Source organism: Halomonas cupida (assembly GCF_900142755.1).
GTDB classification, from domain to species: domain Bacteria; phylum Pseudomonadota; class Gammaproteobacteria; order Pseudomonadales; family Halomonadaceae; genus Halomonas; species Halomonas cupida.
In genome coordinates this window covers 285,544-341,674 of the sequence record NZ_FRCA01000003.1, presented here as the reverse complement: position 1 = coordinate 341,674, position 56,131 = coordinate 285,544, and the positions used below count along the sequence as shown (strand labels likewise).

At 60.1% G+C, this 56,131-nt stretch carries 57 protein-coding genes (2 of these 57 running past the window's edge); 25 read left to right on the top strand and 32 right to left on the bottom strand.

Going from position 1 to position 56,131, the window contains the following annotated elements:
• On the top strand, window positions 1-503 hold the 3' portion of the coding sequence (locus tag BUE38_RS07915) for a LysR family transcriptional regulator (protein WP_073434481.1). The gene continues 400 nt to the left of window position 1, outside the view; only the last 503 of its 903 coding nucleotides appear in the window; its start codon lies off the left edge, out of view; it ends in the stop codon at window positions 501-503.
• A 14-nt stretch (window positions 504-517) separates the two neighbouring features.
• Here BUE38_RS07915 and BUE38_RS07910 read toward each other — a convergent pair whose 3' ends face one another.
• The 10 genes from BUE38_RS07910 to BUE38_RS07865 all read right to left on the bottom strand — a co-directional run bounded on the left by BUE38_RS07910 (window position 518) and on the right by BUE38_RS07865 (window position 10,093).
• On the bottom strand, window positions 518-1,039 hold the full coding sequence (locus BUE38_RS07910) for a GNAT family N-acetyltransferase (protein ID WP_073434480.1): 522 nt from the start codon (window positions 1,037-1,039) through the stop codon (window positions 518-520).
• Between the two features lie 150 nt (window positions 1,040-1,189).
• Window positions 1,190-1,825: a protocatechuate 3,4-dioxygenase subunit alpha gene (gene pcaG / locus BUE38_RS07905; RefSeq protein ID WP_084541816.1), complete on the bottom strand. Its 636-nt coding sequence runs from the start codon at window positions 1,823-1,825 to the stop codon at window positions 1,190-1,192.
• A 25-nt stretch (window positions 1,826-1,850) separates the two neighbouring features.
• Window positions 1,851-2,576 (bottom strand): protocatechuate 3,4-dioxygenase subunit beta, encoded by a 726-nt coding sequence (gene pcaH, locus BUE38_RS07900; RefSeq protein WP_073434479.1) that lies wholly within the window; start codon window positions 2,574-2,576, stop codon window positions 1,851-1,853.
• 122 nt (window positions 2,577-2,698) lie between these two features.
• Window positions 2,699-3,622, bottom strand: a complete 924-nt coding sequence (gene pcaQ / locus BUE38_RS07895; RefSeq protein ID WP_084541815.1) for a pca operon transcription factor PcaQ — start codon at window positions 3,620-3,622, stop codon at window positions 2,699-2,701.
• Window positions 3,623-3,650: 28 nt separating this feature from the next.
• Window positions 3,651-4,115, bottom strand: a complete 465-nt coding sequence (locus BUE38_RS07890; RefSeq protein ID WP_143166237.1) for a hypothetical protein — start codon at window positions 4,113-4,115, stop codon at window positions 3,651-3,653.
• 266 nt (window positions 4,116-4,381) lie between these two features.
• On the bottom strand, window positions 4,382-5,569 hold the full coding sequence (locus tag BUE38_RS07885; RefSeq protein WP_073434476.1) for an alpha/beta fold hydrolase: 1,188 nt from the start codon (window positions 5,567-5,569) through the stop codon (window positions 4,382-4,384).
• A gap of 32 nt (window positions 5,570-5,601) precedes the next feature.
• Complete coding sequence (pcaF, locus tag BUE38_RS07880) at window positions 5,602-6,810, bottom strand: 3-oxoadipyl-CoA thiolase (RefSeq protein WP_073434475.1); 1,209 nt, start codon at window positions 6,808-6,810, stop codon at window positions 5,602-5,604.
• 13 nt (window positions 6,811-6,823) lie between these two features.
• The gene (locus BUE38_RS07875) at window positions 6,824-7,597 is read right to left on the bottom strand and encodes a CoA-transferase subunit beta (protein WP_073434474.1); all 774 of its coding nucleotides are present in this window, start codon (window positions 7,595-7,597) and stop codon (window positions 6,824-6,826) included.
• Window positions 7,594-8,448: a CoA-transferase gene (locus BUE38_RS07870; RefSeq protein WP_073434473.1), complete on the bottom strand. Its 855-nt coding sequence runs from the start codon at window positions 8,446-8,448 to the stop codon at window positions 7,594-7,596. The genes BUE38_RS07875 and BUE38_RS07870 overlap by 4 nt, the downstream gene beginning before the upstream one ends.
• Window positions 8,449-8,740: 292 nt before the next feature.
• On the bottom strand, window positions 8,741-10,093 hold the full coding sequence (locus BUE38_RS07865) for a lyase family protein (protein ID WP_073434472.1): 1,353 nt from the start codon (window positions 10,091-10,093) through the stop codon (window positions 8,741-8,743).
• 180 nt (window positions 10,094-10,273) lie between these two features.
• Here BUE38_RS07865 and BUE38_RS07860 point away from each other — a divergent pair, with 180 nt between their 5' ends.
• The 5 genes from BUE38_RS07860 to BUE38_RS07840 all read left to right on the top strand — a co-directional run bounded on the left by BUE38_RS07860 (window position 10,274) and on the right by BUE38_RS07840 (window position 14,444).
• Window positions 10,274-11,062, top strand: coding sequence for an IclR family transcriptional regulator domain-containing protein (locus tag BUE38_RS07860; RefSeq protein WP_073434471.1), 789 nt, complete (start codon window positions 10,274-10,276; stop codon window positions 11,060-11,062).
• 140 nt (window positions 11,063-11,202) lie between these two features.
• Window positions 11,203-12,156, top strand: a complete 954-nt coding sequence (locus BUE38_RS07855; protein ID WP_073434470.1) for an AEC family transporter — start codon at window positions 11,203-11,205, stop codon at window positions 12,154-12,156.
• Window positions 12,157-12,384: 228 nt separating this feature from the next.
• The gene (locus BUE38_RS07850) at window positions 12,385-12,792 is read left to right on the top strand and encodes a hypothetical protein (RefSeq protein WP_143166236.1); all 408 of its coding nucleotides are present in this window, start codon (window positions 12,385-12,387) and stop codon (window positions 12,790-12,792) included.
• Between the two features lie 114 nt (window positions 12,793-12,906).
• Window positions 12,907-13,230: a hypothetical protein gene (locus BUE38_RS07845; RefSeq protein ID WP_073434468.1), complete on the top strand. Its 324-nt coding sequence runs from the start codon at window positions 12,907-12,909 to the stop codon at window positions 13,228-13,230.
• A 263-nt stretch (window positions 13,231-13,493) separates the two neighbouring features.
• Window positions 13,494-14,444 carry a DMT family transporter gene (locus BUE38_RS07840; RefSeq protein ID WP_073434467.1) on the top strand — a complete coding sequence of 317 codons (951 nt, stop codon included), beginning with the start codon at window positions 13,494-13,496 and terminating at the stop codon, window positions 14,442-14,444.
• Between the two features lie 16 nt (window positions 14,445-14,460).
• On the opposite strand, the gene BUE38_RS07835 is transcribed toward BUE38_RS07840, so the two are convergent.
• From BUE38_RS07835 to BUE38_RS07825, 3 genes are read right to left on the bottom strand one after another with little or no spacing between them, the layout of a single operon-like run.
• Window positions 14,461-15,510 (bottom strand): Gfo/Idh/MocA family protein, encoded by a 1,050-nt coding sequence (locus tag BUE38_RS07835; RefSeq protein ID WP_073434466.1) that lies wholly within the window; start codon window positions 15,508-15,510, stop codon window positions 14,461-14,463.
• 29 nt (window positions 15,511-15,539) lie between these two features.
• On the bottom strand, window positions 15,540-15,983 hold the full coding sequence (gene aroQ, locus BUE38_RS07830) for a type II 3-dehydroquinate dehydratase (RefSeq protein ID WP_073434465.1): 444 nt from the start codon (window positions 15,981-15,983) through the stop codon (window positions 15,540-15,542).
• Between the two features lie 13 nt (window positions 15,984-15,996).
• On the bottom strand, window positions 15,997-16,860 hold the full coding sequence (locus BUE38_RS07825; protein WP_073434464.1) for a shikimate dehydrogenase family protein: 864 nt from the start codon (window positions 16,858-16,860) through the stop codon (window positions 15,997-15,999).
• A gap of 394 nt (window positions 16,861-17,254) precedes the next feature.
• On the opposite strand from BUE38_RS07825, the gene BUE38_RS07820 reads away from it, so the two are divergent.
• The 3 genes from BUE38_RS07820 (at window position 17,255) to BUE38_RS07810 (ending at window position 20,386) form a co-directional block, all read left to right on the top strand.
• On the top strand, window positions 17,255-18,283 hold the full coding sequence (locus BUE38_RS07820; RefSeq protein WP_073434463.1) for a tripartite tricarboxylate transporter substrate binding protein: 1,029 nt from the start codon (window positions 17,255-17,257) through the stop codon (window positions 18,281-18,283).
• A gap of 102 nt (window positions 18,284-18,385) precedes the next feature.
• A complete protein-coding gene (locus BUE38_RS07815; RefSeq protein WP_073434462.1) occupies window positions 18,386-18,865 on the top strand; it encodes a tripartite tricarboxylate transporter TctB family protein in 480 nt (159 codons plus the stop codon).
• 15 nt (window positions 18,866-18,880) lie between these two features.
• A complete protein-coding gene (locus BUE38_RS07810; RefSeq protein ID WP_073434461.1) occupies window positions 18,881-20,386 on the top strand; it encodes a tripartite tricarboxylate transporter permease in 1,506 nt (501 codons plus the stop codon).
• Between the two features lie 10 nt (window positions 20,387-20,396).
• On the opposite strand, the gene glnE is transcribed toward BUE38_RS07810, so the two are convergent.
• From glnE to BUE38_RS07785, 5 genes are all read right to left on the bottom strand, one after another.
• Window positions 20,397-23,396 carry a bifunctional [glutamate--ammonia ligase]-adenylyl-L-tyrosine phosphorylase/[glutamate--ammonia-ligase] adenylyltransferase gene (gene glnE, locus BUE38_RS07805; RefSeq protein WP_073434460.1) on the bottom strand — a complete coding sequence of 1,000 codons (3,000 nt, stop codon included), beginning with the start codon at window positions 23,394-23,396 and terminating at the stop codon, window positions 20,397-20,399.
• Window positions 23,397-23,577: 181 nt separating this feature from the next.
• Complete coding sequence (locus BUE38_RS07800) at window positions 23,578-23,955, bottom strand: diacylglycerol kinase (RefSeq protein WP_073434459.1); 378 nt, start codon at window positions 23,953-23,955, stop codon at window positions 23,578-23,580.
• A gap of 61 nt (window positions 23,956-24,016) precedes the next feature.
• A complete protein-coding gene (dacB, locus tag BUE38_RS07795; protein WP_073434458.1) occupies window positions 24,017-25,495 on the bottom strand; it encodes a D-alanyl-D-alanine carboxypeptidase/D-alanyl-D-alanine endopeptidase in 1,479 nt (492 codons plus the stop codon).
• 330 nt (window positions 25,496-25,825) lie between these two features.
• Window positions 25,826-26,158 carry a DMT family transporter gene (locus BUE38_RS07790; protein ID WP_073434457.1) on the bottom strand — a complete coding sequence of 111 codons (333 nt, stop codon included), beginning with the start codon at window positions 26,156-26,158 and terminating at the stop codon, window positions 25,826-25,828.
• The gene (locus BUE38_RS07785; RefSeq protein ID WP_073434456.1) at window positions 26,155-26,574 is read right to left on the bottom strand and encodes a PACE efflux transporter; all 420 of its coding nucleotides are present in this window, start codon (window positions 26,572-26,574) and stop codon (window positions 26,155-26,157) included. Before BUE38_RS07785 ends, BUE38_RS07790 begins: the two co-directional genes overlap by 4 nt.
• 235 nt (window positions 26,575-26,809) lie before the next feature.
• Between BUE38_RS07785 and BUE38_RS07780 the strand changes: the two genes are divergently transcribed.
• A complete protein-coding gene (locus BUE38_RS07780; protein ID WP_073434455.1) occupies window positions 26,810-27,718 on the top strand; it encodes a LysR family transcriptional regulator in 909 nt (302 codons plus the stop codon).
• A 122-nt stretch (window positions 27,719-27,840) separates the two neighbouring features.
• Here BUE38_RS07780 and trmB read toward each other — a convergent pair whose 3' ends face one another.
• A complete protein-coding gene (gene trmB / locus BUE38_RS07775; RefSeq protein WP_073434454.1) occupies window positions 27,841-28,536 on the bottom strand; it encodes a tRNA (guanine(46)-N(7))-methyltransferase TrmB in 696 nt (231 codons plus the stop codon).
• 598 nt (window positions 28,537-29,134) lie between these two features.
• On the opposite strand from trmB, the gene BUE38_RS07765 reads away from it, so the two are divergent.
• From BUE38_RS07765 to BUE38_RS22465, 4 genes are all read left to right on the top strand, one after another.
• Entirely contained in the window at window positions 29,135-31,018 is a 1,884-nt protein-coding gene (locus BUE38_RS07765; protein ID WP_084541814.1) for a beta-ketoacyl synthase, read from the top strand.
• A 77-nt stretch (window positions 31,019-31,095) separates the two neighbouring features.
• Window positions 31,096-31,575 carry a pantetheine-phosphate adenylyltransferase gene (gene coaD, locus BUE38_RS07760; RefSeq protein ID WP_073434452.1) on the top strand — a complete coding sequence of 160 codons (480 nt, stop codon included), beginning with the start codon at window positions 31,096-31,098 and terminating at the stop codon, window positions 31,573-31,575.
• Between the two features lie 96 nt (window positions 31,576-31,671).
• Window positions 31,672-31,920 carry a YfhL family 4Fe-4S dicluster ferredoxin gene (locus tag BUE38_RS07755; protein ID WP_073434451.1) on the top strand — a complete coding sequence of 83 codons (249 nt, stop codon included), beginning with the start codon at window positions 31,672-31,674 and terminating at the stop codon, window positions 31,918-31,920.
• A gap of 180 nt (window positions 31,921-32,100) precedes the next feature.
• Window positions 32,101-32,244 carry a hypothetical protein gene (locus tag BUE38_RS22465; protein ID WP_234986818.1) on the top strand — a complete coding sequence of 48 codons (144 nt, stop codon included), beginning with the start codon at window positions 32,101-32,103 and terminating at the stop codon, window positions 32,242-32,244.
• Here the strand turns inward: BUE38_RS22465 and BUE38_RS07750 are convergent.
• Window positions 32,229-32,969, bottom strand: coding sequence for a carbonic anhydrase (locus BUE38_RS07750; RefSeq protein ID WP_073434450.1), 741 nt, complete (start codon window positions 32,967-32,969; stop codon window positions 32,229-32,231). The two genes, BUE38_RS22465 and BUE38_RS07750, sit on opposite strands and share 16 nt — an antisense overlap.
• 498 nt (window positions 32,970-33,467) lie before the next feature.
• On the opposite strand from BUE38_RS07750, the gene BUE38_RS07745 reads away from it, so the two are divergent.
• The 3 genes from BUE38_RS07745 (at window position 33,468) to BUE38_RS07735 (ending at window position 36,863) form a co-directional block, all read left to right on the top strand.
• On the top strand, window positions 33,468-34,808 hold the full coding sequence (locus BUE38_RS07745) for an MATE family efflux transporter (RefSeq protein WP_234986816.1): 1,341 nt from the start codon (window positions 33,468-33,470) through the stop codon (window positions 34,806-34,808).
• 88 nt (window positions 34,809-34,896) lie between these two features.
• Window positions 34,897-36,204, top strand: coding sequence for a short-chain fatty acid transporter (locus BUE38_RS07740; RefSeq protein WP_073434449.1), 1,308 nt, complete (start codon window positions 34,897-34,899; stop codon window positions 36,202-36,204).
• A 188-nt stretch (window positions 36,205-36,392) separates the two neighbouring features.
• Window positions 36,393-36,863 carry an acyl-CoA thioesterase gene (locus BUE38_RS07735; RefSeq protein ID WP_073434448.1) on the top strand — a complete coding sequence of 157 codons (471 nt, stop codon included), beginning with the start codon at window positions 36,393-36,395 and terminating at the stop codon, window positions 36,861-36,863.
• Window positions 36,864-36,926: 63 nt separating this feature from the next.
• Here BUE38_RS07735 and BUE38_RS07730 read toward each other — a convergent pair whose 3' ends face one another.
• The 3 genes from BUE38_RS07730 to BUE38_RS07720 form a co-directional block, all read right to left on the bottom strand.
• Window positions 36,927-37,262, bottom strand: coding sequence for an I78 family peptidase inhibitor (locus BUE38_RS07730; RefSeq protein ID WP_073434447.1), 336 nt, complete (start codon window positions 37,260-37,262; stop codon window positions 36,927-36,929).
• A gap of 124 nt (window positions 37,263-37,386) precedes the next feature.
• Complete coding sequence (locus BUE38_RS07725; protein ID WP_073434446.1) at window positions 37,387-37,521, bottom strand: entericidin A/B family lipoprotein; 135 nt, start codon at window positions 37,519-37,521, stop codon at window positions 37,387-37,389.
• Between the two features lie 108 nt (window positions 37,522-37,629).
• On the bottom strand, window positions 37,630-38,376 hold the full coding sequence (locus tag BUE38_RS07720; protein ID WP_073434445.1) for a sulfite exporter TauE/SafE family protein: 747 nt from the start codon (window positions 38,374-38,376) through the stop codon (window positions 37,630-37,632).
• A gap of 174 nt (window positions 38,377-38,550) precedes the next feature.
• Between BUE38_RS07720 and BUE38_RS07715 the strand changes: the two genes are divergently transcribed.
• Window positions 38,551-38,970, top strand: a complete 420-nt coding sequence (locus BUE38_RS07715) for an HIT domain-containing protein (RefSeq protein ID WP_073434444.1) — start codon at window positions 38,551-38,553, stop codon at window positions 38,968-38,970.
• A gap of 6 nt (window positions 38,971-38,976) precedes the next feature.
• On the opposite strand, the gene BUE38_RS07710 is transcribed toward BUE38_RS07715, so the two are convergent.
• Genes BUE38_RS07710 through BUE38_RS07695 form a run of 4 tightly spaced genes read right to left on the bottom strand, consistent with a single transcriptional unit; the run spans window position 38,977 to window position 41,604 of the window.
• Complete coding sequence (locus BUE38_RS07710) at window positions 38,977-40,023, bottom strand: nickel/cobalt transporter (protein WP_073434443.1); 1,047 nt, start codon at window positions 40,021-40,023, stop codon at window positions 38,977-38,979.
• Window positions 40,020-40,670 carry a DUF1007 family protein gene (locus BUE38_RS07705; protein WP_073434442.1) on the bottom strand — a complete coding sequence of 217 codons (651 nt, stop codon included), beginning with the start codon at window positions 40,668-40,670 and terminating at the stop codon, window positions 40,020-40,022. The genes BUE38_RS07710 and BUE38_RS07705 overlap by 4 nt, the downstream gene beginning before the upstream one ends.
• Entirely contained in the window at window positions 40,667-41,023 is a 357-nt protein-coding gene (locus BUE38_RS07700; protein ID WP_073434441.1) for a hypothetical protein, read from the bottom strand. Before BUE38_RS07700 ends, BUE38_RS07705 begins: the two co-directional genes overlap by 4 nt.
• A complete protein-coding gene (locus tag BUE38_RS07695; RefSeq protein ID WP_073434440.1) occupies window positions 41,023-41,604 on the bottom strand; it encodes a hypothetical protein in 582 nt (193 codons plus the stop codon). Before BUE38_RS07695 ends, BUE38_RS07700 begins: the two co-directional genes overlap by 1 nt.
• Before the next feature lie 332 nt (window positions 41,605-41,936).
• Here BUE38_RS07695 and BUE38_RS07685 point away from each other — a divergent pair, with 332 nt between their 5' ends.
• From BUE38_RS07685 to BUE38_RS07675, 3 genes are all read left to right on the top strand, one after another.
• A complete protein-coding gene (locus BUE38_RS07685; RefSeq protein WP_073434438.1) occupies window positions 41,937-43,073 on the top strand; it encodes a glycerate kinase in 1,137 nt (378 codons plus the stop codon).
• A 180-nt stretch (window positions 43,074-43,253) separates the two neighbouring features.
• Window positions 43,254-43,727, top strand: coding sequence for a Dps family protein (locus BUE38_RS07680; protein WP_073434437.1), 474 nt, complete (start codon window positions 43,254-43,256; stop codon window positions 43,725-43,727).
• A 433-nt stretch (window positions 43,728-44,160) separates the two neighbouring features.
• Window positions 44,161-44,367 carry a hypothetical protein gene (locus tag BUE38_RS07675; protein ID WP_073434436.1) on the top strand — a complete coding sequence of 69 codons (207 nt, stop codon included), beginning with the start codon at window positions 44,161-44,163 and terminating at the stop codon, window positions 44,365-44,367.
• Window positions 44,368-44,458: 91 nt separating this feature from the next.
• Here BUE38_RS07675 and BUE38_RS07670 read toward each other — a convergent pair whose 3' ends face one another.
• From BUE38_RS07670 to BUE38_RS07655, 4 genes are all read right to left on the bottom strand, one after another.
• On the bottom strand, window positions 44,459-45,400 hold the full coding sequence (locus BUE38_RS07670) for a CysB family HTH-type transcriptional regulator (RefSeq protein WP_073434435.1): 942 nt from the start codon (window positions 45,398-45,400) through the stop codon (window positions 44,459-44,461).
• A gap of 136 nt (window positions 45,401-45,536) precedes the next feature.
• Window positions 45,537-46,949, bottom strand: a complete 1,413-nt coding sequence (gene rmuC / locus BUE38_RS07665) for a DNA recombination protein RmuC (RefSeq protein WP_073434434.1) — start codon at window positions 46,947-46,949, stop codon at window positions 45,537-45,539.
• A gap of 1 nt (window position 46,950) precedes the next feature.
• Window positions 46,951-48,417: an aminoacyl-histidine dipeptidase gene (locus BUE38_RS07660; RefSeq protein WP_073434433.1), complete on the bottom strand. Its 1,467-nt coding sequence runs from the start codon at window positions 48,415-48,417 to the stop codon at window positions 46,951-46,953.
• A gap of 46 nt (window positions 48,418-48,463) precedes the next feature.
• The gene (locus BUE38_RS07655; RefSeq protein ID WP_143166234.1) at window positions 48,464-50,782 is read right to left on the bottom strand and encodes a tRNA(Met) cytidine acetyltransferase TmcA; all 2,319 of its coding nucleotides are present in this window, start codon (window positions 50,780-50,782) and stop codon (window positions 48,464-48,466) included.
• Between the two features lie 324 nt (window positions 50,783-51,106).
• On the opposite strand from BUE38_RS07655, the gene dctP reads away from it, so the two are divergent.
• From dctP to BUE38_RS07635, 4 genes are all read left to right on the top strand, one after another.
• The gene (gene dctP, locus BUE38_RS07650) at window positions 51,107-52,216 is read left to right on the top strand and encodes a TRAP transporter substrate-binding protein DctP (RefSeq protein ID WP_073434431.1); all 1,110 of its coding nucleotides are present in this window, start codon (window positions 51,107-51,109) and stop codon (window positions 52,214-52,216) included.
• Window positions 52,217-52,376: 160 nt separating this feature from the next.
• On the top strand, window positions 52,377-52,895 hold the full coding sequence (locus BUE38_RS07645) for a TRAP transporter small permease subunit (RefSeq protein WP_073434430.1): 519 nt from the start codon (window positions 52,377-52,379) through the stop codon (window positions 52,893-52,895).
• Window positions 52,892-54,259, top strand: a complete 1,368-nt coding sequence (locus BUE38_RS07640) for a TRAP transporter large permease (protein ID WP_073434429.1) — start codon at window positions 52,892-52,894, stop codon at window positions 54,257-54,259. Before BUE38_RS07645 ends, BUE38_RS07640 begins: the two co-directional genes overlap by 4 nt.
• A gap of 235 nt (window positions 54,260-54,494) precedes the next feature.
• Window positions 54,495-55,115, top strand: a complete 621-nt coding sequence (locus tag BUE38_RS07635) for a SagB/ThcOx family dehydrogenase (protein WP_159438869.1) — start codon at window positions 54,495-54,497, stop codon at window positions 55,113-55,115.
• Window positions 55,116-55,284: 169 nt separating this feature from the next.
• Here BUE38_RS07635 and BUE38_RS07630 read toward each other — a convergent pair whose 3' ends face one another.
• Window positions 55,285-56,131 carry the 3' end of an efflux RND transporter permease subunit gene (locus BUE38_RS07630; protein WP_073434428.1) on the bottom strand. It continues 2,255 nt past the right edge of the window, so only the last 847 of its 3,102 coding nucleotides appear in the window; its start codon lies beyond the right edge, outside the window; the stop codon is at window positions 55,285-55,287.

Here is a 56,131-nt window from a genome sequence, read left to right as displayed (position 1 = left end):
CGTTGAAGGCGGGACGAATTGATATCGGCTTCGGTCGTCTGCGCATCGACGACCCGGAAGTCGAGCAGGAAGTGTTGTTTGAGGAACCAATGATGGCGGCGGTACCGGTAGGCCATCCACTGGACGGCACCACACCGACTCTGGAGCAGTTGGCGCAGTACCCGCTGGTGCTGTATCCGGCCAGCCCTCGTCCCAGCCTCGCCGATATCGTGTTGGGACTGTTCCGTAGCCGCGGACTCAAGGTCAGCGTGGCCCAGGAGGCTCACGAAATGCAGACCGCGCTGGGGCTGGTGGTGTCCCACTTCGGTATCACCCTGGTACCGGAACAGGTCAAGCGCCAGAACCGCGATGGCATCAGCTATCTGTACCTTGCCGAAAAGCACATCACCTCGCCGATTGTCTGCAGCCGTCGACGCGGTGAAGTGCCCAGCGAGACCATGAAGGAGGCCAACGCCATCCTCGAAGTGCTGGTCGAGAATAGACGCAGCGGCAAGTATCCGTAGAAGTATTCGGCAGCTCAGCGATTGATGAGCGGCAACACCATGGCGCAGCGACTTCGTGGAGGAAATCCATGGGCCGCTTCCTGGTCAAGGATGGCAGCCAGCAATTCCGGCATATCACTGTCGTCGAGCGTGCGGAAGCCGAGACCGGCGTAGAACGGCGCATTCCAGGCCACGTCACGAAAGGTCGTCAGGCTCAACTGTGCGAATGCCTCACGCCTGGCCTCCTCCATGACATGCTGCATCAGCGCTCGCCCGATCCCCTGGCCCTGACGATCACCTGCCACGGCCAACTCCTCGATATGCAGGGCTGTTGCGCATGGCCGGGCGGCAAGGAAGCCTACCGGCTGGTCGCCGTCATCGGTAGCCACCCAACAATAGCCTACCCTCAACAGTTGCTGATGCTGTGCTTCCGACAGCACATCGTCGTCGGCAATCCAGGCCAACTCAGGGATGGTTCGAAATGCCTGGCCCGCCGACACTTCGATGGACGGCAGCAAGGCAATATCGCCGGTTCGCGTCGGGCGAATGCGTATCATGCGGAGGGACTCCTTTCCATGCAGAAAACGCTGCCATTATCACATATCGCAAGCCCCATCCGGATATCGCAAGCCCCATCACAGGATCGCCGTGGGTATCGAACCCACGGCGGCATGGAGGATTGTCCGGGGTCGTCTTACCGGGATTACTCAATAATCGAAGAACACGGTCTCGCCATCACCCTGCAGGACAATATCCAGCCGATAACGTGGGATGCCTGCTTCCCCCGATTCCTTCCTCGCTATCAGTGTCTGACGACGCGGTGGTGACTCGATGGCATTGAGTACCGGGCACTGGTCATTGGCTGCAGCCTCATCCTCGAAATACAGACGTGTCTGCAGTTGGATGTTCACACCTCGGGCAAACAGACTCAGGGTAATATGCGGGGCCATCACCCTGCCGTCTTCAGCGGTGATCGAGCCGGGCTTGATGGTGTGCAGCACCCATTCGCTATCGCCTGCCGCGGTGGTCGCGGTACGCCCGAAGCTGTTGAAGGGCGCCTTGAGGTCGAAACCCGCTTGGTAATTGCCCCGGCTGTCGGCCTGCCAGGCCTCGAGCAGAGCGTCACGCACCAGGTCTCCATTGCCGTCAATCACCCGGCCAACCACCTCGATACGCTCGCCTTCCGCATCCTCACCTGCCATGCGGTTCCAGATTTCTTCATCCCGCTCCGGTAATCCGGCCACATCCAGCGCCAGGCCAATATGAACATAGGGCCCCGCGGTCTGGGAGGCGGTTTCACGCAGCATCAGCTCTGCAGTGGGCTTGAAGTTGGGCTGTTCCATGGTCATTTCCTCACCGTGCTCGGTATCACTGATTCTCGAAGTAGGTCTGCAGCGCGCCACGCACCACCAGGTCAAAGCGCCAGGCGAGTGCATCCATGGGACGCGAACGAGCCATATCGAGGCGCCCGATCATGGTCTGCACGGCTTCCGAATCCTTGAGCGTCTGCACGATGGGACAGATCGGAATCAACGGGTCCCCCTCGAAGTACATCTGGGTGATCAAGCGAGTGGAAATGGCAGGCCCCATGACGCTGACGTGGATATGCGCCGGGCGCCAGGTATTGATGCCATTCGGCCAGGGATAGGGGCCAGGCTTGATGGTGCGGAAACGATACCAGCCATCATCGTCAGTGAGACAGCGGCCCACACCGCCGAAATTGGGGTCGAGTGGCGCCAGATAGCGGTCCTTGCCGTGGCGATAGCGGCCACCGGCATTAGCCTGCCACATCTCCACCAGGGTATGAGGTACCGGCTTGCCGAATTGATCGACGACTCGACCGAACAGGATGATCCGCTCTCCCACCGGCAGTCCTGGACTGGCCTCGTCACGGAAGTTCATCAGCAGGTCATTGTCGTGGGGGCCCATCCGTAGCTTGCGGAAGTCCGGGCCAGACAGCTCGCTGATACTGGGGTTCTGCAGGCTGACCAGCGCCTGATTCGGTGAACGCGGGATGCTGGTCTTGTAGCCCGGGGCATAGGCGGGAGGGTGCCAGTTACGGTCACGCTCGACAAAGCGTCGTGGAGTCGTCATGTCAGTCACTCAGGATGATTATTGGTTATATGTTCCCGAGTGTGGCTTCGATGACAGCCCCTGCCAATTGAGGGCTTGCATGCCATTCATAACCTATGGGTTATGAACAAGAGGATACCGACTCAACCGATTCCCTGATCTGCCACCCGCCTGAGCACCTCACAGAAGCCATGCAGAGCCGTAGTCGGCTGCATGGTGGTGTTGAGACACAGGCCCACCGAGCCGCCTCGCTGTTCAAACGCCAGGCCAAGCTCGACCAGGCTGCCGTCGTCCAACGCCTCGGCCACGGCCTCGAAGGGCGCAATCCAGATGGTGTCAGTATCCAGCGTCAGACGTCGGCTGATCGGCAGTGACAGGGTTTCCACACAGGGATGGGGAACACTGATGGCATGACGTACACAGAAGCTGTCGACCTGCTGACGAAGCGTCGTGCGCTGGGGTGGCAAGGCCCAGGGGTAATCGACGAGAGGGTCGGCGGTGTCCAGCGGCTGTCCCGCGAGTGGATGCCCAGCACGCACCACCAGCCGCAATGACTGGTAATAGAGATGTTCGAAGGCCAGATCACGGATTTCCCGTGCTTCGGTCATACGTCCCACCACCACGTCCAGCTCGCCCAGGGCCAGACGCGACAACAGAAAGGCACTGGTGCCGGTAACCACCTGAATGCTGACGTCCTGTCCCTGGGGAGAACCATGCCAGTGCTGGATCGCCGCAGGCAGCAAGTGACTCTCGACCGTGGACAGGGCTCCCACCCGAAGCCAGCGCTGCCCACCATGAGCATCGGCCAGAGCCTCGACTCCCTCTTCCAGAGCACGAACTGCCGGTCCGGCATGGCGCAATAGCGTCAGTCCGGCCTGGGTCAGGCTGACGCCCTGGACACCACGCTCGAAGAGCACCGCGCCAACGTTCTCCTCCAGCTCACGAATGGCCTTGGAGATCCCGGGCTGAGTGATCGACAGCGACTCAGCAGCACGCGCAAAACTCCGTCGCCTGGCAACCTCGAGGAAGGCATTCAGATGGCGAAGTTTGATACGTTGGTTGAGCATCAAGGCGGGAATTTATCAGAGAATAGGCTTACCGGCAGGCTGTAAGCACGCGGTCGATCGGTGCAGAGGCCCCGTTGAGCGAGAAGCGTGCCGCTCCCCCCTGATGAGGCGTTACCACAGCGACCTTGCCGTTCTGCAGGGTCGTCAGCAGGCCGCGTGGTGCTTCGGCCACCCAGATATCCGACGATGACGAATGGGTCGAATCGAGTCGATAGCCAATGCCATCGACCAGCACATCAAGCGGGCGACTGAGTTCATTTCGGGTATTGGCACTGTATCCGCTCAAGGTAAGTGTCGGCTCCCCTTCTCGGCACATCAGGGCCAGAGTGTGGCCATTACTGTCTGATGCCTCAGCTGTCGGCGCATTCCCGAGCTGCTGGTGAGAGTCGGAAAAGCGCCAGTCCGCCCAGGCGGACGTCGTCCACCCCGTGACCAGCAGTACAAGCAACGTTCTGAACCACGTTGCCCTGAAATACATTGTTCCGGACCACATAAGTGCCTCCTTGCCGCGAGAATCGGGCCAACACTTGATCAATTGCAGCTTCCCCTGCGCGGCGTGCCGCTGTTCATCCATGGCGTAGCCATACATGTAACATGGGACCAATGCATACGGGAGAAGTCATTGCTTCTCCCGCAACCGTACGCAGTTTGCTTCAATGCTGCCTACAATAGCGACTTCCATAAAAAGAAAACAGTGTTCTTCTTAGTCACTTCTGCGCACTCAAGGTTCCCCGGCCCAGCCCCGGCACCCAGTCGTCCTCATCCGGTTCCTGTTTCTCCCCACCCCAGGTCTCTGGCCAACGCAAAGGCATGGTTAGCGGCAGGCACTCCGGCATAGACCGCCACGTGCATCAACACCTGACGTAGCTCGGCTTCGCTGAGGCCAATCCGCTGAGCGGTCTTCAGGTGCAGGGTCAGCTCTTCACGCCCGAGCGCGGCGAGCATGCCAGTGGTGATCATACTGCGCTCACGGCGCGTCAGATCATCGTTGCTCCACAGTTCCCCCCAGGCAAGACGGGTAATCATCTGCTGGAAAGGGGCATCCAGCGAGTTGGCATTGCGGGTCGAACGCTCGACATGCTCCTCACTGAGTACCTGTTGGCGTGTGGTCAAGCCAAGCTCATAGGCCACCCCCCGGGCGCCGACATCACCCAGTTCCACCGACAGGGAATCCAGCAGCCAACTGGCCATCCGCTCGGGCGCTTCCACCGAGGGCACGTGCCCCACCTGATCGAGAACCTCGACGCTCGCTCCAGCACACTCCTCGGCCAGAGCCTGAAGACTCTCCGGAGGGGTAGCCAGATCCTCACTTCCCGCCAGCAGTTGAACCTTGACCTCACTGGCCGCCGACAACCGACCGCGAAAATCACTGCGCCCCAGCATCTCGCACAACTGGGCATAGGACTCCGCATCGCCACGCCCCATGGCCGTCTGCCATCCTGCCTTGAGAGCAGGGTTGGCATCGAAGCTGGCCCCGGCAAACCAACGCGGGACAATTTCGCCGGACATGGCCGCCAGGCCTTCCTCACGCACGCGACGGGCACGGGTCGTCCACAGCTCACTATTGCCGATGACCGCCCCGGTGTTGGTCAGGGTGACGGACAGCAGACGTTCTGCATGCTGCTCGATCAGCAGTTGACCAATCACACCGCCGATGGAGGTCCCGACATAGTGAAACCGCCCGCCTCCGGCATGATCGACCAGCGCCAGAACATCGGATGCCAATTGCTGGGGGCTGATATCGCCGCCCGGTACCAGAGACTCACTGGCACCATGCCCGGGCAGGTCCCAGGTCAGGATACGGTAACGCGGCAGTAGCCGCGGTAACAGGTCGTCCCACACCGACTGGTTCATGCCCAGTGGATGGCCAAGTACCAGCAGTGGCAAGGCTTCACCACCCAGCAAGCGATACGCCAGGGTACGGCCATTGACTTCGAGAAATGCCATAACGAATCTCCGGTTCCAAAAGCGCGTGGTGCTTACTCGGCTCGCTCAACAAGCGTAGCAATCCCCTGCCCGACACCGACGCACATGGTGCACAGTGCGTAGCGTTTGTTCTGCCGGTGCAGCTCATGGGCGGCGGTCATCAACAGGCGGGCGCCGGACATGCCCAGCGGGTGGCCCAGCGCGATGGCACCACCATTGGGATTGACGCGTGGGTCGTCATCGCGGATGCCAAGGTCACGCATACAGGCCAGTGCCTGAGCGGCGAAGGCCTCGTTGAGCTCGATGATGTCGATGTCGTCGATGCTGACGCCGGTACGCTCCAGCAGGCGACGCACCGCAGGCACCGGACCATAGCCCATGATCCGCGGCTCGACCCCTGCGGTGGCCATACCGACGATTCGCACCAGGGGCTCCAACCCGTGCTGACTGACCGCCGCCTCACTGGCGACCAGCATTGCAGCCGCACCATCATTGACCCCGGAGGCATTGCCGGCCGTTACACTGCCATTGTCCCGGAACGGGGTCGGTAGCTTCGCCAGCTTCTCGATGCTGGTACCGGGGCGCAGATGCTCGTCCTGATCGAAGATCAGCGGCTCCTGCTTGCGTCGTGGAATCTCGATGGCCACGATCTCCTCGGCGAAACGCCCGGCCTGCTGAGCTCGCTCGGCCTTGTTCTGAGAGTTCACGGCGAAGGCATCCTGATCCTCACGCGAGATCGCGAACTGCTCGGCGACATTCTCGGCAGTTTCCGGCATCGAGTGAGTCCCGTGGGCCTTGTCCATCAACCGATTGACGAAGCGCCAACCGATGGTGGTGTCCTCGACCTTCTGGCCTCGCGAGAAGGCGCTATCGGCCTTGCCCATGACATAGGGGGCTCGCGACATCGATTCCACGCCACCCGCCAACGCCAGATCCATCTCCCCGGCCTTGATGGCACGGAAGGCGGTACCTACGGCATCCATGCCCGAACCACACAACCGGTTCATGGTCGTGCCAGGTACCGAAACGGGAATGCCGGCCAGCAGCGATGACATGCGCGCGACGTTGCGGTTGTCTTCGCCGGCCTGATTGGCGCAACCCATGAAGACTTCCTCGATGGCGGCAGGATCAAGCCTCGGCGCTTGCTCGAGCACGGCCTTGAAGATATTCGCGGCGAGATCGTCGGGGCGTACGCTGGACAGCGTGCCACCGAATCGTCCGATGGCACTGCGGCGCGGGTGACAGAGGTAGACGTTGCTCATGGCAGGCTCCTGATTATTGTCCGGCATGGGCACGCTCAGTGCGCGCCTTCAACTCGCGCAACACCTCGAGCTCTCGGTCGCTCGGCTCGGGAGTTGACTCAAGGTTGTCGGCAAAACGGATGTCCCAGCCAGTCGCTTCCTGAACCTGTTCTCGGGTGACGCCAGGATGCAGTGACACCACTGTCAGCTCATGGTCCTCGGGGTCCGGTTTCATCACGCACAGGTCGGAAATCACTCGAGTCGGGCCACGGCCGATGTTGGGTACATTGTCGCGGCCCTTACCATCCCGTCCGAAGCCCAGGGTAGTGATGAAATCAACATCACGCACAAAGGCCCGCGGTGAATGCTTGAGGGTGATGAAGACCTCGCCAGCATTGGTGGCGATCTCCGGCGCCCCGCCCCCACCAGGCAAGCGCACCTTGGGCGCCTTGTAGTCACCGATCAGAGTCGTGTTGAGGTTACAATAACGGTCGATCTGCGCCGTGCCCAGGAAGCCGACATTGATCTTTCCGCCCTGCAGCCAGTAGCGGAACATCTCGGGGACCGACACCGTGGTCAGGGCCGACTCACAAAGTTCGCCATCACCGATGGACAGCGGCAGGACTTCCGGTCTGGTCTGCAGCGTGCCGGACTCATAGATCAGCACCACGTCCGGTGCATGGGTCAGACGCGCCAGGTTGGCCGCTTCGGACGGCAGACCAATGCCGACGAAGCAGGTGGTGCCGTTTTCCAGCGCCCGGGCAGCGGTAACGGTCATCATCTCGCCGGAGGTATATTCAAGGCTCATTGGACACTCCCTCCTGACTGGGCACCATCTGTTGAATGACGGCCTATTGAATGGATGACGTTATCCTCGATCCAGCGCGTGAAGGCGTCGCGATCGCGGGAAATGGCATCCCACTCCTTGTAGAAGCGATTGTCGCGCGGGTAGTAACCATGGGCATATGACGGCAGTGATCCCTTCTCGGCCACGGCAATCGCATCGATCGCCCACCCCGGAATGACACAGGCATTGGGATGCGTATCGAGGTCATCGACGATCTCCTCCACCGTCACGATGCTGTGCTTCGCGGCCAATACCGCTTCCTTCTGCACTCCGATGATGCCCTCTACCACCACATTACCGGCGCGGTCCGCCTTCTGCGCATGCACGATCGAGACATCCGGGCGCACGGAAGGTACCGCCGCCAGACGCTCGCCGGTGAAAGGGCACTCGATGAACTTGATCTGTTCGTTGACGCTGGGCAGCTCGCTGCCCACATAGCCTCGCAGTACGGCAAGAGGCAATCCCGCCGCTCCGGCTTCGAAGGCGCAGGCCATGGCGGCATGACTGTGTTCGAGAATCTCGATCTGGTGCGGCCAGCCCTTCTCTACCGCATCACGCAGACGATGCAGAGACCCCACGCCGGGGTTACCACCCCAGGAGAAGATGACCTTCTTCGCACAGCCGGCACCGATCAACTGGTCGTACACCAGGTCCGGCGTCATGCGAATCAGAGTCAGGTCACGCCGCCCCTGACGGATAATCTCATGCCCCGCCGCGACGGGAATCAGATGGGTAAAGCCCTCCATGGCGACAGTGGCGCCGTCCTCGACGTAGCGCGCCACAGCGTCATGCAGGCTGAGAATCTCGGCCATGTTGATTCGCCTCTAATGCAGTTCAACCAAGCCATTCAACTGAGCAGCCCAACTGGCTCGACCGACATGAGTCATATTTCCATCAGTGCCAGGGCCAGTGCTCGATCAACACGCCATCCATCGCGACGAGCAACCATCAGTCAAAAGTTCGCTATGTGAACTATGGTTTGTGATACGAACAAAATAATCCCAGTGTATCGGCCCCGTCAAATGCACAACTGTCCGGTAAACGAAAGACGGGGACAGCTGGCAGCTGTCCCCGTCACTTTGATTCTCTTTTAGTTTCAATAATCTATTTGGATTCTAGCCAGACAGCAGCTCGCTTGATCTGATGTTTACTGCTACCAAGGTATAAGGCTGGATCGCTCGCGTCCTCCAATTGAGCCAACGCAATACCAGCGGCAATATCGGGGTATCGTTCGGTCAGCAGGCGTTCCAGTACGCGGCTGTATATCTCTGCCTCCTGCCGTGCTCGTTCGGCCGCCTCCGCGGCCAGAGAGCTGGCCACATCCATACCCAGCAGCGGAGCCAGCAGACGTGTTACCGGCTCGGCCATGATCGCCCCGCCGGTGATGGCGAGGTTAGCCCTCATGCGATCGGGAAAGACCTCCAGTCCCTCCAACAGTTCGGCAGCCAGCTCAAGTGCCCCTTCCAGCAGCAGGACAGACTCACTCAAGGGAGCCCACTCGGCATGCCATTCCCCCAGGCCACGCTCCAGCGGCTGGGCCATGGCATTGATGATCACGCTTGTGTGGCCATGGATGCGCCGCGCGGCCGTACGGATACGTGCACAGCGCACCGGATTGCGCTTGTGCGGCATGGAGGAGGACTCGCCCATTCCGGGCGCCGAGGGCTCGCTGACTTCGCCGATTTCGGTCTGTGTCAGCAACGAGATATCCAGGGCCAATCCATCGGCAGCTCCCGCGATGGCATCCAGAGCGGTGGCCAATGCCTGGATGGGTTGACGGTCGGTGTGCCAGGGCAGAACAGGGGTCGCCAGCTCCAGCCGTTCTGCGACCGAATCCATCAACACCAGCCCCTGCTCATCCCAGCCGGAATGCACACCAACCGCACCACCGAACTGGACCGGTAGCCCTGCTTCTGCCAGCACCGCCAGGCGACGACGGGCAGATTCCAGCGCAGTGGCCCACTGCGCCACCTTGACCCCGAAGGCCAACGGCAGCGCCTGCTGCATCAATGTGCGTCCGACCATGGGCGTGGCTGCATGGGCATGCATCAGCGGCAGCGCTGCCTTCCGGCAACGCAGCAGCAGGTCATCGATCCGTGCAAGACGCGGCGTCAGCAGGTGCATCAGTGCCGAGTCCACCACATCCTGACTGGTGGCACCGAGATGCCACCAGCGCTTGAGTTCCTCCGGCAGAACGGCTCTGGCCTGTTTGACGAAGGGAATTGCCGCGTTGCCTCCAGTGGCAATACCCGCCGCCATGCGCTCGATGTCAAACTCATGGGCCTCGAGGTGCTCACCCATTCGACGGCTGACACCATCCGGAATATGGCCCAGCTGTTCATGGGCTTCCGCAAGCGCCAACTCAAAGGCCAGCATGGATTGCACCAGTGCCTCATCACGGCAGGCTTCGAGCGCAGCCTGACTCATGAACGGATGGCTCAACAACGCGGCGGGCATCGCAGATTCTCCACAGGTTGAAGGGCTGCCATCAGGCAGATCAACAAAAAGTCGCACACATGTTCGCACTTCGAACAATTATGCTAGATTACTCGACAGAGTCCGGGCAAGCTCCGGCGCAGCACCTCATTTTATTTATCTCCGGGTCAACAACCCGTCACTACCTGCAGGATGCCCGCAATGGAAACGGCCCAACAGGATGCCTTGAGTCCCGATGACCGCGACTTCGTCACCGCTCTGGCCAGCGGACTGGATGTCATCCTTGCTTTCGATGAGAACCATCCACGCATGACCCTCAGTGAAGTCGCCGCACGTACCGACATGAACCGGGCGCGTGCCAGGCGTTTTCTGCTGACGCTGCATGCGCTGGGCTATGTACGCAAGGATCAGCGCTACTTCGAACTTGCCCCACGGGTACTGCAGCTCGGTTATGCCTTCCTGTCTGCCAACAATTATCGCAGCGTTATCCAGCAGGTACTGGAAGACATTACCGCCGAGTCAGGAGAGTCCTCGTCACTCGGTGTTCTGGATGGGGATGATGTTACCTATGTGGCCCGTTCAGCATCTCGTCAACGGCTGATGGCCATCACCCTCGCCGTCGGTACTCGGCTACCAGCCGCCTATACCTCCATGGGTCGAATACTGCTGGCTCAGCTCGGCGAAGAGACCCTCGACAGTTATCTGACGCGCGTCACTCTGGAACCGCATACCGACAAGTCCATCACCGACAGGGCGCAGCTCAGGGCTGCCATCCTCGAGGGGCGCGAACAGGGCTACGCCATCGTCGACCAGGAACTGGACTCCGGTCTGCGCTCACTGGCGGTACCTTGCTTCGACGCCAATGGTCAGTTGATCGGTGCCATCAATATCAGCACCAATGCTGCACGTGTCGGGCTCGACACTCTGACCAATGAGTACCTGCCGATGCTGCAGGAAAAGACACGCCAGATTCGTACCCATGTCAGTTGATCCATCATCATGGCAATCAAATAGACCATCCTGATCCATTGGATTGTCGGCCTGACGGCGGCACAGGGAAGTGCCGCGATCAACCCAACATGACAGCTTACCGGGATAGACCCGCTGAGCCCCCAGCAGGAGCCGGTAACGTGTTCGATGTCCTGGCAATCACCGCCCCCATCTTCCTGCTCATCGGTATCGGTTACACGGCTCGCTGGCGAGAGCTGATCTCCCCAGTGCAGCTTTCAGGCATCGGCACCTTCGTGCTGTATTTCTCGCTGCCGGCTCTAGTCATCAAGGCCCTGACCCAGAACCCTCTGGAAGACGTGCTCAGCGGCAGTTTCCTGGTTGCCTATGGCCTGGGTTCCATAGGCACCTTTGCCCTTGGACTACTGGTGGCACGCCGACTGCAGCGCAAACCTCTCACCGAAGGCGCGCTTCAGGCACTGGGTATGGCAGCATCCAACAGCGGCTTTATCGGCTATCCAGTGGGAGCACTGGTACTCGGCCCCACCGTCGCCGCCAAGTTCCTGGCACTGTGCATGCTGATCGAGAACCTGGTGATCATCCCGCTGGCATTGATTCTTGCCGAAGCAGGCCAGCAACAAGGCGTCCGGCTGGGCCCCCTCGTTCGCCACACCTTGCAGCGCCTGGCACGCAACCCCATCATGATCGGCCTGGCGACAGGGCTGACCGTTGCCATCAGCGGTATCTCCCTCCCGGTACCTCTCGAGCGTGTCATCGAGATGCTCGCTTCAGCATCGGCACCCGCCGCTCTGTTCGTGATCGGCGGCACACTGTATGGCCTCCAGTTGAAGGGCATGGTGCGCGATATCGCGTCCATTGCCAGCGGCAAGCTGCTGCTGCACCCGCTGCTGGTCAGCGGGATTTTCCTGCTGCTGACATGGTTCGTGCCAGACATCGATACCATGCTGCTGGCCGGCGCGCTGCTGTTTGCGAGTTGTCCAATGATCAGTGTCTACCCGCTGCTGGGGGCTCGTTTTGGCATGGAAGGCATCGGTTCTGCTGCCTTGATGGCCAGCACGCTACTCAGCTTCCTGACGCTCAGCACGGTCATATGGGTGGTGAGTCATCACCTGTAGAAGGCTGGTCCCCGCAATACAGATTCATTTCGATATCACATATATATCAAAGCCAATCGAAACTCTGCGGAAACCCTCTGAAACAAGAAACACACAAAACCCACCCGAACCAATCAATTGCGCGCTAAACAGGCGCTTAATCCAGAAGTTCCAGCCAGAAACATCCCGATAGAGTGTGCATGAACCGGCAGCCATGAAGCATGGCCAACCATGCAGGACATACACCTCTTGAATACTCGATACCACAACCAGTCCCTGAATACCTGCCAGGGACAGCTGGAACATGATTGCCTTGAATTCAATGAAGCAACAAGAAGAGAGCTTATCTGTCAGCGACTGCTCTGGCTGTCATCCTGCTGCTCGCTGCTGCCTCTCATCTGGATCGGCTTGCTTTCCTATCGAGTCGAGAGTTGCGCCGGCGGTGCGTGTGGACAGCATGTCTACTGGTACGAGTCCATGGTCATGCTGGCCATCGGGCCCGCAGTGATTTATGCCGGGCCGAGCATGTCACTTGTATGTCTACTCATTACACGTTTCAAATTGAAAAATGACAGGTACAGATGGCATGCAGTGCTGTTGGCACCATGGCTGATCTTTTATCTGCATGAATTCTTCTTGAGTGCCTTCCAGGCCTGAAAAACCGCCCCGGCAGGACGTCGATATCAGCGGCCCGAAGTTTCGTACCGAAACAGGTCATGAAAACCGGCGATGAATCCATGGGCGCAAAAGTTTCATAAAGGACTGACCGTCATGGCCGACGACAACCAACCACAGGCAGGACTCATGCTGGCGATATCCGCCGCATGCTCTCTGCTTCCGATGGTCTGGTTGGTGCTGCTCATGTACCAGTTGATTGCCTGCCGACCGGACCTATGTACCCATCTCCACTGGTTCAATACGCCACTGACAAGGCAGCTTGGCATCCTGTCGGTCTTCCTCGGGCCGCTGATCACGCTGTTGTGCCTGCTGCGAGCCTGGGGACACGATGGCATCCATTCGCCTCACCCGCATCTTGTTCTGCTGATGCCGTGGCTGCTGATCCATGGCTTTCTGATCATGACTTTCGTGCTTTGAGTACAACCTTCGTGCCTTGAACATGACCTTCGTGCCCTGGGCATAGTGATCGTGTGATGAGAGCTTGAACAACAGTCCGCAAGTCCCGGAGCAGCGAGTCGTCACCCACGGCAGGTGCATTCCCCATGAATATCCATTACGCTGCCGTTAGCCTGAAAACCAAATAGTCCAGCTTCATGGCCGAGAACAGCACGTCCGTGTGCCACGATCATTCAGGCAGGCCTACTGGATCAATGGAACCTTCCTGATATCTTCGGAGCCCTATGTCTTCATCTCGTCCACCGGCTCCTGAAGCATCCGAGGACCAGGCCTCGACCGCCCCTCTCACTCCCCTCGAAGCTCTTGGTCGCGACCGCCCACTCAAGGGCATCGGCTACATGATTGCCGCAGGCCTGCTGTTCACGATGCTGGATACCGGGGTCAAGACCCTCGCACAGGACTACTCTCCTGTGCAGGTGGTCTGGGCCCGCTACGTGGGCCACGTCGTCATTCTGTTGGCCTGGTTCGTGTGGTTGGGGAAAAGCACCGGGGGGGCGATGCTCAAGACCGGGTCCCTGACTGGCCAGTGCCTACGTGGATTACTGCTGCTGGGCGCCAGTACCTTCGCCTACCTCGCCTTCCGCAGCCTGCCGCTACTTCAGGTCTACGTGATCAACTTCAGCTCTCCCTTGCTGGTGGCGCTGTTGGCCGTTCCGTTGCTCAAGGAGCGAGTCAGCTGGCGTCAGGCCATGGCCATCATACTGGGGTTCGCGGGCGTGGTTATCTGTGTCGGCCCGGTAGACTGGCGCAGCCAGCCGGCCATTCTACTGCCATTCGGATTGACCCTGTGTTTCGCTCTCTATCAACTGACGACAAGGCGTTTCGGCCGTCAGGACCACCCTCTGACCTCACTGTTCTATGCTGGGCTGGCTGGTGCAGTGGTCAGTAGTCTGGTTGTCCCGGCCTTCTGGTCGAGTATCGATCCCCGCGACTTGCCGTTGTTCATGTTTGTTGGCCTGATGGGGGCCGCCAGCCAGCTGACACTGATCATGGCCATGCGTTATGCCCCGGCATCACTGGTATCGCCGTTCCTGTACCTACAGATCATCTGGGCCGCCCTGTTCGGCTTCGTATTCTTCGGCGATGTACCACGCCCGGAAACCTGGATAGGTGCCGCCTTGATCAGCGTGGCGGGCGTAATGCTGGCCGTGAGCAAGAAACGCTCCGGCTCCTGATCACAGACGCCTGGACTCAACGCGTCAGCATGTCGCTCACCTGTACACGGACTCCCTCTGCCGCTGCCCTGGACACGGCCAGCGTCGCAGCGAGCGTCATGACGCCTTCCCGTGCATCGATAACCGGAGCAGCCTCACCACGAATGACGGCCACGAAGTGGGCCAACTGTTCCGGATAGCAGTGGGTACGTGGAGGCTGGAGGCGACGCCGAACCAGCGGCTGACGCCAGTCTCCCCCCTCCTCGTGGGCCCACACATCCATCCCCGGCACACTCAGGCTGGCCCGACTGCCACCGATGGTGTAGCAACTACCGGGGTGATGGGGAAAGTTGGGCGATTGACCAGAGGCGACATCCCACATCCAGGGTGAGGGCACCGCATCGCTGCCGGTGAAGCTGCCGATGGCCCCATTGGCGAACTTGATCACCACGGCAAAGCTATCCTCAACCTCGAACCCTCTCGCTGCAGCGCCTGTGACGGCTTGAACACTTTCGATCTCGCCACACAGGAAACGCAGGATATCGATCTCGTGGATCAGGTTGATCAGAATCGGGCCGCCACCCACCTGACGACGCCACACCTGGTCGAAATACGCATCGTGTTTCCGACACAGCCACATGCCATTGACCGCCACCAGCTTCCCCAACTCGCCGTCGCGGATGGTCCGGCGCGCCTCGACCATATCAGGGCTATGGCGGCGATGGTGGCCGATCAGCATGGGCACGCCAGCCGCTTCACTGGCCTCGGCCAGCTCCAGACCAGCGGCCAGAGTATCGGCGATGGGCTTTTCCATCAGCGTCGGCAAGCCGCGCTCGATGCAGGCCAGCCCCGCATCTCGGTGCAGAGCGTTGGGCAGCGCTACGATGACCGCGTCCAGAGCCGCATCATCAAGCATCTCACGGTAGTCGGCGTAGCAGGTGACGCCGAGTTCTTCCGCCAGTTGACGACCGGATTCGGTAACGTCAGCGATGGCGGTCAATCGAGTGTCCGGCGATGCCCCGACCAAGGCAATATGCTCACGACCGATGATACCGGCGCCCATGACACCGATGCGTAACGAGGACATGGAGGGTCTCCTGTGATCGGCAGATGTACTCAGCGCTTGTCTCGGATCAAGGCATCCAGCGCCGCGTGATAACCCTGACTGCCGAGGCCCGCGATAACGCCATCGGCACGCAACGACACATAGCTGTGATGACGGAAGGATTCCCGCTTGTGGACGTTGGACAGATGCACCTCGATGACCTTGCCATCGAAGGCGTTCAGCGCATCGAGAATGGCCACCGAGGTATGGGTGAAAGCCGCCGGGTTGATGATGATGGCATCTGTGCCATCGAGGCGTGCCGCATGGATGGCATCGATCAGCTCACCTTCGTGGTTGCTCTGGCGGGTATTGACCTCCCAGTCCTCGAGCAGGGCATGCTCGCGCAGGGCATTGTCGATATCCGCCAGTGTCTGATGGCCATATATTTCCGGCTGCCGAGTGCCCAACAGGTTGAGGTTGGGGCCATGCAGGACCAGAACCTTGCCCTTGCTCATCAGTGATTCTCCTTCAGCCATTGTGGCCCAGTAATTGCCGCCGATAATGGGCGAACAGAGCCGCTGCCTGTTGGTCGGCAGCAGCGCGTTTGTCATCATCCTCACAGAAGTGCTTGAAGGCGTCCACGCCCTGGAACACGAACAGGCTGACACCACTCATCACACTGGCATCAGCCGCCCGTGCAGCAGCAATCAACTCAGTGACTGCTGGAACATAGACGGCGTCGAAGACCCAGTGGTGAGGCTGCACCAACTGCGGCGGTAACGGGCAGCCCGGGCTCTTCTCGTGCCCTATTGGTGTGCAATTGATCAGACCGTTACAGGATGCTGCCTCATCAGCTACCTGATCGGACGGCAACGCTCTCGCGCCGAACCCGAAGCGCACCAGTTCTTCCGCCAGGCGCTCGGCTCGCGCGGTATCAATATCCACCAGCAACACCTCCGTTGCCCCCAACTGCGTAACACCGAAAGCCACAGCCTTGCCCACACCTCCGGTACCGATGACCAGGACTCGTCCTGGTTCACGCTCTCCGAGGCTTGCACGATAGCCGCTCATGAAGCCGGTGAAGTCAGTGTTCTCAGCGACAATACTGCCATCCTGAAACACCAGAGTATTGGCAGAACCCACCATGCGCGCACCGTCGCTGATACGGTCAGCGAGTCCAATGGCCTGCTCCTTGAACGGATAGGTCACATTGACCCCACGGTAGCCGGCGGCAATCACCTCTCGCACAGTAGCCTCCAGCGATACCTGAGATGACTCGTTGGCATCGAACAGCTCATAGCTGGTCTCGATACCGGTCAGCTTGCCGAGGCGCACATGCAGGTCCGGCGCGCTGGAGTTGAGAATGGCCTTGCCGATGAGTCCCAGTTTCATCCTTGGGTTCCCTTATTGCTGTGCTGATTGTGTGGCCTGGTGAATACCAGCGTGGTCTTCACCATAACGCGCGCCCCCTTGAAACCATGGTAAAAAGAGCCCTGGTCAGCGTTGACACTCTACCGACGTCCACTTAACGTTCGCCTGAAGCACTTCAGTTCGCCTGACGAACCCTATGAATATGAAAGTGAAAGAGCAAAATGATCGTGATTATAGAAATGATCATGATTCCAGAAATGATATAAAAACAAGATGTACCGAGAGGCACGCTGCGCTCGAACCCGGTTCGAGTCAGCCTCAAGAAGGGCCATACCAACGCACCGCCCCATCAGAAGGGCACTGCCGTAGCGCCAGCATTACCTCGGCAGAATCTACAAGAACCCCGGAGGATCCCATGTTTCATTCAGCCTTGAAGACGCTGACCATCCCGATGGCAGTGGCGCTTGCCACCATGAGTCTGAGCGGCCAGGCGCTTGCCGAGTACCCTGAGCGTAATATCACAGGCACCATTCAGTGGGGAGCCGGTGGCGCCACCGACAACATCGCGCGCAGTCTGACTCCACATGTCGAGGAAGCCCTCGACACCAGCGTTATTCTGACCAACCGCCCGGGCGGTACTGGCGTGATCGGCATGAACTACGTCATGACCCAGCGGCCGGATGGCTACAACCTGCTCTACGGCGCCGAGAATCCGCAGCTCTATCGTCTGATGGGCCTGGCCGACTTCGGCTATGACGACATGCATACCATCAACATCATCGGCCAGGGTCTGGTGGTCATTGCGGCGCCCGCCGACAGTCCGTTCGACAACCTGGCCGAGTTGCTCGAATACGCCCACCAGAACCCCGGTGAGTTGCGTATGGGCGGCACCGGTGCCGGCGGCCTACCGAGTACCGTGCATGCCATGATCAATGCTGTGGATGAACTCGACGTACGCACCGTGACCTTCGGTGGTGACGGGCCAGGCATGACCGCCATGCTGGGTGACCATATCGATTTCATGCCACTGAGCCTGGCCGCCGTGGGCGAGCAGATCCGTAGTGGCAAGATGAAGGGGCTAGCCGTTCTCACCACCGAAGAGATCGATGCCCTGCCGGGCGTGCCGCCAATTACCGAGGCCCTACCGGATATCGACACATTCCTTCCCTGGGGCCCGTTCTGGGGTGTGTTCGTGCGCGAGGAAACCCCGGATGACATCAAGCAGCGGCTGGAAGATGCTTACGAGACAGCGGTAGACAGTGAGCAATTCCAGCAGTTTCTCGCCAATTTCGGTGCCGAGCCTCTCAACCTCAATGGTGAAGATGCCCAACAGTATCTCGACAACTGGCAGTCAGTAACCGGCTGGTCAATGTTCGAGGCCGGCAGCGTGAAAGTTTCCCCGGAAGAGCTGGGTATACCTCGCCCCGGTGCAGCAGCCGAATAACCTGTGACCGGAGGCCGTTGCTCGGGACTTGTCTCGACAGCAGCGGCCAGCGGCTCATAGGCATCCAGGCCGGGCACTGCCCGGCCCTCCTGGAGTTGTGCAATGAACGACAACCGCGAACGCGTCAAGCCGGGCGAGAAGGTCTTCGACTGGCTGCTGCTGCTGTTCAGCGGGGGCTTGCTCTACGAAGCCTCGCGCATTGATGGCATCCTGCCATCCCTGAACTCCCCCGGCTCCTTCCCGGTGGGCCTGGCCGTGATAATGATTGTTGCGAGTCTGATCATTCTGTTCAGTCATAGGTACAAGCGCCGCGATCCGGAGTTGACCACAGCCGGAGATGAGTTCAAGGCCTTCCTCGCGGAACACTTCCAGCCGCATATCATCGTCTTCTCGGTATTCTCGATTGCCTATCTGGTCGCCATCTCCTGGCTGAGCTTCTATATCAGCACCTTCATCTTCCTCGCGATCATGTTCATGTATTACCGCGGCGGCAAGGTGGTGAGCTCGCTGGTCATTTCCGGCGTTTCCATCGCCATCATCTACGTCCTGTTCACGCTGGTGTTCCGTGTCTATCTGCCGTGAGCCTGGAGTCCTGCCATGATTGATACCTTCCACTATTTCCTGATGGCCTGGGTCGACCCACACCTGCTGCTGCTGACTGCTCTCGGCACGTTGGGAGGCATCTACATCGGCGCCATCCCCGGCCTGTCGGTGACCATGGCCGTCTCGATCCTGATTTCCTTCACCTTCGCCTGGGATATCAATGATGCCCTTGCACTGATGGTGGGGATCTATGTGGGGGGTGTCTATGGCGGCTCTCGCACCGCGATCCTGCTTAATATTCCCGGTGCGCCTTCGGCAGTGACCACGGCCTTCGATGGCTATCCGCTGGCTCAGCGCGGCGAAGCTGGCCGTGCCATCGGCCTGAGCACCGTGATGTCAGTCATCGGCGGCATCCTCGGCACCGTGATTCTGGCCGGTACTGCGCCCTGGCTCGCCGACATGGCACTGGAGTTTGCACCTCGGGACTATTTCCTGATTGCCGTCCTCGGCCTGTTGTTGGTCAGTACCCTGTCAGGGAAGTCGCTGGCACGTGGTATCTTTTCTGTCGCGCTGGGGGCTGCCATCGGTCTAGTCGGCATGGATATGGTCACCGCCCAGCCACGGCTCACCATGGGCAACATGCAGTTGCTTGGGGGCATCCATTATGTGGTGGTGATGATTGGCCTTTTCGGTGTCGCCGAAGCCTTCTACCAGTTGCACAACCTCAACAAGGTGCCGGTCAAACAGAAGGTCGACAAGATCATTCCGCCGCTGAAGATGGTGCTGAAATTCCTGCCGCTGTCGATGCGTTCGGGCATCATCGGCGTAGTGGTCGGGGCGCTACCCGGCACCGGTGGCGACATTGCCTCCCTGTTTGCCTATGACCATGCCAAGCGCTCGGTCAAGAATCCGAAAGTCCCTTTCGGCGAAGGCGCCTACGAGGGGCTGGTGGCACCGGAAACCGCCAACAATGCTGCTGTTGGCGGCGCCTATGTGCCCATGCTGACACTGGGTATGCCTGGCGACGCCGTCACCGCTGTGATCATCGGCGCGCTGGTTATTCACGGCCTGAATCCCGGCCCGATGCTGATGATCGAGACACCGCACATCTTCTGGTTCACTGTCGGAAATCTGGTATTGGCCAATGTCTTCCTGCTGATCTTCGGGCTGACCGGGATCAAGATATTCACCAGGGTCGTCGAGGTACCCAAGGCCATTCTGATTCCCTTGATTCTGGTGCTGTGCGTCGTGGGTACCTACTCGATCAACAGCAACATGACCGAAGTGTACTGGATGCTCGGGTTCGGCCTGTTCGGCTACTGGCTCAAGGTATTCGGCTTCCAGATGGGCCCGATCATTCTCGGCGTCATCCTCGGGCCGCTGATCGACAATACCTACCGACAGGCCATGTCCTCCGTCGGTGACAGCGGCGGCCAGTTCCTTCTCGACCTGGTCACCAACCCGCTGTCGCTGGTGCTGACATCCGTCATCGTGCTGGTGTTACTCGGCCAGACGCCGGCAAAGGCCTGGTTCAATGGCAAGCTGAAGCGTCAGGCCTGAACCACCCCGGCTACCCGTTCTCCGGCTCCATCCACTTCTGCCAGGCATTGATCACCACCTCGCGGTGCGAGCGGAACTGTTCGTTATCGCCACGCGCCGCTTCACGGGTCAGCGAAGAGCTATGGTTGGCCGCTCGGGCGGCGAGATAGGCCTGACGCAGGGCTTCGGCTTCGTCACCAGGCAGATATTCCGCCTCCTCAAGGGTTTCGAGAATGCGCATGTTGTCGCTGAAGCGCATCAGACTCGGAGCTTCATGGGCAAGCGCCAGCACTGCGTATTGGCAGAGGAACTCAATATCGACCATACCGCCCGGGTCATGCTTGAGATCGAAGGTATCGTCCTGGCTGTTTGAGCCCTGACCTTTGGAACCCTGACCTTTGGAGCCTAGGTGCTCACGCATCTTGAGGCGCATCTCGACCACTTCCGTGCGCAATGCATCCCGATCCCGCTCGCGACCGAGAATCTCGTGACGGATCTCCTCGAAGCGATCTGCCAGACGCTCATGCCCGGCCACTACCCTCGCCCGAACCAGCGCCTGATGTTCCCAGGTCCAGGCCTGATCGCGTTGGTAGTCGGCGAAGGCTGTCAGCGAGCTGACCAGCAACCCCGAGTTGCCCGAAGGGCGCAAACGCATATCCACTTCATACAGCGAGCCCGCTGGCGTCACCGCCGACAGCAGGTGAATGACCCTCTGCCCCAGGCGAGTAAAGAACACACCGTTGTCGATGGGGCGGCCACCGTTGGTCTCGCCCTGACCCGCGGCGTCATGCAGGAACACCAGATCCAGATCCGAGCCATAGCCCAGCTCGATGCCTCCCAGCTTGCCGTAGCCAACCACCAGGAACTCGGGAACCTCTCCCTGAGGTTCGCCGTCCTGGCCGAGGGGATAGCCATGCTTGCGGGTCAGCGTCTTCCATGCCATCGCCACCACCGCATCCAGCACCACTTCGGCGATATAGGTCAGGTAATCACTGACCTTCATCAAATGGCGCGTCCCGGCGATATCCGAGGCCGCCACGTGCAATACCTGGGCATGCTTGAACACCCGTAGCGACTCGAGCTGTGCTTCCTCATCCTCCTCGGGAATACGTGCCAGGGTCTGACGCAACTCGTCTGCCAGGCGTTCCTTGTCGGCTGGGGTGTAAAGCGTCTCCGGGGTCAATAACTCGTCCAGCAGGACCGGATAGCGGGCAATCTGCTCGGCGATCCATGGACTGGCACTGCACAACCGCATCAGGTGGCCCAGCGCATCGGGATTCTCGCGCAACAGTGCCAGGTAGGCCGTGCGCCTCAACACCGATTCGATCAAGGGCAGGACACGCTCCAGCGCGATATCCGGCATGGTGCTTTCGGCCACGGCATCCAGCAACATCGGCATCAGAGCATCGAGGCGTTCGAAACCGATGCGCTGCATGCTCTGGACCTGGCGTGAGCCAGCCAATCCCGAGATGCGTTTGAGGGCGGTCTCGGGAGCCTCGAACCCCGCCTGCAGCAGCAGCTCATGGGCCTCGTCGGTGTCCGGTTCGCCACGCCATAGCTGACGCCAGGCCTCCAGGCCTCCGCTGGTATCGGCCTCGTCCTCGACATCGTCCTCCGGGTCACTGATCACCGCATCGAAGTGCTGCCGCACGCGCTGGCGCACCTCGGCAAGACAGGCAATCAAGCCCGGCCAGTCGTCCATCCCCATGGCAAAGGCAACACGCTGACGGTCGCTGTCATCGTCGGGCAGCGCCTGGGTCTGCCGATCCTCCAGCGCCTGGATGACATGCTCCAGGTCACGCAGGAAGGCATAGTCCGGTAGCAGCTCATCCACCACTGAGCGGGGCAGCAGGCCAAGCTCGGGGAGGCGCTGCATGGCGGTCTTCAACGAGGTGACCTGCAATTCAGTATCGCGCCCGCCACGAATCAGTTGAAAGGCCTGAACCACGAACTCGACTTCACGAATGCCACCCGGGCCGAGCTTGATGTTGCTCTCCATGCCCTTGCGCTTGACCTCACGATTGATCATCGCCTTGAGTTCACGCAGCGATTCGATGGCGCCGAAATCCAGATACTTGCGATAGACGAAGGGGCGAATACTCGACAACAGCTCGTAGCCGGCGTCGATGTCTCCAGCTACGGGACGCGCCTTGAGCATGGCGTAACGCTCCCATTCGCGCCCCTGATCCTGGTAGTAACTGGCCAGCGAAGCAAAACTACCGACCAGCGGCCCTCCATCTCCCAGCGGGCGCAGACGCATGTCGACGCGGAACACGAAGCCATCGCTGGTCACCGCATCCAGCGCCCCAATCAGCTTCTGTCCCAGGCGCGTGAAGTATTCGGCATGATCCAGCGACTTGCGCCCGCCCTCGGTCTCGCCCTTCTCCGGGTAGGCAAAGATCAGGTCGATGTCCGAGGACAGGTTGAGCTCGCCAGCACCAAGCTTGCCCATCCCCAGCACCACCAGCCGCTGCTCGCTGCCATCGCGCAATGCCGGACGCCCCCAGCGGGCTTCCAGAAAACGCTCCAGCCAGCCGAGAGCACCTTCGAGACAGATCTCCGCCAGGCGGGACATCGCGGCACCGGTATGCCAGGCATCAATTCCTTCAGGACGCGTCAGGTCACGCCATACGATGCCCAGCATCCGCGCACGACGGAAACGGCGCAGGGCCGCATGCATGGCCGCTTCGTCCTCGGCGCTGTCGAGGGCTTCATCGAGCAACTGCCGCATGGCATCAAAGGGCAGAGCACGATCAAGCTCCGCCGACGAATCCAGGCTGGCCAACCACTCCGGGTGGCGCACCAGGGTATCTCCGGCGAAGCGGGAAATCGCCAGTACCCTGGCCAGTTGTTCTCGTCGATGTGACTCCAGCGCCTGATACACATCCGAAGGCGACTCCACCCCGCGCATCTCGGCAAGATTGTCGGCCTGCTCCAGGCTCGTCGACAGCCGTCCCCAGACCTTGTCCAGGTCGCCTGCCAAACCCGCTGGGATATCATCGCGGGGCAGAATGTCCGGGCTGAGTTGCATGGCGGCTCTCCTTGTCGACTGGCAACGTCCAGGGCGTTGCTCTGATTACCCTGAGCATACTCAAGGCGACCCTGCAAAGCCCACTCCTTTGCTCGACGAAAGCGCCATCAAGCAAATGGCCCGGCATTCTCTCGAGGGAATACCGGGCCATTTGTCCGGGACAGCGATGCAGAAAACGTCGTCAACCGATGGATAGGTACTTGTCCGCGGCCAGCAGAACCCATGTCAACGCCGCCATGATCAGCGCCAGCATCACGGCCGCGGAGCCGATATCCTTGGCCCGTCCCGACAGCACATGGCGCTCCGGACCAATACGGTCGACCACGCTCTCGATGGCACTGTTGACCAGTTCGACAATCAATACCATGAAGCAGCTCCCGACCAGCAGAATCCACTCCACTGGCGTATCACCAATCCACCAGGCGAGAGGAATCAGCACCATGCACAGACCCAGCTCCTGGCGAAAGGCAGACTCATTGCGAAAGGCCGCCTTGAGCCCCTTCAGCGAGTAACGGGTGGAATGTACCAGGTGGCGCCAACCAGTGTGTCCGGGCTTCATTTCATAATCCTTGTGTACCAGGGCCTGATGAAACACCAACAGGCCCTGCTGTCATGCTCTATCAGTGGTTGGCAATCATGCGATCAAGATCGAGCGAAACCAGATCAAGTACTCGTGACCAACTGATGTAGGGCGTGCTGGATGTGCCATTGACCAGCACCGTGAATACCCCCCAACGATGACTATCGGTACGGAAATATCCCGTCACCGCACGGACGGCCACCGGCTGGTTGAGCGTTCCGGTCTTGACCATTACATGGCTCTGGAATACCGAGGAGCCCCGGCGAATGAAGCGCATGGGACCATTGGTCGGTGCCTGCAGGCCTGCAGCATACAGCTGGAACAGGTCAGGACGCTGGAACATGTACTCGTTCAGGGCATTCACGCCCTGGGCTGACGTCTTGTTCCCCGTGGTCAGGCCACTGCCGCTTTCCAGGATAACCGGACCATGACCAGGAATCTCGCTGACAAAGGCCTCCAGCGCTGCCCCGGCATCCTCGAGCTGCGCCTGAGGTGCTTCCGCCAGATCCAGCGCCAGCATATCGGCCATGTAGTTGTTGGAGTAGTTGAGCATGCGCAGCAGGATTTCCTGCAACGGCTTGCCATCCACGGCCGCCAGACGAGCGGCGTTACCGGGGACTGCATCACTTGTGACGCGGACCACACCTTCGACCTCGATACCGGCCAGCTCCAGCATGGCTTCCAGCGTCTTGCCGGTCTGCAGAGCCGGGTCCGCACTGGCACGGTAGACTTCCTGAGGCAGCGAGCTGACCGCGATACTGCCTCGCAGCACCAGACGCTCATCTCCGTCCTCAGCCACACGTACCGCCCCGAAACCCGTCGAGGAGCTTCCAGAGGTCGTCGTCACATGGTTCTCGATACTGAACAGTGGTTCATGACTGTTGCAGCTGGTCACACGCGCGGGACCACCCACCGCGCCTGGCGCGACCTGAATACACCAACTGCCGTAGTTGACGCCCGCCGACGTCAGCAACGCACTATAGGCGTTGTCGGAACGTTCCAATGCCGCACAGCGGTCGGTAGTGACACAGGTGACGGGGCCGAACAGCGCCTGGCTGACAACCAGATCGCCACTGACACGACGTACACCGGTCTGATACAGGCGCTGGGTCATGCGCCAGAGGTCTTCGCTGACCAGGCTTGGGTCCCCACCTCCTTCGAGTATCAGATCTCCATCCAGCACCCCATTGGCGGACGGTCGCGCGGCACTCTTGAGTTCGGTGGTAAACCGATACTGGGGGCCCCAGGCATCCAGTGAGGCCGCTGCGGTATAGACCTTGGTGACCGACGCCGGAGTCAACAACAGTTCCGGGTTGAGACTGCCCAGGTCCTCACCCGACTGGTCACCACTGCCCAGCAGGCGAGCCTCGGCGCTGATCTGATAGCCCTGACTGGACAACTCGGCAAGATGATCAAAGCCTGCCGCCCTGGCAGGAGACACCATGAAGGTCCAACTGAGGATGGCCGTGAAGGCGGACAGTACAATAAATGGCCAGGAGGGTATGAGGCGACGCGACATGAAGACTTCCCTGCGATGAACGGATACTGCGCCAACCGCGGCACAACCTCGCAGAGTCTACCGTCTGGCGGTTTGCGATTCGACACCCACTTGATGACAGTCTGACGACAGCCATCATTGTGCCACCAGTATCGGGACGAACGATTATCAACATGGCAATCAAATAGCTCATCCTGATCGATTTGATTGTCGTCCGCACCACCCTGGCGCAAATGCACGGATCTGCGGGTGTGATGCGGTCTCGCGTCGGCCTGGTGGCCGACGGCGGCACGTCCCTGTGCCGCCATCAACCCAACATGAAAGCATGCCGGGTTAATATCTGGTTCTACATCAAGAATGCGTCGACACCGACGAGAACACCTGAATCACTGCCACGCCGCCGATGATCATCGCCATGCCGAGGATCGCTGGCAGGTCCGGTCGCTCGCCATAGATGGCAATACCGACCAGGGTGACCAGCACGATACCCAGTCCGGCCCAGAGGGCATAGGCGATCCCCACCGGTACGGTGCGCAGTACCAGGGTCAGCAGGTAGAAGGCCAACAGATAGCCCACCACCACCAGTACGCTGGGCCACAGCCGGGTGAACTCGTTGGAGGCCTTGAGCGCCGAGGTGGCAATCACCTCGGCAATGATGGCCAGCGCCAGATACACGTAACTCATGCCTCTGCTCCCTTGGCCATGCGCCGGATCATGATGCGATCGAAGATGCTGTTGAATGCCATGGCGTACACCAGGAAGAACAGCATGAAGCCGGCATCCAGCCAGAAGGCCTCAAGCAGGCCGATATTCAGCCACCAGGCAACAGCCGGCAAGGTGGTGATCAGCAGCCCCAACTCAAAACCGAAGGCTTGTGCAAATCGCTGGGCCAGACTGCGCTGACGCGTCGGCACCAGGCGGTCGAAACACCAGTTCCAGACCAGGTTCCACAACATGGCCACCGTAGCCAGCGCCGCGGCCAGAACCCCGATCTCCCCCAGGCCATGGCCGCTCAGCCATGACGCCAGAGGGGTGACGATCACCAGCCCCCCCAACTCAAATAGTGACATGTGCGCCAGGCGCTCCTTGAACGAACGCATCGCCATCCTCTCCTCTCGGTTGCTGCCTGCATCGGCCTCGCATCACGGAGCCGGGCAGGGAATGGCGACTATTCTAGTCAGTATCGTGATGGTATCGAGTTAGATACCATCTGTTTTTACGATAGATTGCCTATCTTTTACGATAGACTGCCCCCGACTATCAGGCCGACTCGAGCATGCGCCACTCCAGTAGATCCACGCATCGGCGTTGACACCACATACCAGAGAACTGCTCATGCACTGGACCCTCGACCAACTGACCCTGTTCATTGCCTGTGCCGAACGTGGCTCGTTCTCGGCGGCCGCACGTCATGCCGGGCGCGCACAGTCGGTAGTCAGTACTGCCATCGCCAATCTCGAACTTGACCTGGACTGCGAGCTGTTCGATAGAAGTACTCGCTCACCGACCCTGACCGCTGCGGGACAGGCACTGCTGCCCGAGGCCCGCGCCGTGATCGCTCAATGCCAGCGACTGACAGCCCGCGCCGAAACCCTGGCTCGCGGTGAAGAGGCCCAACTGGTGATCGCCATCGACGAGGCGCTGGTGGAAATGCCGCCGGTCGACGCCACGCTGGAAGCCCTGGCAGAACGCTATCCCGCCCTGTCATTGACCCTGCTCTACGGTGGTGAAGGCGATGTCGCCAACTGGGTTGAGGAACGCACCGCCAACCTCGGCATCATGCTCAGCCAGGACCACTCCCCCGGCGAGCTCGACGCCACCCGCATTGCCCTGCTGCGCCAACACTGGATCGTGGGGTCAAGACACGCGCTGGCTCAGCAGTCGAACATCGGCCCCCAACACCTGATGCAGCACCGCCAGTTGATGATCGCCTCACGTCGGCGCCCGGGACAGACACCGGAGTCCACACCGCAGAGCACTCACTGCTGGCGTCTGAACAGTTTCTACTCCATGGCCGAACTCGCCACCCGCGGCCTTGGCTGGGCCATTCTCCCTGAACATATCGCCCACTACCCCCCCTTTCGACAACGTCTGGTACGCCTGACCAGCGACGCCCTGGGCCAGGCTCCCAGCATCGAGGTGGAAACCGTTATCCGCCGCGACACCGGGCAAGGCCCGATCGCCCGCTGGCTGACAGCACAGCTGAGGGAGCGGTTCAGGGAAATGGGGGCGCAAAAGCCGTAAGCCGTAAGCCGTAAGCCGTAAGCCGTAAGCCGTAAGCCGACGAGTATCGAGCCGCGCAACGAACCATCCAGTGACGCCCCCAGGATCACAGACAAGAGTCAGGGGTCGGGGTTACTTACAGCTTACAGCTCTGACCTCGGCAACAACCCCGGCCGGTGATCGAGGTTGACCACCAGATGCCATAATGGCTGTCCGCTGTCGTGGTACTTGCGCTCGAAGTGCGTCAGGGGATCATCGTCCGGGTCAAAGGGCCCCAGCGGAGCAGAGGTACCGGTTGCCTGGGCGATGGCAATGGCAAATTCCTCGATATAGATACGCCAGTTCGAGCGGACTTCGAGACGCCCCCCCAGGCCGACGATAGCCGGAAAGACAGGATGGCCCTGCCAGCGCATCTTCAGCTGCATCGACTTGGGATAGGGGTTGGGGTAGAGCAGATAATGGCGCTCGGGTCGCCAGTCGGCCTCCAGCGCCAGGCGCCAGAAGTCCACCAGATCGGCTCGCACCAGCAAGGCGTTGTCAGGTAATGGCCCGTGCTCCCGAGACAAGCGGTCAGCACTGCGATCGACACCAATGACGGAATGTTCGGGGAAGCGCTCAGCCAACTTGCGTGTCGACATGCCGACGCCACAACAGGCGTCGAGAATGAGTCCCCTGCCACCCTGTGCCAGTCGCCATTGCTCGGCGCTCTTGAATGCCTCACGGGTATGCTCCGCAACCGGCTTGCGCCAGACATGTGCCAGCGCCCGGGCCACCCTTCTGTTCAAGTCATCATGAGGTCCGGTCTGATTGGTGGAAATACTGCGCGATGTCTGGTTCATGGGGACTCTCAGGCAAAAACATGACGATAAGGCGGAGTGTAACAGCCCCTCCTGCACTATTGACGTGGCAATCAAGCAGGTCTCCCTGATCGATTTGACTATCGCCCGCACCATACTGATGCAGACACGCAACTCCTCTGGTGAATCGCGTGCTCGAATCGGCCTCTTTTTCAGGCCCTGCAAGGCCCGCCGCAACAGGCCTGTTATGCACATCTTTGCCAGAACAGGCATGACGACGGATGACGCAAATGCTAAGATCGCTGGCCTCGCACCCTCTCTCATGGCAATATCGAACGGTGTTTTTGTCTGGGGCACATGACCAGGCGCTCGGTTCGAGGCTTCATCGCATGTACTCGTCTCAACAGTGCCCCAGCAACAAGGGAAATACCGGTCATGGCGTGATCGCCGAGAGGCTGTCTGTAGCCAGCGTGGAGACGCCGGAGTCTACACGCGGGTCAGGAGGAACGGTCGAGATCACTCAGGATCTCCCACCTCAACGCCAGGGTAGCAAGCGAGGCCATTGACCTGTGGCTCCCTGTTTTTTTATCTGCTTGATTACGAGGACTCCGGCTTGTCACATTTACCGGTGATCGTGGGCATGGGCGGCGTCAATCCTGCCGGCCGAACCTCGGGCCATCAGGCCTTCCGTCGCACCGTACTTGACGTACTGCCCGAGGCCCAGCAGGCCAATACTCTACTCGGCCTGGCAGCGCTGATGCGTCTCGCCAGCCGGGACGCTGATGAACGCTGGCATGATGCATCCGGCCAGTTGCTGGATGCGCAGACGCTCGTCGCCCAGACTCGCGACCATATACTCAATCACACACTGATCCGACGTAACGAGGATCCCCGCTTCGGTGCCGAAGGCATTCCCGGCAATCGCCGTGCGAGCCTGGCGCTGGAAACTCCGCTGACCTTTCGTCTGCGGCGTCGTGAACTCCCTGATGATCTGCCGCCCACCTGGCAGGTACGCGAGATCGATCGTCAGCAGCTGGAGGTCACTGTTCCCGCCGGCAACATGGATGTGATGCTCCCCGAGATACGTCCGGCCCAGGTGAAGGCAGCTGGTCAGTTGCCGACAGGTTTCGAGCCCAGTCAGTTGTATCGCAGCGTACATCACCCGCGCGGCCTATCGATGTCGATATTCGCCGCCAGTGACTGCCTTGGCGACAGTGGCCTGAACTGGGACACACTGCGTGATCGGCTCGACCCGGACAGTGTCGGAGTCTACGCCGGCAATTCCATTGGACAGCTCGATGAGGAAGGCTGGGGTGGACTGCTTCAGAGCTTTGTCTCCGGCAAGCGGGCAACCTCCAAGCAGATGCCACTGGGCTATGGGCAGATGCCGGCGGACTTCCTCAATGCCTATGTCATCGGTAGCGTCGGCACCACAGGCGCTGCCCTCGGTGCCTGTGCCAGCTTCCTCTACAACCTGCGCCTCGGTGTCAATGACATCCGCAGTGGCCGCTGCCGAGTGGTGATTGTCGGCACCTCCGATGCCCCCATCACGCCGGAAATCGTCGAAGGCTTCCGCAGCATGGGCGCACTGGCGGATGATGATAGCCTCAAGGCACTGGATGCACTGGAACTACTGACCGACAGCGATTACCAGCGGGCCTGCCGTCCCTTTGCGCGCAACTGTGGCTTTACCATCGGCGAAGCCAGTCAGTTCATCATGCTGATGGACGATGCTCTGGCTCTGGAGACCGGTGCCGAGATCCTCGGCAGTGTCCCGGATGTCTTCGTCAACGCCGACGGCTGGAAGCGTTCGATCTCTGCCCCGGGCATCGGCAACTATGTCACCCTCGGCAAGGCCTGTGCACTGGTTCGCGACATGCTTGGCGAGAAGGCACTACGCGAACGAACCTTCGTGCATGCCCATGGCACCTCGACGCCCAAGAACCGTACCACCGAGTCCCACGTCTTCGACGTCGTGGCACGCGCTCACGGTATCGAGCAGTGGCCGGTGGTGGCGATCAAATCCTGCGTTGGCCACTCCCAGGGGACGGCCGCGGGTGACCAGTTGACCAGTGCACTGGGCAGCTTCGCCTATGGCCTGCTGCCCGGCATCAATACCGTCGACAGTATTGCCGACGATGTCCATGCCGAGCGACTGCGCTTCTTCCAGCAACCCGTTGCCTTCGAGGCCGACGCCTCCTTCATCAATGCCAAGGGGTTTGGCGGCAACAATGCCACTGGCGTGGTACTGTCGCCGAATGCCACGGAGCGCCTGCTGCGCAAGCGCCATGGTGAAGCCGCACTCGACGAGTGGCGGACGCGCCGTGAGATCGTACGTACTCGCGCCAACCACTACCACCAGTCCGCCGATGCAGGCCGCTTCGATGTCCGCTATCGTTTTGGTGAAGGCGTACTGGAAGGCCCCGAGCTGGAAGTGGCTGCAGACAGTATCCATATCCCGGGCTATGCCCAGCCGGTCTCGCTGAACGTCGACAACCCCTTTGGGCGCCTCGACGAAGACTGACCGCGATTCTCGTCAGCCCCGGAGTACCTGTCGCCGGCCCCGGGGTGCCTATCCCCGGCCGTCGCCAGGAGAACTCCATGACCACCGCCGTTTACCCCGGCACCTTCGACCCCATCACCAATGGTCACTATGACCTGATCGAACGGGCTTCCCGCCTGTTCGACAAGGTGGTGGTGGCGATTGCCTCGAGCCCCGGCAAGGGACCAACGCTGGACCTTGATACCCGAATGCAGTTGACTCGTGAGGTTGTCAGCGCCCACGACAATGTTGTGGTGGTCGGCTTTTCAGGCCTGATGACCGAGTTCATGAAAGAGCAACAGGCTCGGGTTCTGCTGCGTGGCCTGCGTGCCGTATCCGATTTCGAATACGAGCTGCAGCTGGCCAACATGAACCGTGCCCAGATGCCTGACCTGGAGACCGTATTCCTGACACCGGAAGTCGAGAACTCCTACATTTCTTCCACCCTGGTCCGGGAAATCGCCCGCCTCGGTGGCGATGTATCAGGTCATGTGCATCCCAGGGTCGCTGAAACGCTGCGCAAGCATTACAATACCTGACCAAACCAGTGGGATTTGTTGCGACTGATTCGCAATATCCCGATGCAGTATGGATTCCCTTCTGCACTGGCTGGCCGATATTGTGTGAGGACCCCCATGGCCCTGATGATCACCGACGAGTGCATCAATTGCGACGTCTGCGAACCCGAGTGCCCCAACAACGCCATCTCTCCTGGCGAAGAGATCTATGTCATCGACCACAACCTCTGTACCGAGTGTGTGGGCCACTATGATGAACCCCAGTGCCAACAGGTCTGTCCGGTGGACTGTATCCCGCTGGACCCGGAGCACGTCGAAAGTCACGACAAACTGATGGAAAAGTACCACATCATCACCGCAGCCTGACCGCCACGGGCCTGATCTCTCTGACCAGGCCACAGGCCCTCTATGCGGGCGCATCTGCGGAATGAAAGCCGCGGAGTGGGAAGGAAGCCTCGAACATCATCCTCGAAACCTGCTATCGACAATCGGGCTCGAAAGCTGGCCTTGAAAATCGATCTTGAAAACCAGTTCTGGAAAACGGTCTTGAAGACCATTGCCCGAGGCTTCACCAGCAGATCCGAGCATCTGTGCCGGTGTGGTGCGGACGACAATCAAATCGATCAGGATGAGCTATTTGATTGCCATGTTAATAGCTGCCGGCCAGGTATGTATCACTGCAACACATAACGCCGGGCAAGGTTCTGTGTCGGGCGTGCATCGTTGTCATAGAGCTCGGCAAATGCCTCAAGGCTCTCGTCGGAAACCTTCAGCGGTGTCTTGAGGATGTTCCAATCGACGATCTCCGAGCATGGCGGTGTCGTCAGTGAACCACGATAGGTGTAGACAGAAAGGTCTTCCGGCAGCAGGTCACGGGGATTCTCTACTCCCAGATGGGTTTCGCCCATGGCGTCTGTCGCGGTATTCAGACTATCGCCAAACACCGAATTCTCACCGCCCCCATCCAGCATGACAGCCACAACGGCAAGTGAACCATCACTGGCCTGGTGCACGAAGTGGACCTCAGCCGGGAAATGCTTGCCGTCGATCGTGTGTTCGGACGGATGATGGAAATGGAACTGCTTGAGAGTATATTCCTTGCCATTGATCGTCGCCGTTCCCAGGTCAGCCCCGTTATCCTGGATGCCGTGACCGGTATTGGCGACCGAAAGATCGACTTCTTCGTTCCATTTGATCTCCAGGGGAAGCAACTGGGCATCCACTACTGAAGATGGCTGGATATCGATGGGAGACTGCTGATTCCCGGCACAGGAAGCAAAGTTTTCATGCAGATTGGCCCAGTTTTCCGGTCCGGTATCGCCCTCGTAACTCCATTCGACTTCACTTGCCATGGCTGCACTTCCAAGGGTCGCGGAAAGCGCAGCAACAATGGTCAACTTCTTGAAATGTGACATCAACAGTTCCTTTATCAATGATAATCCCTGGCGAGAGAATGGTGACATGGCAGACGTGATCTATCGCACGCAAGGCACCTTTGTCACACGACAGGGTATCTTTATTGCACGAAGACACTCTGTTTCTCTCGCTCAACCAGGATTCTATAGCGCCAGCGTATTATTCACTTGAGTCAATGACTGATGAACATCAAGAAACGGCAAATAAACAACCGGACTCAAGGCGCGCCAGAATGTACGTTCATATATCTGATTTTCTGTCGATTACTGGGGGACAGGCAATAATCCATTCGTCATCTTCAACAAGAACCCTCGAGCAACATTTCCACACGCCCCCGGCTGGCAACCATAACCATGGTTTGACCATCCGTGGCCGACTGCTGGATGTCCATCAGTAGAATAATGGTTGCCCGCTTGCAGCCTGCCAGCCGCAACGCGATCATGTCGCCTCAGGCACGAAACGCCCTTTCGTCCAGCCCTTCAACCCAGAGCCAGCCCGTGCATATCTACAAGGACACCCTCTCCAGCTTTCCACGCATTGCCAGCATTGCCTGGCCGATCATCCTGTCCAATATCACCGTTCCCCTGCTGGGGCTGGTAGACACCGCCGTGGTCGGCCACCTGGAGGACTCCCGCTATCTGGCAGGCGTTACCCTGGGGGCAACACTGTTCAGCTTCCTGTACTGGGGGTTCGGCTTTCTGCGCATGGGCACCACAGGCCTGACATCCCAGGCCATGGGGCGAGAACAGGACAGTGCCGTACGCCACCTGCTGGGGCAGTCACTGCTGATGGCCAGCGTGATCGGGCTGTTGCTGATCATACTGGGTGACCCGCTGATTGCACTCGGCCTGCGCCTGCTGGATGGCAGCGACAGTGCGACTCAACTAGCCGAGAGCTATGCGGCCATTCGCCTGCTTTCCGCCCCAGCGGTACTGGCCAACTACGCCATTCTCGGTTGGTTTCTCGGCCAGCAGAACAGCCGCGTTACCCTGGCACTGCTGCTGGTCAACAATGGCGTCAATATCGTCCTCGATCTGGTGTTTGTCGTTGGCCTGGACATGACCAGTGATGGAGTGGCCTGGGCGTCAGTGATCGCCGACTACAGTGCCTGCGGTCTTGGCCTGTGGCTGTGTCGCCATCGCCTGTTGCGCCTTGGAGGGCATTTCGAGAAGGCCCGCCTGCTGCGTCTCTCGGCCTATGCCGAGTTGTTTTCCGTCAACGCCAACCTGTTCGTGCGTACCCTTGGTCTGCTGTTTGCCCAGGCCTTCTTCACTGCCCAGGGGGCGGCCCAGGGCGATACCGTGCTTGCCGCCAATGCTGTGCTGCTGCAGTTCATCATGCTGACGTCCTACGCCCTGGACGGGTTTGCCAATGCGGCAGAAGCCCTGACCGGACATGCCATTGGTCGTAAACGCATGGACGAATTCACCACTGCAGTCCGTGGTGCCGCCTTCTGTTCAGTGGTCACCGCAGGCCTTGCCAGCCTGGCCTTTGCCTTCGGTGGCAATAGCCTGGTGGCACTACTGACGGGGCTCCCCGAGGTTCGCGCCACTGCAGCGGACTATCTGCCCTGGATGGTCGCCATGCCATTGATCGCCGTATGGAGCTATCTGCTCGATGGTGTCTTCATCGGTGCCACGGCGATTCGTGAAATGCGTAATTCGATCTTCATCGGACTGATCGTCTATCTTCCGCTATGGTGGCTGACACAAGACTTCGGTAATCATGGTCTATGGTTGTCATTCATGGCCTTTACCGCAGTACGCTCGTCAGTGCTGATCGGCTATTACCTGCACTACCGCCATTCGCGCTGGAGCAGCAACGCTGCTTTGACTTGATTGCTGCGCCGCGGCAAATTAACTCCGAGTCAACAACATCGAGCCGCCCAGCGGCCACCCAACACAACCAGAAGAAGCGAACCACGCCATGCTGAGAGCCCTTTCGCGTCCTGCAGTGAAACTGGTCGAACGCTACCTGCCCGACCCCTATATTTTCGTCCTGTTGCTGACCCTGATCGCGGCAGCCGCCGCCATCGGCATCGAGCGTCAGTCGCCGATGGCCGTTCTCACCTACTGGGGGGATGGCTTCTGGAACCTGTTGCAATTCTCGATGCAGATGCTGCTGGTGCTGGTCACCGGCTTCATGTTGGCCAGCTCCCCTCCGGTAAAGCGTCTGCTCTCCTCGCTGGCTACGCTGGCCAACAATGCCGGTGCGGCGATCATCCTGGTGACCCTGGTGTCACTGGCTGCCAGCTGGATCAACTGGGGCTTCGGTCTGGTAGTGGGGGCGCTGTTTGCCAAGGAACTGGCCCGCCAGATCAAGGTCGACTATCGCCTGCTGGTCGCCAGTGCCTACTCCGGCTTCATTGTCTGGCATGGCGGGCTGGCGGGCTCGGTTCCTTTGACCATTGCCACCGATGGCCACTTCTCCATGGAGCAGATCGGTGTCATCGGCACCTCACAGACCATCTTCTCGGCGTTCAACCTGATCATCGTCGCCGCGCTGTTCGTGGCCGTGCCGCTGGTCAATCGCATGATGCTGCCGGGCGAGCGCGAAAGCGTCTACATCGATCCTGCGTTGCTGGGTGACGACGACAACGAGCGTCCGCGCATCACCCGCCCCGCCGAGCGACTGGAAAACAGCGTCACCCTGGCCTTGCTGGTCGGTGTACCGGGGCTGATCTATCTGGTCAGCTACTTCATCGGTGGTGGCGGCCTGAACCTGAATATCGTCAACTTCCTGTTCCTGTTCCTCGCCATCGTCCTGCACCGCACACCTCAGAGCCTGCTCAACAGCCTGCACGAAGGCATCAAGGGTGGCGCGGGTATCGTCATCCAGTTCCCGTTCTATGCCGGGATCATGGCAATCATGATCCAGTCCGGGCTGGCCGAGACCATGTCCAGAGCGATGATCTCCTTCGCCACCGAAACGACGCTGCCATTCTGGACCTTCATCAGTGCCGGTATCGTCAACATGTTCGTGCCTTCCGGCGGAGGACAGTGGGCGGTACAGGCCCCGGTGGTCATTCCTGCGGCCCAGGCGTTGGGTGTCGATATTCCGCGAGCCGCCATGGCAGTGGCCTGGGGAGACGCCTGGACCAACCTGCTGCAACCGTTCTGGGCCCTGCCGGTATTGGGTATTGCAGGTCTCAAGGCCAAGGACATCATGGGTTTCTGCCTGATCCAGCTGATCGTGACCGGCGTGATCATTTCCATCGGCCTGACCTGGCTGTAGCAACAGATCGCCAACGATCCTCACCTCGATAATGCATAACGCCTTGTCCCCTCAGCGGAGGCAAGGCGTTATGCTATGGGGATTCACGCCACCATCGCACTCCAATAACGAGACTCCCGACAATCACACACCCAATAACCACACTGCCGATAACCACACCACACGGGAATACACCAAGGACCGCCCCTATGGACCAACACCGCCTACCCGGCCAGCATGAGCTGACCATGACCGTACTGATGACCCCTGATATGGCCAACTTCAGCGGCAAGGTTCACGGTGGAGCCATTCTCAAGAAGCTCGACGAAGTCGCCTATGCCTGCGCCAGCCGCTACTCAGGACACTATGTGGTCACGCTGTCGGTGGATCAGGTCACATTCGAACAACCGATTCACGTCGGTGAGCTGGTCACCTTTCTGGCCAGCATCAACCATGTTGGCCGCTCCTCGATGGAAGTCGGCATCAAGGTGGTTGCCGAAGATATCCAGCAGAAGGTCATTCGCCACACCAACAGCTGCTATCTGACCATGGTGGCCGTGGATGCAGATGGTCGCCCCGCCGCCATCGCGCCTCTCGAGCTCAAGACCGACGTGCAGCAGCGCCGCTTCGATCAGGCCGCCAGACGCAAGGAACTGCGCAAGCAGGCCCAGCAGAAGTAGTCCCATCGAAAACACGAAGGCCACCCCAGTGGGCGGCCTCCGTGTTGTATACGGGGTGTCAGGTCAACCGCAGCCAACTTCCGTAATCACATCATTGTCGTCCAACTTGACGTTGAGACGATCAAGACGCAGGTCCATGGTCGCAGCAGTGTTGGGGCGCAGCACACGCAACGTCCGCGCTCCACTGTCACTCAACAGCTGGGGTTCCATGTCCTGCTGATAGTCGTGTCCGACCCAGCTCTGGACCGCATCCACATCACACATGTCCTGAGGTTCGTCAGTCATGGACGGTGGCAAGGGGGCGGGATCCTTTTCTGCCTGGCTACCCGAGGAGCCAGTAGAGCAACCCGCCAGCCCCAGAGAGGCTACCATCAAAAGTACGCAGGAAACTCGGAACATGGTTGGCCTCCAATGCCGACAGCAGCGTCATGCTGCCGCTTCAAATTCACAGGCTATCAGCCTGCCCAGGGAATCCGGCGCCGCCAGTCGGGCGGCGCCTCACGCCAGGAGTCTTTATATCAGGCTACTTGTTGGCACTGTTCTGGATGCCTTCACCGGCCTTTTCGATATCCTGGCCTACGCCCCGCCAGGTGTTGCAACCACTCAGCATCGCCAGTGTCATCAGCGACACAAGTACAACAGACAGGGTTCTTTTCATCGTCAACACTCCTTGAGCCTATCAATTCTTGCGTAACACCCTGTTAATCTAGCATGAAGGTTGCTGGTTGTGTGCTGGATCATTCTGAATACCTCAATCGTTTCATACTCAAGCCAACAGCAGCCGCAGGATGATGACGACAATGACCGCCAGCGTCAGCCACTTGACCACCTGAGCGCCTCGCGTGCTCATGTTGACCTTCACCGCCAGCCAGGCCCCCGTCATGCTACCGGCCGCCAGCATCAGACCGTAGCTCCAGCGCACCTGGTCATGCCACAGGAACATTGCCAGCGCCGGCAATGTGTAGACCAGAATGATCACCACCTTGAAGGCGTTGACCTGGGCCAGGTCAATACGGAGCATGCGATAGAGGACAATGATGAACAGAATGCCCACGCCGACTTGAAGGAACCCGCCGTAGACACCGATCAGGAACATGGCCAGATAGATGATGGGTGTCAGTCTCTGCCTCGTCAGGGGGCGGGTATCCAGCCGCGGTTGCGGTAGCATCATGATGGCCGCGGCGGCCACCATGACCGCCACCAGAATCGTCTCGAACAGCGCATCACTGACCTGCAGTGCAAGCCACACGCCCAACAGCGAGCCAAGCACTGCAGGCATGGCCAAACGCAGACTCAGGTCGATATAACGCGCTCCGGCGCGAAAGAAGTTCCAACTGGCCGAGACACTCTGCAGAGCGATCGATACCCGGTTGGTACCATTGGCCACCTGGGGTGGCAGCCCGAGAAACATCAACAGCGGCAGGGTCAGCATCGAACCTCCCGCCGACAGAACATTGATGAACCCGGCAACCACGCCGATACCCAGTAGTGCCACAGCTTCCATGATTGTCATCTGATTATTCCGTGCTGACTTTCCTGCCGAGATTCCACCTGGATTTCAACTACAAGATTTCAACTACAAGATTTCAACTACAAGATTTCAACTACAAGATTTCAACTACGAGGACTAAACCTCGAGCTGAACAGTCGTGTACTCTGTCAGGCAAGTTGAGACTGGAGCCCCATCATGCCCGATTTCCCCCTGGATCCGCGCCTTGTCGCAGACAGTTATCCACTCACCGAGCTTCCGCTGTGCCAGTTGCGTCTGATGGACGACACCCGCTACCTGTGGCTGATCCTGATCCCCAGGCGCGCCGGTATCAGCGAAGTCTTCGAATTGAGCGTGGAAGACCAGCACCAGATGTGGCGCGAGGCCGCGATGATCGGCAAGGCCGTCAAGGCACATCGCAACGGGGACAAGCTCAATATCGCCAGTCTCGGCAACATGGTGCCGCAATTGCATCTCCATGTGATTGTCCGCCATCAGGGCGATGCCGCCTGGCCTGGTCCGGTGTGGGGTCAGGGGGAGGCAGAGCCCTACGACAAGGAGTACCTCGCCGAAGTCCGTGAGCGTGTGCTGTCGATCGTCAGCGGCATGCCCTTTTGACTCTGGCTAGCCGCCGAACGGTCCTGCACTGCCACCACCTGCCGGCACCAACAGCGGCAGGCCACCGGCACTGTGATCCAGTTGGCTCAGCAACAGGATACCCAGCGCACAGATCGCCAGGCCACCTGCCAGCGATACCAACGGCGACAGCAGCGCCCAGGGAATCCGTGAACGGCGAGTCAGGCGACGTTCCGCCCAGTGGCGCGCCATAACGCTGGCCAGCCCCAGTGCCGAGACCGTGATCGCCGTGCCCAGAGCCATGACCAACACCGATGCCACCCCCATCCGTGGGTGGCCAAGCAATGTCGTCACTCCCATCAACAACACGGCGCCACTGCACGGCCTCACCCCGATGGCCAGCACCGCCAACCAGGCTCCTCGCCCCTGACCAACCTGCTCAGGAGAAACATGATGATGCCCTGAGCAACAGTCGTGGTCGTGGTCGTGGTCGTGGTCGTGGTCGTGGTCGTGGTCGTGGTCGTGGTCGTGGTCGTGGTCGTGAGCATGATGGTGATGATGGGCCTGAGCATGGCGAGCGGCGTTCATCCGGCGCAGATCACGCAATGCCCGCAGGCATAGCCAGAGGCCAAGCAGTGCCACCATGGAAAAGCTCAGACGTTCCACCCAGACCACACTGCCCAACGCTTCGCGGGTCAGCCAACCAAGACCGTTCACCAGCACCAATACCAGGCCAATGGCGACCAGCGCCTGAAGCAGGGCAGCAGCACAGGACAGTCCCAGCGCACGGCGCCAGGCACCGCCCTGGGAAACCAGCCAGGTCGCCAGCACCGCCTTGCCATGTCCAGGTCCTGCGGCGTGGAAGATGCCATAGAAGAAGCTCAACCCCAGCAACGTCGACCAGGCGTGTAACGAGGGTTCATGATCCAGCGCCGTCACGGCATTGGTCAGTTGGTGATGCAGTTCACTCTGTTGAGTAATGATCCAATGACTGAGCAGCGTCAGGCGCTCGCCGAACACCCAATACAGCCCGGCCAGCACCAGTAACAGTCCAAGGGACCATATTGCGGAATGCCACGAAACCAGGCGCCTCATCGGCAGTCCACCTTGCCGGTTTCGGCGAAGAAGCGTCCGAGCCCTGGCGACGCTGTATCGGTTCTGTCGAGCGCAGACGCCTCCATGACCTTCTCGGGATCAGGTTCTGCCAGCTGGATGTCGTGATGGCACGTCAGAGATGTCGGCGGCACCAGCGCAGAGGGCATTGGATGACGACCATCCTCGGACTCATGCACCACTTCCACGTAGTAGGACGGGTCATAGACCCGATACGTCAACAGGTGGCCATCAAGCGATATCGGTTCAGCAAGCGGCAGCCGAAAGTGCAGCACCACTCGACCATCATTGTTCATTACCGTGGCTTCGGTGACCGGCGCGAATTCCAGCGCCTGACCGTCGATATCGGCCTCGGTGAAGAAGCCCTGAGGCGCCAGGCTCTGCAGCATGTCCCCACCGAGCTTGTCGAGCGCGGCTTCCATGCCATCCTTGTCGGCCTGAAGCTCCTCAAGCAGGATGGTGCTGTAGAAGGGGTCCAGACGCCAGGCCTCCTCAAGGGCCACCAGGCGCCCGTCATCATCGGCCACCACACGCACAGAAAGATCTACCCAGGAATGAGGGTGGGCGCTCACCAGCCCGGCGGGCATCAACAACATCAGAACGACGAGCGTGTATTTCCTCAGCGTCATAGTGCCCGCCCCAATCGGTGCTGAAGTTCGATGAACAAGGGTTCAACAACATTGGGCGACAACGTCTGGCCACCACGGTAGCCCTGCAGCGAGATGCTGGCACCGGAGGGAGTATCGGTCACCCGGACCTCGACGCGATAGATCGGCCAGCGCGCGAGGCTGGCATCGATGCGCCCCAGGCTACCATCCGCCGTGGTGATGACATAGCCCTGTTCCATCAGCAACGCCAGGGCTTCGTGGACAGCTCGATCAGCACTGACCGCCACGGGCATGCTACGCGCCGGCGCCGAGGGCGCGGGAGCGGCGCAACCAGCCAGCAGGGCCAGAACCAGGAGTACAGCAGCCAGGCGCATCAGCGGCCCTCCTCGATAGCAGTAGTGGATACCGGTCGCCCCTCGAGCTGGGCACGGAAATCCTGACAGAAATGAGCGTCGCTGGCGGTGCGTGATTCTCGCAGGTCACCAGCCCAGTCATAGAGGCGAATATCACGTGTTACGCGGATATCGGTCTCACCGACCGCTACCGACACGCGCTCGATGCGAGTCGCATCATCAATGGTGCCGCGACCACCGCCGATGCCGATACCGATACCGGTTCCCACGCCGATATAGCCGCCGGAGCCGCCGACAATGACTCCGCCGATATGCGGACGAACGGCATCGGCATTGTGATAGACCGCCCGTTCCGCGCGATCGGCGCTGACCACTCCGAGCTCTGTATCGGTATCCCGCACCAGGAAATCACGGTTCTCGAGCACGTCGACCACCGCGGCAAGGCTGGTGCTGCCGGGCGTGATCGTCCAGTGGCAACTGGCCGAAGGCGCCGGCTCGGCCACGGGCATGCTGGTCGGAGCCGTCTGACACCCGGCCAGCAACAATGTCAGTGCGGCGACACTCCAGGCCTGGAGCCGGGCGCCACCATATGGAAGGGGCATGACGATCTCCTTGTCCCGCCTCGATAGCGGATTGAGGAACAATGACGAGCGCAGGGACAGGCCCGGTGTCTGGCAGACCGCAGTACCGGTGCTCTGCTCAGGTACACCGCACACAGTATCCCTCGCCTTGTCGAAGCTGTTCCCGAAGTTTACGCGCAACAGGGGCCACGGCAAATTGGCACTGGCCGATACCAGGACAGGTCAGATAGACTGACAATAAGTGGAAATTTTTTCCAAAAACACCGGAGGCCTGTTTTCCAGAAGCAGGCCTCCCATGAAATGCTCTCTATAATCGACTTTCAACGATAACAAACCGGACGAGACCACTCCCCATGAAACTGCTTATCTGCCCAGACAGCTTCAAGGATGCCCTGCCCGCCAGCGAGGCCGCCCGTGCCATTGCCGAAGGCGCGCGACGTGCCGACCCGAGTATCGAGATTGATGAGTGCCCCATGGCCGATGGTGGCGAAGGCAGCCTTGATGCGCTGCTCGCCGCCACCGGTGCCGAGCGCCGCAGTACCAGAGTTCAGGACGCCCTGGGCCGCCCCTGTGAAGCCGCCTGGGGCTGGCATTCCAGCTCAGGCACCGCCTATATCGAGCTGGCCGAGGCCAGTGGCCTCCAGGCACTGAGTCGCGAGGAACGCACAGCACTTCACAGCACAACCCATGGCGTGGGCGAGCTGATTCTCGCCGCACTCGATGCCGGTGCCCGGCGTCTTCTGATTACATTGGGTGGCAGTGCCACCAATGACGGCGGTGCCGGAATGCTCACGGCGCTGGGTGCTCGCCTGCTCGATGAGTCGGGCCAGCCATTGGAGCCCGGCGGCGCCGCGCTCGAGCGCCTTGCACGACTGGATCTCGACGGCCTGGACCCCCGCCTCGCCGATGTACAGGTCGAAGCAGCGGTGGACGTCGACAACCCGCTGCTCGGTGACCGTGGTGCCAGTGCCATCTTCGGCCCGCAGAAAGGTGCCAGTGAAGCCGATGTCACCCGCCTCGACGTCGCTCTGGCTCGATTGGCCGATCAGGCTCGAGAAGTGACCGGGCAAGACCTGCGTGATCAACCCGGAGCAGGTGCCGCCGGCGGTATGGGCTTTGCCGTGGCTGCCTTCCTCGGCGGACGCATGCGTCCGGGTATCGAGATGATCATGGAACAGGCCGGCATGGAGGAACGCCTGACGAGTGCCGATCTGGTGATCACCGGTGAGGGGCAACTGGATGGCCAGAGCCTGTCGGGCAAGACCCCCATCGGTATCTCCCGCGCCGCACGCGCTCAGGGAGTCCCGGTGATCGTACTCGCCGGACGTATGGCTCCGGGCTGGCAGGCGGCGCTGGAAGAAGGCGTCAGTGCCGCCTTTACCCTGGCCGATGGCCCCATGGACCTCGACGAAGCGCTGAGCCGTTGTGCAGACCTGTTGCGTGATCGTACTGAAAACCTGATCCGCCTGGTGCTGGCGAGCAGCAACTGAGCCATCCAGCGTCGCGTAAACCTCCTCCCGGTGCTGCACATACTGCACCGGGCTTGAAATAGGTCTGCGTCGCCGTCATGTCATCAACTGCCGCTATAGTGGTGATCGAGGAAATTTGCTTACCTCGACACGCTCGTCCCCATAGAATGGCGACAGATTACGCGATCAAGGAGGTTCCGCATGAGCGATACCAACGCAATCGGCCTGCACGAAGGCAGCGCCAGTGATCTGGCAGGCAAGCTCAACGAGTTGCTGGCCAACTACCAGATCTTCTACATGAACGTGCGTGGCTACCACTGGAACGTGAAGGGCCCGAACTTCTTCGAACTGCATGAGAAGTTCGAGGAGTTCTACACTGACCTGTTGCTCAAGGTCGACGAAGTTGCCGAACGTATCCTGACCCTGGGCCACAAACCGGTGCACGCCTACAGCGACTACATCGAGCTGTCACGCATCAAGGAAGACAAGGACACCCAGGATGGCGAAGCCTGTGTCCGTGGTGTGGTGACGGGCTTTCAGACTCTGATCGAACTGCAGCGCGAGTTGCTCTCGCTGGCATCCGATGCCGACGATGAGGGGACCGCCTCTCAAGTGGGTGACTATATCCGCGAGCAGGAAAAGACCATCTGGATGCTCAACGCCTGGCTTGGCTGAAAGCTTCTCTACCCAAGGCCCGTCTCCCTGACGGGCCTTGTTTCATTCCCGCTCTTTCGCAATACCCAGGTCGCAACACCTGATATCCCATCGATGATTCGAGACACAATCAGCGCTACTCAGACTGCCTCGCCTTGTCCTACCCACTATTCTCCCGTAGCTCCCGTGCCGCCGAGCGGATGGTCGACGACTGAATCAATATTCGTTGCAGGGCATTACACACATCGACTGTAGATATCGCAGACTCTTCTCTGTACCGCCTCTCGTCTTACGCTTCTTCCCTCTGCTCGCATATCATTTTCGATGATTTTCATTGCATAAATAGTGCCTAAGAAACCCAGAAAAATCATGCCAGGATAAAAACACACCAGCCAATGACAACATCGAGAAAAGAAAGAAATCCTTCAGGCACCATATCCGAGGAGACATGCAAATGAACCACTTCGAACTGCACGAGAAAGCAACTACACTCGCCGAAAGCGAAAGCCGTTATGCACTGGCTAGACGGGTTCTGATATTGGAATCCGAGCATGCAGCCATAGTCGAAGAGACGAGGAACACCACATTATCTCCGTCAGTTGATGGTAGCGACTCAGCGGTTTCCGACACTATTCAAAAGACTCTGATGCGCCTTGTTTAATCGAACCAGCGCCCTCCCCGCGATAACACCTGCATGATTCTTCCGGGGTTATCGCAGGGAGCTCTTCTTTATTCAAGATCTTTAACATCATTTATCGCTGAAAGGAGTTGCCGTCCGCTAGAACCTTCTGCACAGAATCCATATCCAGCTCACCATTGCAGAGCTGAATGAACTGATAGGCATAACTGCGTAGAAAGTGCCCGCGGCGAAGGGCGAGATACGTCGTGTTGCGGGGGAAAAGGTCTCCAGTATCGAGTAGTGACAGCCCCTGATCTCGCTTCTCCTGATAGGCCATGGAAGCCACCAGTCCAACCCCCAACCCCAGCTCGGCATAGGTCTTGATGACATCGGCATCCAGTGCCGTCAATACGATATCCGGAACCAGATCCGCCGCCGCGAAGGCTTCATCGATTCGGGCACGCCCGGTAACTCCTTCGTGATAGGTGACAATCGGATACTCGGCAATTCTGCCCAGGGTCAGCGGCACATCGATATCCAGTGGGTGCCCCTCCGGCACGATCACACTGTGATGCCAGTGATAGAGGGGAAAGCACGCAAACAGCTGCCCGTGTTCATGGAGCGCCTCGGTGGCAATGCCGATATCCACTCTACCCGTCCTGAGCAACGACACGATCTCACCAGGATTGCATTGATGCAGCTCCAGATGAACACCGGGAAAGACCTGCTTGAAGCGGGCGATGATCGGCGGCAGCGCATAACGCGCCTGTGTATGCGTCGTCGCAATCGACAGGTTCCCCCTGTCCTCATGCGCCAGTTGATCGGCGGAGCGTCGGAGGTTTTCCACATCCAGCAGAATCCGCTCGACCACTTCGATCAGCTCTCCACCGGCCAGGGTGAGCCCAAGGATCCGCTTGCCGCGCCGCTCGAAGAGCTCAACGCCAAGCTCTCCTTCAAGATCACGGATATGCTTGCTGGCACCGGACTGCGAAGTGAACAGAGCGTTGGAGGCCGCCGTCAGGTTGAAACCCTGACGGACCGTCTCACGCACGATACGCAGCTGTTGCAGGTTCATGGTTACCTATCCATCCTTGAAATCACCCTACGGAATATAAGATATGTTTTTTATTCCATACAATCATTTCAAGCCATATAGATATCAACTTCCGGCAATAGCACTGAAAACGGGCGCGAGACGCCCGAAACAAACGTCACTCCTGGTCCGGCCCTGCAAGCCCATTGCCTTCAGCATTGCGCCGCAGTTCATCCGGCAGTGGTTTCTTCATCCGCGCTCCGAGGCGTTCCAGCTCCATGGCCTGGGCGACCAGGCTCCCCTGCCCCTGAGACAGGCGATTCATCGCTTGCTGGTGGCTGTCACGGGCTCGATCGAGGTGCTTCCCGACTTCATCGATACTGCTGACGAAACCGGAAAACTTGGCCAGCAGCCGCTCGGCGCGAGAGACAATGATCCGGGCATTCTCGTTCTGCCTTTCCATGCTCCACAGCCCCGACACCGTCCGCAGACTGGCCAGCAACGTGGTAGGTGTCACCACCACCACATGACGATCAAACGCCTCCTGGAACAGTGAGGGATCACGCTCGAACGCAGCAGCAAAGGCGGGCTCCACAGGGATGAACAGGAATACGAAGTCGGGGGTGTTGAGCCCCGGCAACGCTGGGTAGTCACGGGCGGCGAGCCCACGAACATGACTGCGCAGTGATTGCAGGTGTGCCGCCATGGCGGTTTCGCGCTCCACCTCATCCTCGGCATTGACCACCCGAGTCCAGGCAGTCAGTGAGACCTTGGCGTCGATAACCAGGTGGCGATCCTCGGGAAGATAGATCACCGCATCGGGTCGCTGCCGTCCCTTGTCGCCATCGATGGACACCTCGCGGCGATATTCGATATCCCGCCGCAGGCCACTGCGCTCCAGCACCGTCTCGAGCATCAGCTCGCCCCAACCGCCCTGACTCTTCTGATCACCCTTGAGAGCACGCGCCAGGCCAGCCGCTTCATCACCCAGCCGCGCATTGAGATTGGCCAGTTGTTCGATCTGGGACTTGAGCGAGATACTGTCGCGGCTCTGCTGCCCGCTCAGGTCCTCGACACGACGCCGGAACTGATCGACCTGCTCACGGAAGGGCTGCAGCAGGTTTTCCAGTCCTTCACGGCTCTGTGCCTGCCAGTTCCGCTGACGCTCTTCAAAGATCTGCCCGGCCAGTTGTCGAAACTCCGTCTTGAGTCGCTCGCGAGAGTCCTCGATCAGCGCCAACTGCTCCCGGTGTCGCTCACTCATCTGCACTCGCTCGGTTTCCAGCCGTGCATTATGCTCACGAGCCTGACTCAGACGCTCGCGCAGATCCTCCAGCGACACCTGCAACGCCTGAGCCTGCTCACGGCTGGCATCCAACTGCGAATCGCTGACGGTCAGTTCCTGTTCCAGTTGGCGTGTCTGGTTGTCACGCTCACTGAGCCGCTGGCGCTGCTGCTCGACTTCCGCCATTGTCTGACGCAGGCGTTTGCGGGTATACACCAGCAGGCCGCTGACCAGCATCAGTCCGATGGCAAGGGCAAGACTGGCCGGCTCGCTGATGATACGTTCGAAGTGCTGTGCCAGCGTCACATCAACTCCGTGTGTCAGCCAGATCGCTGATCAGTGCCTGCAACAGGCCATAGAACTCTTCCACCGAGTCGATCTCGACACGCTCATCCGGCGAGTGAGCGCCACGAATCAATGGTCCGAAGGAGATCATGTCCAGATGAGGATACTTACCGCCGAGGATGCCGCACTCGAGACCTGCATGGATCACCTTGATTTCCGGGTCGGTGCCGAGCCGCTGGCGGTGCAGTTCGCAGAAACGCTTGAGTAGATCGCTGTCGGGCCGAGGCGTCCAGCCAGGGTAGCCATTCTCGACACGGGTCTGGGCACCAATCAATTCGAACAGGGCGCTGAAACGCTCGGCCATGTCCTGAGTGGCAGAGTCACGCAGCGAACGTACCAGCGCGCAGAGATGAAAGCGCCCGTTCTCGAGGTTGACCACACCAAGATTATTGGAGGTCTCGACCACGCCGGGCACTTCTACGCTCATGCGCTCGACACCGCAGGGCGCCGCATGCAATGCCGCCACCAGCAGATGAGTGGCATGCCGCGACAGCGCCTGTTCCGGCGCCTCGGCAGCACGTTTCAACTCAAGCGACAGGCCATCATCGGCTCCCGCCAGCTCCTTGCGCAGTACCTGCTGCAGGGCCTCGACACGGGACTCGGCAGCAGTCACCTCGGCTTCCGGCACCACCAGCACGGCAAACGCCTCCCGCGGCAGGGCATTACGTAGGGTGCCGCCACGATACTCGACCAACCGAATATGACAGTCATCCAGGGCACGCAGCACACGCACCAGCAAACGGTTGGCGTTGCCCAGTCCCTTGTGGATATCGATGCCCGAGTGGCCACCGCGTAGCCCTGTCAGGCTCAAGGTCAGCGCCATCTCATCATCGGCCAGCGGCTCCTCGGGCAGCATGGCCTCGACCTTGACGTCGGCACCACCAGCACACCCGATGTACACCTGACCACGATCCTCGGAATCCAGGTTGAGCAGCAGGCGGCCCTGCAGCCAATCCTCAGCCAGATTCAAGGCACCGCCCATGGAGGTCTCCTCCTCGAGGGTGAACAGCGCCTCGATGGGACCGTGAACCAGGTCATCCTCCTCGAGGATCGCCAGAGCCGCTGCCACCCCCAGGCCGTTGTCGGCGCCCAGGGTCGTGTGTCGCGCGGTCAACCAGCCATCACGGATCTCGGTGTCGATCGGATCGCGGGTAAAATCGTGAGGATGGTCAGCATTGGCCTGAGCGACCATATCGAGATGGCCCTGCAGAACCACTCCAGGCGCCTTTTCGTGTCCAGCTGTGGCCGGCTTGCTGATGCGCAGGTTACCGAAACCATCACGATCATGGGCCAGTCCTCTGGCATCGGCCCACTGCTCCAGCTTGCCGACCAGTTCCGCTTCATGGCCAGAGGGCCGTGGCGTATTGCAGAGCGTACGGAAATGCCGCCAGACGGCAGCCGGTGTCAGGGTATCGAGATGCGCATTCATGATGAGAGTGTTCCGGTTCTGACTGTGCAGGAATGATGCAGGCACTCTACCCTCGCCCGTTGCCCATGGAAAGGTCGACAGCACTTGCCAACACCCGTCCGACCCTGTCGCGCAGCCATTGCTTGACCCGGGTGCGACCATTGAGGCCCAGAGCATGGGCCAATTGTGAATCACTGCGTCCTTGAAATGCCCAGGCCGCCAACCAGGCATCCTCCTCCATCAGTTGCTCGGCCCCCGCGGCCACCTGAATCAGCTGTTGAATGGCCGGACGCATCAGCGCCAGGTCACGGTACCCACCGACAATATCCTCTGCATCGCGATGGTCGGCATCGTCGAGAGTCGCTTCGCGAGCCGTAGCGACAAGCAGGGCATGCACCATCTGTGGCGCCAGGTCGTTCAACTCGAACGCCAGCAGGCGCGGCAGTAGACGCTGAAAGCGAACCTCGAGGCGTTCCAGCAATCGCTCCCCCTGCTCGCTGCAGGCCTTGAGTACCATCAGGGCATGCTCACCGGTGGCGGTTTCCCGTGTCAGTCCGAGTCGCACCACGCGATACCCCTGGCTGCGCCAGAATGCCAGCAACTCAGCGTCACCTCCGAAGCTGGCACCCAGCAGGTCCGTGCCCTCCTCCTGGGCCCGGTGGAAGGCAGCGCCCAGCAGTTGGGCGCCTGCACCCTGACGCCGCCCATCGGGGTGCACCGCAATTCGGGTGACTCGCCTCACCCGCGCTTCCAGCGCCCCCCGCTCACCGGCATGCACAGCCAGCGACTGAGCCAACAGGTGGCCTCTTGGACGCCGCTGTCCAAGGGCGACCTGATCGGCCAGAGCAGTATCAAAGCCACCTTCATCGCTCCAGACCACAACCCCTGCAGGTGCGGTCGGCGAGCCCAGCGTCATCACGGCACCGCTCGGTGCATCCAACAGCGCACGCAGATCCGTTGGCGTCGTGCGGTAGTGGGCCTGGATCAGCAGCCCAAAGATGGCTCGTAGAGTCGACTCATCCGCCGCCAGCCCCGCAGGTTCCACAAGTGATATCTGGCCATCCTGCCACGGAGCAACCTCGACAGCATCGGCATCCAGCAATAGCAGCCGACTGATCACCACCTCCAGCGGATCACCGGCAGCCCAGCGTACCGGCGTTTCCAGCCGCACGCCCTGCCACTGAGGGGTCAACTCATCGAGTCGGCGGCGAAACCGAAGTGCAAAGCCACGCCCCGATCCCTCATAGCCATGCTCTGTGGTGGCGAAGGCGATACGTGGAAAGGCCGCCAGCCACTCTCCCAGCAAGGCAGCCGGAATGGCGGCCGCTTCATCGACCAGCAACACACTACCGGCCCCTCCCGCCTCACCCTCGGTGATCATCGCCGACAGCGCATCCGGCGCGACAAAGCGCAGTACGCCACCCGGCACCTCCATGCACTTGGCACTGTGCAGTGCACGGGGACTCGGTCTGGCCCCAGGGCTCAATCGAGAAAAGTGCTCGAATACCGTTGCCACCGCCGCTGGACGGGGGGCAGTCAGCAGCACCTCGACGCGCTCCCCGCGCTGTTCGGCCCGGGCCAGTATCCGGGCGCAGGCAATCCCCAGCGCCGCCGACTTGCCACGACCGCGATCCGCCGTCAGCACCAGGGGGCGTCGGCGACGCAACTGCACCAGTCGAGCGACTGCCTCGGCCTGATCCTGGCTCAGGCACTCGCCGTCCTGTGGCGATGCCGCCCCCATGCTCGACTCAGGGAGATCCAGAGATGGAATATCCAACGGCGGAACTTCCAGCACCCTGTCCGCCAGGCGCCAGCGGGCGACTCCTTCAAGGCTTACGAGCAAACGGTGACAACGCGCCAGATAGTGGCTACTCAATTGGTCGCTGCGCCATGGATGGGCGGCGAGGCGTCGGTAGTCTGCATCCGGCGAGAGTCCACCATCGTCGGCGGTAAGCAGCACCAGTAGCCCTCCCGCCATGACCGTACCGGCTACGGCACCCAGGGCATCCGGATCCAGCCCCTCGCCCTGCCCGACCGCATTGTAGATGACCAGCTCATGCTCGGTTCCCAGCCGGGTACGGGCCTTGGCTCGGCTCAGTTGTGTCACCGTCGAACCCGATGCACCGAGCTCAGCAATGACCGTGGACTGGCCGATGTCCTGCTCTCCCCCCTCCTGCTTACAGGCAACTTGTTCGCCAATATCTTGTTCGCCAACAAACAAGGGCGATCGCCAGCGGCGCGAGGCCAACAGACAGCGGGCGGCGTTCAGGGTCGAAGCCGCATCCCCCGAGACCCACAGCATGCCACGCCAGCGACTGGCCGCTAGCCTGTGTCGCCAGGCCTCGAGCTGTGCCATCGCTCGAGAGGGTGTCGGGGCTGTCATCATCGGCCTCCAGGTAAATCAACTTTGGTCTAAAGGGAGTAGGCGATTAAACGCTCGTGTTGTCTTTTGCGGCGCAGCACAGCTCTATAAGCAACTACTTCATTCTATTGATATAAAAGATCTTTTCATCGAATCGGCAAAGTTATGCAAGGCTATGATTGGCTGACCTGGGTCATGGTACTGGCATCGAACAAGTTATCCAGCGGTGCTAGTTTGTTGGAACTACGGCCCCCAACCTACCCGAATGGGGGCGCCTCGGGCAGCATTCTTTCAATGGGGGCTGATCGTCCCCGGAGCGGTACAACAAGCACAACAGGAGCCACGTGAATGAAGCAACTGACCAGGTTTACCTTGACCGGATTGGCAGCAGGCATCGCCATCGCCGCCATGTCGACCACCGCCATGGCTCAGGAACGCTGGACTATGACCACCACCTGGCCGGATAACCTCGACCTGATCCAGATCGACCGCCACTGGGCGGAGCTGGTCAACCAGTTGGCAGGCGACGAGGTGAAGATCGACTTCCACGCCGGCGGTACTCTGATGCCCGGCACTGAGGTCTTCGACGCCACTGAAACCGGCTCCATCCAGGCCGCAGGTGACTGGCCCGGCTACTGGGCGGGTCGCAGCCCAGCCTTCTCGCCGCTGGCGACGACCACCAGTCTGTTCAACGGCGTCGACTATCTGAACTGGATCAACCAGTGGGGCGGCTTCGACCTCTATCAGGAAGTCTACGGCCAGTACAACATGGTCTACCTGCCCTACGGTATCACCAACAACGAGTCAGGCTTCCGCGGCGGCACGCCCATCACCAGCCTGGCGGACCTGGAAGGCAAGCGTCTACGCCTCTCCGGGCGTGATCAGGGTCGAGTCCTCGAGCAGCTCGGCGGCTCGCAGGTCACTCTCGCAGGGGGTGAAATCTATCAGGCCATCGAGCGTGGTGTCGTCGATGGGGCCGAGTTCTCTACCCCGGGTGTGGACTACAAGGCCGGCTTCGGTGAAGTTGCCGAATACTGGATGACGCCGGGCTGGCACCAATCCGCCAGTGTCTTCGGTGTGATGATCAACAAGGATGCCTGGGATGCCCTGTCACCGGAGACCCAGGAGAAGCTGAAGATCGCCGCTCAGGCCACCATGACCTGGTCACTGGCCTGGTCCGAGAAGCAATCCACCGAAGGCACCGAGCAGTTCCTCGCCGACGGTACCACCATCAATCAGTTGTCCGAAGAGGACCTGGCGCGCATACAGGAAATCACCAATGAAGTGATTGTGCAGGGAGCCTGCGAAGATCCGATGCATGCCAAGGTCTATCACTCGATGATCAGCTACCTCGAAAATTATGCCCAGTGGCGGGATGTCTCGGTGCCCTACAACATGAGCCGTGTCACCGACAATCTGCCCTCGCTGGAAGATATCGAGGCCTGCATGGGCGAGTAATCAGGCGGGCCACGACTCGCCCACCGAGGGCTATTCATATCGACGGACACTCAGTCCATGGCCCTCGGAATTCTTTCCGGCAGCACACCTGACAAGGGTGGCGCTGCCGGAAGACATTGACATACCTGTGCAGCTTTCCCGATCTGATTGAGGCGCTCCGATGTTTTCCATCATCAAGGCCATTGACTGCCTGAACGAATGGTTCGGCCGTTTGGTTGCTCCCCTGATCGCCATCATGACCGTGGTGGTGATCTATGACATTGTTCTTTCCTATGTCGTGGGTCGACCCAGTGACTGGGCCTTCGACATCACCACCATGCTGTTCGGCGCGCATTTCATGCTGCTCACGGCCTACGGGCTGCGGCACCATGCCCATGTCGAGGTTGACGTCATCAAACGCCTGTTGTCGCGGCGCGGTCGTGCACTACTCGACCTGTTGGGCTACGCGATCTTCTTCGTGCCCTTCATCATCATGTTCATCAGCTACAGCTGGACGTTTTTCGCGCGCTCCTGGAGTCGTGGAGAATCCACCTATGGCGTTGTCTCGATCCCGGTCTACCCGATCAAGGCCGTACTGGTGATCGCTGGCGTACTGATCCTGTTGCAGGCAATCGCCATCGTGCTGCGTGCCATCCATGAGCTGGCCTCTGGCGAGTCACCCACGGAGGATGCGGCATGATCTCGGACCTTCTATCGTCGGTAAGTCATAGCTTGACCCCAGAGCAGCTCACCATCTTCATGTTCGCCGGCCTGATGATCGGCCTGTTCATGGGCCACCCACTGGCCTTTGTGCTCGGTGGCACCGCCGTGCTCGCGGCCTGTCTGGGCCCGGGCTCTCAGGTACTCGGCCTGATCATCAACAATATCTATGGCCGCGCCATGGACAACTATGTACTGGTGGCCATCCCGTTGTTCATTCTGATGGCCCGCTTCCTGAATGATTCGGGGGTCACGGAGCGCATGTTCGAGAGCATGCGCCTACTGCTGGGGCGGGTGCGAGGCGGTCTGGCACTGACCGTGGTCATCGTCTCGGTACTGCTTGCCGCCACCACTGGCATCGTCGGTGCCTCCATTGCGGTCATGGGCCTGATCGCTCTGACGCCGATGCTCAAGTACGGTTACAACAAGGGGCTCTCGGCGGGTGTGATCATGGCCAGCGGCTGCCTCGGCATCTTGATCCCCCCGAGCATCATGCTGATTCTGATGGCCAGCTACTCGCCGGTGTCGGTGGGCGCACTGTTTGCCGGAGCACTGATTCCCGGCCTGATGCTGGGAGCCATGTACGCGATCTATGTGCTGGTACTGTGCCTGATAAAACCGGAGTTCGGTCCTCCTGTTGCGGCGGCGGAACGCGCCGAGACCTCCACCGGCCAGCTGGTCCTGCGACTGTTCAAGTATGTGCTGCCGCCGATGAGTCTGATCCTGGGCGTACTTGGTGCGCTGTTCGCCGGTATCGCCACCGCCACCCAGGCCTCAGCGATTGGTGTGGCCATGGCCTTTATCCTGTTTCTGATCTTCGGCGACCGTAAACTATCAACCTGCTACAACACCTTCATCGAGGCGGGCAAGACCACCACCATGGTGATGTTCGTGCTGGTCGGGGCTACCGCCTTCACCGGCGTCTTCGCCATCGGCGGTGGTACTGACGTGATCAGCGAACTGGTGCTGGCAATGCCCGGTGGCACCATCGGCGCTCTGCTGTTGATGTTCCTGCTGGTGTTCGTGCTGGGTATGTTCCTCGACTGGACCGGTATCGTGCTGCTGAGCTTCCCGATCATGTTGCCGATCATCGATACCATGGGCATCGATATCCTGTGGTTCGTGGTGATGGTCGCGGTGGTACTGCAGACATCCTTCCTCACGCCGCCCTTCGGCTATGCGCTGTTCTACCTCAAGGGCGTGGCGCCTCCCGAGGTGCAGACACTGGATCTGTACAAGGCAGTGATTCCCTTCTGCCTGCTGATCCTGATCACCTGTGTGCTGCTGACCTGGTTCCCGTGGTTGATCACTGGCCTGCCGGAGAAGATGGTCGGTTACAGCTAGAAGCTAGCCCGTCATGCTCCTGGCCAGGAACGTGACGGGTTTCCTTTCCAGTCTTCCCAGACACCACCTCGCTCTATATTGGATGCAGATCAAGCTTTTGCGCACCTGTCATTCCCTTTCTGCGAGCTCAGCGTTATTGAAGAGACATACCACCTCGCTGATCACTCTTCACCGCACCTTCACCACTACACCATCTTCACTGCCGCACGTTCACCACTACCGGGGGAGACATTGGATGATGCTTGAACTGCCTGAACCTCAGACCCGCACCTCCGTTCCACTAGTCGACTGTATCCAACGCCGCCGCAGCATCCGTGAATACACGATGGAACCTCTGAGCCTGGCTGAGTTTTCCCAGCTACTGTGGGCAGCCCAGGGCATCACCGGACCAGAAAGCCTGCGAGCAACACCTTCTCCTGGCGAGTTCTATCCACTGCGCCTTCACGTATTGGTGCGACGCGTCGAAACGCTGGAGCCGGGCATCTATGAGTACCAGAGCGAGGCCCATGGGCTGAGATTCGTAGGTAAGCCAGCCAGCGAAGACGCTATCCAGGCGGCAGGTATCGGGGAGCAGACCTGGCTGGGCGTCGCCGCGGTGGTGGTCGGCATCGCCGCCAGGCTGGACGACATCACCCAGCATTTCGAGCACCAGCCACCCTGCGGGGAACGTGGACTGCGTTACGCTTATATGGAAGCAGGAGCACTGGCGCAGAACGTCCAGTTGCAGACCACCGCTCTCGGTCTGGGCGGAGTCCTGGTCGGAGGTTTTGATGACCAGATGGCCAGCGACGCCCTGCAACTACCTGCCGACCTGGCACCAACCGCACTGCTCTGTATCGGTCGACCCTTCGGGTAGTCGGACACTCTCTCCTGGACGCCACGTCTGCCCAGACTTGATGAGCTCAACCACGGCCGTGCGCCCTCCATAACATGAAAAGGGGGAGGCATGAGAAAGAAGGTGGCATGAAAAAGAGGGAGACATTGCTGGCCTGCCTCCCTCTTTACCGATTCCACATCAGTTCATATCAGTCCTTCAGGGGGGTAGACATCCCCTCCGTTTCTTTCGTGTCCGACTCCCTGGCCGGAATCCCCATCAACGTGCAGTAGACCACCGGCAACACGATCAGTGTCAGCAAAGTGGCCACGCCGAGACCGAAGATGATCACCACCGCCATGCTCTGGAAGAAGGCATCGGTCAGCAACGGCAACATGCCCAGCATGGTGGTCACTGCGGCCATGGCCACCGGACGCACCCGGCTGACTGCGGCCTGAACCACAGCATCGAAGCTCGCCTGTTCCGTCTCCTGCTGAACATTGATCTCCTCGACCAGCACAATGGCATTCTTCAACACCATGCCGATCAAACTCAGAGTGCCGAGCAGCGCCATGAAGGTGAAGGGCGCCCCAAGCAAGACCAGGCCACCGATGATGCCGATCAGCATCAGCGGTACGATCGACCAGATCGACAACGCCTGGCGCAGACTGCCGAACAACAACACGGTGATGATGAACATCCCCAGCAGCCCCATCGGTAATGACGACAGCAGGGCACTCTGGGCATCGCTGGCAGTCTCGTACTCCCCGCCCCACTCGATGTGATAGCCGGGTGGCAGCTCGAGTGCATCGACCTGGGGGCGGATACGTGCCAACACACTGGCCGCCGTCTCGCCGGACAGCGGCATGGGTTCGGCATAGACCGCGAGCATACGCTGCCTGTCGCGCCGCTTGATCAACGGATCACGCAGTTCGACCTCCCGCTCGCCCAGCACATTGGCCGCACTGACGTAACGCCCCTGTTCATCGCTCCACACATTGAGCGCGCCGAGATTGTCGATGTCATAACGCTGATCCTCACGGGAACGCATGACGATG

Bases quoted from the DNA above. Each gene is read 5' to 3' on its own strand.
- BUE38_RS07910 (WP_073434480.1), bottom strand. From the start codon at position 1,039: ATGATACGCATTCGCCCGACGCGAACCGGCGATATTGCCTTGCTGCCG.
- pcaG (WP_084541816.1), bottom strand. From the start codon at position 1,825: ATGGAACAGCCCAACTTCAAGCCCACTGCAGAGCTGATGCTGCGTGAA.
- pcaH (WP_073434479.1), bottom strand. From the start codon at position 2,576: ATGACGACTCCACGACGCTTTGTCGAGCGTGACCGTAACTGGCACCCT.
- pcaQ (WP_084541815.1), bottom strand. From the start codon at position 3,622: ATGCTCAACCAACGTATCAAACTTCGCCATCTGAATGCCTTCCTCGAG.
- BUE38_RS07890 (WP_143166237.1), bottom strand. From the start codon at position 4,115: ATGTGGTCCGGAACAATGTATTTCAGGGCAACGTGGTTCAGAACGTTG.
- BUE38_RS07885 (WP_073434476.1), bottom strand. From the start codon at position 5,569: ATGGCATTTCTCGAAGTCAATGGCCGTACCCTGGCGTATCGCTTGCTG.
- pcaF (WP_073434475.1), bottom strand. From the start codon at position 6,810: ATGAGCAACGTCTACCTCTGTCACCCGCGCCGCAGTGCCATCGGACGA.
- BUE38_RS07875 (WP_073434474.1), bottom strand. From the start codon at position 7,597: ATGAGCCTTGAATATACCTCCGGCGAGATGATGACCGTTACCGCTGCC.
- BUE38_RS07870 (WP_073434473.1), bottom strand. From the start codon at position 8,448: ATGGCCGAGATTCTCAGCCTGCATGACGCTGTGGCGCGCTACGTCGAG.
- BUE38_RS07865 (WP_073434472.1), bottom strand. From the start codon at position 10,093: ATGCCCGCCGCGTTGTTGAGCCATCCGTTCATGAGTCAGGCTGCGCTC.
- BUE38_RS07860 (WP_073434471.1), top strand. From the start codon at position 10,274: ATGGAAACGGCCCAACAGGATGCCTTGAGTCCCGATGACCGCGACTTC.
- BUE38_RS07845 (WP_073434468.1), top strand. From the start codon at position 12,907: ATGGCCGACGACAACCAACCACAGGCAGGACTCATGCTGGCGATATCC.
- BUE38_RS07840 (WP_073434467.1), top strand. From the start codon at position 13,494: ATGTCTTCATCTCGTCCACCGGCTCCTGAAGCATCCGAGGACCAGGCC.
- BUE38_RS07835 (WP_073434466.1), bottom strand. From the start codon at position 15,510: ATGTCCTCGTTACGCATCGGTGTCATGGGCGCCGGTATCATCGGTCGT.
- aroQ (WP_073434465.1), bottom strand. From the start codon at position 15,983: ATGAGCAAGGGCAAGGTTCTGGTCCTGCATGGCCCCAACCTCAACCTG.
- BUE38_RS07825 (WP_073434464.1), bottom strand. From the start codon at position 16,860: ATGAAACTGGGACTCATCGGCAAGGCCATTCTCAACTCCAGCGCGCCG.
- BUE38_RS07820 (WP_073434463.1), top strand. From the start codon at position 17,255: ATGTTTCATTCAGCCTTGAAGACGCTGACCATCCCGATGGCAGTGGCG.
- BUE38_RS07815 (WP_073434462.1), top strand. From the start codon at position 18,386: ATGAACGACAACCGCGAACGCGTCAAGCCGGGCGAGAAGGTCTTCGAC.
- BUE38_RS07810 (WP_073434461.1), top strand. From the start codon at position 18,881: ATGATTGATACCTTCCACTATTTCCTGATGGCCTGGGTCGACCCACAC.
- glnE (WP_073434460.1), bottom strand. From the start codon at position 23,396: ATGCAACTCAGCCCGGACATTCTGCCCCGCGATGATATCCCAGCGGGT.
- BUE38_RS07800 (WP_073434459.1), bottom strand. From the start codon at position 23,955: ATGAAGCCCGGACACACTGGTTGGCGCCACCTGGTACATTCCACCCGT.
- dacB (WP_073434458.1), bottom strand. From the start codon at position 25,495: ATGTCGCGTCGCCTCATACCCTCCTGGCCATTTATTGTACTGTCCGCC.
- BUE38_RS07790 (WP_073434457.1), bottom strand. From the start codon at position 26,158: ATGAGTTACGTGTATCTGGCGCTGGCCATCATTGCCGAGGTGATTGCC.
- BUE38_RS07785 (WP_073434456.1), bottom strand. From the start codon at position 26,574: ATGCGTTCGTTCAAGGAGCGCCTGGCGCACATGTCACTATTTGAGTTG.
- BUE38_RS07780 (WP_073434455.1), top strand. From the start codon at position 26,810: ATGCACTGGACCCTCGACCAACTGACCCTGTTCATTGCCTGTGCCGAA.
- trmB (WP_073434454.1), bottom strand. From the start codon at position 28,536: ATGAACCAGACATCGCGCAGTATTTCCACCAATCAGACCGGACCTCAT.
- BUE38_RS07765 (WP_084541814.1), top strand. From the start codon at position 29,135: ATGGGCGGCGTCAATCCTGCCGGCCGAACCTCGGGCCATCAGGCCTTC.
- coaD (WP_073434452.1), top strand. From the start codon at position 31,096: ATGACCACCGCCGTTTACCCCGGCACCTTCGACCCCATCACCAATGGT.
- BUE38_RS07755 (WP_073434451.1), top strand. From the start codon at position 31,672: ATGGCCCTGATGATCACCGACGAGTGCATCAATTGCGACGTCTGCGAA.
- BUE38_RS07750 (WP_073434450.1), bottom strand. From the start codon at position 32,969: ATGTCACATTTCAAGAAGTTGACCATTGTTGCTGCGCTTTCCGCGACC.
- BUE38_RS07740 (WP_073434449.1), top strand. From the start codon at position 34,897: ATGCTGAGAGCCCTTTCGCGTCCTGCAGTGAAACTGGTCGAACGCTAC.
- BUE38_RS07735 (WP_073434448.1), top strand. From the start codon at position 36,393: ATGGACCAACACCGCCTACCCGGCCAGCATGAGCTGACCATGACCGTA.
- BUE38_RS07730 (WP_073434447.1), bottom strand. From the start codon at position 37,262: ATGTTCCGAGTTTCCTGCGTACTTTTGATGGTAGCCTCTCTGGGGCTG.
- BUE38_RS07725 (WP_073434446.1), bottom strand. From the start codon at position 37,521: ATGAAAAGAACCCTGTCTGTTGTACTTGTGTCGCTGATGACACTGGCG.
- BUE38_RS07720 (WP_073434445.1), bottom strand. From the start codon at position 38,376: ATGACAATCATGGAAGCTGTGGCACTACTGGGTATCGGCGTGGTTGCC.
- BUE38_RS07715 (WP_073434444.1), top strand. From the start codon at position 38,551: ATGCCCGATTTCCCCCTGGATCCGCGCCTTGTCGCAGACAGTTATCCA.
- BUE38_RS07710 (WP_073434443.1), bottom strand. From the start codon at position 40,023: ATGAGGCGCCTGGTTTCGTGGCATTCCGCAATATGGTCCCTTGGACTG.
- BUE38_RS07705 (WP_073434442.1), bottom strand. From the start codon at position 40,670: ATGACGCTGAGGAAATACACGCTCGTCGTTCTGATGTTGTTGATGCCC.
- BUE38_RS07700 (WP_073434441.1), bottom strand. From the start codon at position 41,023: ATGCGCCTGGCTGCTGTACTCCTGGTTCTGGCCCTGCTGGCTGGTTGC.
- BUE38_RS07695 (WP_073434440.1), bottom strand. From the start codon at position 41,604: ATGCCCCTTCCATATGGTGGCGCCCGGCTCCAGGCCTGGAGTGTCGCC.
- BUE38_RS07685 (WP_073434438.1), top strand. From the start codon at position 41,937: ATGAAACTGCTTATCTGCCCAGACAGCTTCAAGGATGCCCTGCCCGCC.
- BUE38_RS07680 (WP_073434437.1), top strand. From the start codon at position 43,254: ATGAGCGATACCAACGCAATCGGCCTGCACGAAGGCAGCGCCAGTGAT.
- BUE38_RS07675 (WP_073434436.1), top strand. From the start codon at position 44,161: ATGAACCACTTCGAACTGCACGAGAAAGCAACTACACTCGCCGAAAGC.
- BUE38_RS07670 (WP_073434435.1), bottom strand. From the start codon at position 45,400: ATGAACCTGCAACAGCTGCGTATCGTGCGTGAGACGGTCCGTCAGGGT.
- BUE38_RS07660 (WP_073434433.1), bottom strand. From the start codon at position 48,417: ATGAATGCGCATCTCGATACCCTGACACCGGCTGCCGTCTGGCGGCAT.
- BUE38_RS07655 (WP_143166234.1), bottom strand. From the start codon at position 50,782: ATGATGACAGCCCCGACACCCTCTCGAGCGATGGCACAGCTCGAGGCC.
- dctP (WP_073434431.1), top strand. From the start codon at position 51,107: ATGAAGCAACTGACCAGGTTTACCTTGACCGGATTGGCAGCAGGCATC.
- BUE38_RS07645 (WP_073434430.1), top strand. From the start codon at position 52,377: ATGTTTTCCATCATCAAGGCCATTGACTGCCTGAACGAATGGTTCGGC.
- BUE38_RS07640 (WP_073434429.1), top strand. From the start codon at position 52,892: ATGATCTCGGACCTTCTATCGTCGGTAAGTCATAGCTTGACCCCAGAG.
- BUE38_RS07635 (WP_159438869.1), top strand. From the start codon at position 54,495: ATGATGCTTGAACTGCCTGAACCTCAGACCCGCACCTCCGTTCCACTA.